Origin of the sequence: Anaerosporobacter mobilis DSM 15930 (genome assembly GCF_900142955.1) — a bacterium.
GTDB classification, from domain to species: domain Bacteria; phylum Bacillota; class Clostridia; order Lachnospirales; family Lachnospiraceae; genus Anaerosporobacter; species Anaerosporobacter mobilis.
Genome location: NZ_FRCP01000014.1, coordinates 1 through 57,671, shown reverse-complemented (window position 1 = coordinate 57,671; position 57,671 = coordinate 1). Strand labels below are relative to the sequence as shown.

General features: G+C 34.1%; 57 protein-coding genes and 1 pseudogene (1 of these 58 running past the window's edge). 6 read left to right on the top strand and 52 right to left on the bottom strand.

All coding sequences use genetic code 11. The features are described from left to right. From BUB90_RS13845 to BUB90_RS13800, 10 genes are all read right to left on the bottom strand, one after another. On the bottom strand, positions 1 to 761 hold the 5' portion of the coding sequence (locus tag BUB90_RS13845; protein WP_073288757.1) for an ROK family protein. Its footprint begins 193 nt before the window's first position; 761 of the gene's 954 nt are visible here — the first part of the coding sequence; the start codon lies at positions 759 to 761; its stop codon lies off the left edge, out of view. Between the two features lie 26 nt (positions 762 to 787). Next, the gene (locus tag BUB90_RS13840; RefSeq protein WP_073288754.1) at positions 788 to 1,486 is read right to left on the bottom strand and encodes an N-acetylmannosamine-6-phosphate 2-epimerase; all 699 of its coding nucleotides are present in this window, start codon (positions 1,484 to 1,486) and stop codon (positions 788 to 790) included. Positions 1,487 to 1,889: 403 nt separating this feature from the next. Further along, positions 1,890 to 2,804, bottom strand: coding sequence for a dihydrodipicolinate synthase family protein (locus BUB90_RS13835; RefSeq protein ID WP_073288751.1), 915 nt, complete (start codon positions 2,802 to 2,804; stop codon positions 1,890 to 1,892). A gap of 104 nt (positions 2,805 to 2,908) precedes the next feature. Beyond that, complete coding sequence (locus BUB90_RS13830) at positions 2,909 to 3,361, bottom strand: YhcH/YjgK/YiaL family protein (RefSeq protein WP_073288750.1); 453 nt, start codon at positions 3,359 to 3,361, stop codon at positions 2,909 to 2,911. A gap of 12 nt (positions 3,362 to 3,373) precedes the next feature. After that, complete coding sequence (locus BUB90_RS13825; RefSeq protein ID WP_170865499.1) at positions 3,374 to 5,011, bottom strand: FAD-dependent oxidoreductase; 1,638 nt, start codon at positions 5,009 to 5,011, stop codon at positions 3,374 to 3,376. Between the two features lie 4 nt (positions 5,012 to 5,015). Then, positions 5,016 to 6,023: an ABC transporter ATP-binding protein gene (locus BUB90_RS13820; protein ID WP_073288747.1), complete on the bottom strand. Its 1,008-nt coding sequence runs from the start codon at positions 6,021 to 6,023 to the stop codon at positions 5,016 to 5,018. A gap of 1 nt (position 6,024) precedes the next feature. Beyond that, a complete protein-coding gene (locus tag BUB90_RS13815) occupies positions 6,025 to 7,050 on the bottom strand; it encodes an ABC transporter ATP-binding protein (RefSeq protein WP_073288746.1) in 1,026 nt (341 codons plus the stop codon). Between the two features lie 12 nt (positions 7,051 to 7,062). Next, positions 7,063 to 7,959: an ABC transporter permease gene (locus tag BUB90_RS13810; protein WP_073288745.1), complete on the bottom strand. Its 897-nt coding sequence runs from the start codon at positions 7,957 to 7,959 to the stop codon at positions 7,063 to 7,065. 20 nt (positions 7,960 to 7,979) lie between these two features. Beyond that, positions 7,980 to 8,939 carry an ABC transporter permease gene (locus BUB90_RS13805; RefSeq protein ID WP_073288744.1) on the bottom strand — a complete coding sequence of 320 codons (960 nt, stop codon included), beginning with the start codon at positions 8,937 to 8,939 and terminating at the stop codon, positions 7,980 to 7,982. 111 nt (positions 8,940 to 9,050) lie between these two features. After that, positions 9,051 to 10,703 carry an ABC transporter substrate-binding protein gene (locus tag BUB90_RS13800; protein WP_073288742.1) on the bottom strand — a complete coding sequence of 551 codons (1,653 nt, stop codon included), beginning with the start codon at positions 10,701 to 10,703 and terminating at the stop codon, positions 9,051 to 9,053. Positions 10,704 to 11,200: 497 nt separating this feature from the next. Between BUB90_RS13800 and BUB90_RS13795 the strand changes: the two genes are divergently transcribed. Continuing rightward, positions 11,201 to 12,061: a MurR/RpiR family transcriptional regulator gene (locus BUB90_RS13795; RefSeq protein ID WP_073288740.1), complete on the top strand. Its 861-nt coding sequence runs from the start codon at positions 11,201 to 11,203 to the stop codon at positions 12,059 to 12,061. Between the two features lie 156 nt (positions 12,062 to 12,217). Here the strand turns inward: BUB90_RS13795 and BUB90_RS13790 are convergent, their stop codons facing one another. Then, on the bottom strand, positions 12,218 to 14,011 hold the full coding sequence (locus BUB90_RS13790) for a heme NO-binding domain-containing protein (protein WP_073288735.1): 1,794 nt from the start codon (positions 14,009 to 14,011) through the stop codon (positions 12,218 to 12,220). Between the two features lie 150 nt (positions 14,012 to 14,161). Continuing rightward, entirely contained in the window at positions 14,162 to 15,454 is a 1,293-nt protein-coding gene (locus BUB90_RS13785; protein WP_084139266.1) for an aminotransferase-like domain-containing protein, read from the bottom strand. A 237-nt stretch (positions 15,455 to 15,691) separates the two neighbouring features. Here BUB90_RS13785 and BUB90_RS13780 point away from each other — a divergent pair, with 237 nt between their 5' ends. Beyond that, positions 15,692 to 16,549, top strand: coding sequence for a GNAT family N-acetyltransferase (locus BUB90_RS13780; protein WP_073288731.1), 858 nt, complete (start codon positions 15,692 to 15,694; stop codon positions 16,547 to 16,549). Positions 16,550 to 16,703: 154 nt separating this feature from the next. Here BUB90_RS13780 and BUB90_RS13775 read toward each other — a convergent pair whose 3' ends face one another. The 35 genes from BUB90_RS13775 to BUB90_RS23550 all read right to left on the bottom strand — a co-directional run bounded on the left by BUB90_RS13775 (position 16,704) and on the right by BUB90_RS23550 (position 49,993). Then, a complete protein-coding gene (locus BUB90_RS13775; protein WP_073288730.1) occupies positions 16,704 to 17,021 on the bottom strand; it encodes a hypothetical protein in 318 nt (105 codons plus the stop codon). A gap of 275 nt (positions 17,022 to 17,296) precedes the next feature. After that, positions 17,297 to 18,067, bottom strand: coding sequence for a gluzincin family metallopeptidase (locus BUB90_RS13770; protein WP_242952545.1), 771 nt, complete (start codon positions 18,065 to 18,067; stop codon positions 17,297 to 17,299). 77 nt (positions 18,068 to 18,144) lie between these two features. Then, complete coding sequence (locus BUB90_RS13765) at positions 18,145 to 18,990, bottom strand: helix-turn-helix domain-containing protein (protein ID WP_073288728.1); 846 nt, start codon at positions 18,988 to 18,990, stop codon at positions 18,145 to 18,147. Between the two features lie 41 nt (positions 18,991 to 19,031). After that, a complete protein-coding gene (locus BUB90_RS13760) occupies positions 19,032 to 19,334 on the bottom strand; it encodes a zinc ribbon domain-containing protein (RefSeq protein ID WP_073288727.1) in 303 nt (100 codons plus the stop codon). A 60-nt stretch (positions 19,335 to 19,394) separates the two neighbouring features. Further along, the gene (locus BUB90_RS13755) at positions 19,395 to 20,174 is read right to left on the bottom strand and encodes a hypothetical protein (protein WP_073288726.1); all 780 of its coding nucleotides are present in this window, start codon (positions 20,172 to 20,174) and stop codon (positions 19,395 to 19,397) included. A gap of 16 nt (positions 20,175 to 20,190) precedes the next feature. Beyond that, positions 20,191 to 20,796, bottom strand: a complete 606-nt coding sequence (locus BUB90_RS13750) for a GyrI-like domain-containing protein (protein ID WP_170865498.1) — start codon at positions 20,794 to 20,796, stop codon at positions 20,191 to 20,193. Between the two features lie 176 nt (positions 20,797 to 20,972). Further along, the gene (locus BUB90_RS13745; RefSeq protein ID WP_330393797.1) at positions 20,973 to 21,773 is read right to left on the bottom strand and encodes an ABC transporter permease; all 801 of its coding nucleotides are present in this window, start codon (positions 21,771 to 21,773) and stop codon (positions 20,973 to 20,975) included. Between the two features lie 3 nt (positions 21,774 to 21,776). Continuing rightward, positions 21,777 to 22,580, bottom strand: a complete 804-nt coding sequence (locus BUB90_RS13740; protein WP_073288723.1) for an ABC transporter permease — start codon at positions 22,578 to 22,580, stop codon at positions 21,777 to 21,779. A gap of 24 nt (positions 22,581 to 22,604) precedes the next feature. Then, positions 22,605 to 23,393, bottom strand: a complete 789-nt coding sequence (locus BUB90_RS13735; RefSeq protein WP_073288720.1) for an ABC transporter ATP-binding protein — start codon at positions 23,391 to 23,393, stop codon at positions 22,605 to 22,607. Between the two features lie 341 nt (positions 23,394 to 23,734). Beyond that, the gene (locus BUB90_RS13730) at positions 23,735 to 23,959 is read right to left on the bottom strand and encodes a hypothetical protein (protein ID WP_073288718.1); all 225 of its coding nucleotides are present in this window, start codon (positions 23,957 to 23,959) and stop codon (positions 23,735 to 23,737) included. Positions 23,960 to 24,157: 198 nt separating this feature from the next. Next, a complete protein-coding gene (locus BUB90_RS13725; protein ID WP_073288716.1) occupies positions 24,158 to 25,801 on the bottom strand; it encodes a glycoside hydrolase family 53 protein in 1,644 nt (547 codons plus the stop codon). A gap of 21 nt (positions 25,802 to 25,822) precedes the next feature. Further along, positions 25,823 to 26,680, bottom strand: a complete 858-nt coding sequence (locus BUB90_RS13720) for a sugar ABC transporter permease (protein WP_073288715.1) — start codon at positions 26,678 to 26,680, stop codon at positions 25,823 to 25,825. Beyond that, positions 26,681 to 27,598, bottom strand: coding sequence for a carbohydrate ABC transporter permease (locus tag BUB90_RS13715; protein ID WP_242952544.1), 918 nt, complete (start codon positions 27,596 to 27,598; stop codon positions 26,681 to 26,683). An 8-nt stretch (positions 27,599 to 27,606) separates the two neighbouring features. After that, positions 27,607 to 28,806, bottom strand: coding sequence for a sugar ABC transporter substrate-binding protein (locus BUB90_RS13710; protein WP_073288714.1), 1,200 nt, complete (start codon positions 28,804 to 28,806; stop codon positions 27,607 to 27,609). Positions 28,807 to 28,860: 54 nt separating this feature from the next. Then, positions 28,861 to 29,931 (bottom strand): glycoside hydrolase family 53 protein, encoded by a 1,071-nt coding sequence (locus BUB90_RS13705; RefSeq protein ID WP_073288713.1) that lies wholly within the window; start codon positions 29,929 to 29,931, stop codon positions 28,861 to 28,863. A gap of 11 nt (positions 29,932 to 29,942) precedes the next feature. Then, complete coding sequence (locus BUB90_RS13700) at positions 29,943 to 30,518, bottom strand: hypothetical protein (RefSeq protein ID WP_073288711.1); 576 nt, start codon at positions 30,516 to 30,518, stop codon at positions 29,943 to 29,945. Positions 30,519 to 30,834: 316 nt separating this feature from the next. Then, complete coding sequence (locus BUB90_RS13695) at positions 30,835 to 31,824, bottom strand: LacI family DNA-binding transcriptional regulator (protein ID WP_073288710.1); 990 nt, start codon at positions 31,822 to 31,824, stop codon at positions 30,835 to 30,837. A gap of 319 nt (positions 31,825 to 32,143) precedes the next feature. Beyond that, a complete protein-coding gene (locus tag BUB90_RS13690) occupies positions 32,144 to 33,520 on the bottom strand; it encodes an MFS transporter (protein ID WP_330393796.1) in 1,377 nt (458 codons plus the stop codon). 176 nt (positions 33,521 to 33,696) lie between these two features. Next, entirely contained in the window at positions 33,697 to 34,176 is a 480-nt protein-coding gene (locus tag BUB90_RS13685) for a GNAT family N-acetyltransferase (RefSeq protein ID WP_073288709.1), read from the bottom strand. A gap of 133 nt (positions 34,177 to 34,309) precedes the next feature. Beyond that, the gene (locus tag BUB90_RS13680) at positions 34,310 to 35,764 is read right to left on the bottom strand and encodes a methyl-accepting chemotaxis protein (protein WP_073289046.1); all 1,455 of its coding nucleotides are present in this window, start codon (positions 35,762 to 35,764) and stop codon (positions 34,310 to 34,312) included. 182 nt (positions 35,765 to 35,946) lie between these two features. Next, a complete protein-coding gene (locus BUB90_RS13675; protein WP_073288708.1) occupies positions 35,947 to 37,260 on the bottom strand; it encodes an alpha/beta hydrolase family protein in 1,314 nt (437 codons plus the stop codon). Between the two features lie 152 nt (positions 37,261 to 37,412). Continuing rightward, positions 37,413 to 37,838 carry a DUF3021 family protein gene (locus BUB90_RS13670; RefSeq protein WP_073288707.1) on the bottom strand — a complete coding sequence of 142 codons (426 nt, stop codon included), beginning with the start codon at positions 37,836 to 37,838 and terminating at the stop codon, positions 37,413 to 37,415. Between the two features lie 12 nt (positions 37,839 to 37,850). After that, positions 37,851 to 38,288, bottom strand: a complete 438-nt coding sequence (locus BUB90_RS13665) for a LytTR family DNA-binding domain-containing protein (protein WP_073288706.1) — start codon at positions 38,286 to 38,288, stop codon at positions 37,851 to 37,853. Positions 38,289 to 38,358: 70 nt separating this feature from the next. Then, a complete protein-coding gene (locus BUB90_RS13660; protein WP_073288703.1) occupies positions 38,359 to 38,886 on the bottom strand; it encodes a GNAT family N-acetyltransferase in 528 nt (175 codons plus the stop codon). A gap of 202 nt (positions 38,887 to 39,088) precedes the next feature. Then, positions 39,089 to 39,943, bottom strand: coding sequence for a GNAT family N-acetyltransferase (locus BUB90_RS13655; protein ID WP_073288701.1), 855 nt, complete (start codon positions 39,941 to 39,943; stop codon positions 39,089 to 39,091). Between the two features lie 70 nt (positions 39,944 to 40,013). Beyond that, entirely contained in the window at positions 40,014 to 41,348 is a 1,335-nt protein-coding gene (locus BUB90_RS24125) for an ABC transporter ATP-binding protein (RefSeq protein WP_084139264.1), read from the bottom strand. Between the two features lie 34 nt (positions 41,349 to 41,382). Beyond that, entirely contained in the window at positions 41,383 to 41,664 is a 282-nt protein-coding gene (locus BUB90_RS24120; RefSeq protein ID WP_073288697.1) for an ABC transporter transmembrane domain-containing protein, read from the bottom strand. A 4-nt stretch (positions 41,665 to 41,668) separates the two neighbouring features. After that, entirely contained in the window at positions 41,669 to 42,541 is an 873-nt protein-coding gene (locus BUB90_RS13640; protein WP_073288695.1) for a S8 family serine peptidase, read from the bottom strand. After that, entirely contained in the window at positions 42,528 to 43,544 is a 1,017-nt protein-coding gene (locus BUB90_RS13635; RefSeq protein WP_170865497.1) for a sensor histidine kinase, read from the bottom strand. The genes BUB90_RS13640 and BUB90_RS13635 overlap by 14 nt, the downstream gene beginning before the upstream one ends. Positions 43,545 to 43,560: 16 nt before the next feature. After that, entirely contained in the window at positions 43,561 to 44,235 is a 675-nt protein-coding gene (locus tag BUB90_RS13630; protein WP_073288692.1) for a response regulator transcription factor, read from the bottom strand. Between the two features lie 3 nt (positions 44,236 to 44,238). Continuing rightward, positions 44,239 to 45,477, bottom strand: a complete 1,239-nt coding sequence (locus BUB90_RS13625) for a radical SAM/SPASM domain-containing protein (RefSeq protein WP_073288690.1) — start codon at positions 45,475 to 45,477, stop codon at positions 44,239 to 44,241. Between the two features lies 1 nt (position 45,478). Next, entirely contained in the window at positions 45,479 to 46,492 is a 1,014-nt protein-coding gene (locus BUB90_RS13620; protein ID WP_073288687.1) for a radical SAM/SPASM domain-containing protein, read from the bottom strand. A gap of 11 nt (positions 46,493 to 46,503) precedes the next feature. After that, positions 46,504 to 49,026, bottom strand: coding sequence for an ABC transporter permease (locus tag BUB90_RS13615; RefSeq protein ID WP_073288685.1), 2,523 nt, complete (start codon positions 49,024 to 49,026; stop codon positions 46,504 to 46,506). A 1-nt stretch (position 49,027) separates the two neighbouring features. After that, positions 49,028 to 49,693 (bottom strand): ABC transporter ATP-binding protein, encoded by a 666-nt coding sequence (locus tag BUB90_RS13610; protein WP_073289042.1) that lies wholly within the window; start codon positions 49,691 to 49,693, stop codon positions 49,028 to 49,030. Between the two features lie 135 nt (positions 49,694 to 49,828). Next, entirely contained in the window at positions 49,829 to 49,993 is a 165-nt protein-coding gene (locus BUB90_RS23550) for a hypothetical protein (RefSeq protein ID WP_170865496.1), read from the bottom strand. 560 nt (positions 49,994 to 50,553) lie between these two features. On the opposite strand from BUB90_RS23550, the gene BUB90_RS13605 reads away from it, so the two are divergent. After that, on the top strand, positions 50,554 to 51,237 hold the full coding sequence (locus BUB90_RS13605; RefSeq protein ID WP_073288683.1) for a hypothetical protein: 684 nt from the start codon (positions 50,554 to 50,556) through the stop codon (positions 51,235 to 51,237). A gap of 236 nt (positions 51,238 to 51,473) precedes the next feature. On the opposite strand, the gene BUB90_RS13600 is transcribed toward BUB90_RS13605, so the two are convergent. The 4 genes from BUB90_RS13600 to BUB90_RS13585 all read right to left on the bottom strand — a co-directional run bounded on the left by BUB90_RS13600 (position 51,474) and on the right by BUB90_RS13585 (position 54,639). After that, complete coding sequence (locus tag BUB90_RS13600; protein WP_073288681.1) at positions 51,474 to 51,689, bottom strand: hypothetical protein; 216 nt, start codon at positions 51,687 to 51,689, stop codon at positions 51,474 to 51,476. 158 nt (positions 51,690 to 51,847) lie between these two features. Beyond that, entirely contained in the window at positions 51,848 to 52,219 is a 372-nt protein-coding gene (locus BUB90_RS13595) for a VOC family protein (protein ID WP_073288679.1), read from the bottom strand. Between the two features lie 43 nt (positions 52,220 to 52,262). Beyond that, positions 52,263 to 53,330 carry a GNAT family N-acetyltransferase gene (locus BUB90_RS13590; protein ID WP_073288677.1) on the bottom strand — a complete coding sequence of 356 codons (1,068 nt, stop codon included), beginning with the start codon at positions 53,328 to 53,330 and terminating at the stop codon, positions 52,263 to 52,265. Between the two features lie 376 nt (positions 53,331 to 53,706). Then, a complete protein-coding gene (locus BUB90_RS13585) occupies positions 53,707 to 54,639 on the bottom strand; it encodes a helix-turn-helix transcriptional regulator (RefSeq protein WP_073288675.1) in 933 nt (310 codons plus the stop codon). Positions 54,640 to 54,759: 120 nt separating this feature from the next. Between BUB90_RS13585 and BUB90_RS13580 the strand changes: the two are divergent. Then, positions 54,760 to 55,251 (top strand): annotated as a pseudogene (locus BUB90_RS13580) (cysteine hydrolase family protein). Between the two features lie 485 nt (positions 55,252 to 55,736). Here the strand turns inward: BUB90_RS13580 and BUB90_RS13575 are convergent. Then, positions 55,737 to 56,546, bottom strand: a complete 810-nt coding sequence (locus tag BUB90_RS13575; RefSeq protein ID WP_073288673.1) for a hypothetical protein — start codon at positions 56,544 to 56,546, stop codon at positions 55,737 to 55,739. Positions 56,547 to 56,816: 270 nt separating this feature from the next. On the opposite strand from BUB90_RS13575, the gene BUB90_RS13570 reads away from it, so the two are divergent. Together BUB90_RS13570 and BUB90_RS13565 are read left to right on the top strand one after the other, a co-directional pair. Further along, positions 56,817 to 57,398: a helix-turn-helix domain-containing protein gene (locus BUB90_RS13570; protein WP_073288671.1), complete on the top strand. Its 582-nt coding sequence runs from the start codon at positions 56,817 to 56,819 to the stop codon at positions 57,396 to 57,398. A gap of 41 nt (positions 57,399 to 57,439) precedes the next feature. After that, the coding region (locus tag BUB90_RS13565) for an IS3 family transposase (protein WP_139241771.1) at positions 57,440 to 57,671 on the top strand (232 nt) is incomplete at its 3' end.

The window sequence follows — 57,671 nt, the reverse complement described above, 5'->3', positions numbered from 1 at the left end:
TCTGGATTAAATATATGTACCAAACTTACCAGCCCATCTACCACATATTCAATCCACTCATCAAGTACCTTAAGAATCCTAGGTTCACCTCTTTTACATAGATCAAAAATTAATTTTCCATTAATATCTTCCTTCGTAAACTCCGAATCATTAATAAGAGGTAGTACTTCTTTAACCATGTTTATTAATGCTGTCGTAGATGCATACCGTTCATAGCAGCCACGATTACCACATGCACAATTAACTCCTTTATAGTCAATTGAGAAATGGCCGATTTCACCAGCAAACCCTTGATTTCCAAGTAGAATTTGATCGTTCACGATTATGCCACCACCAACACCTGTACCAATCGTAATAGCGATTACATTCTTGTGTCCTCTTGCATTGCCCAACCACTTTTCACCAAGTGCAGCACAATTTCCATCATTGACCACTTCTACAGGCAAATGATATTGCTTTGATAACTCTTCCTTTATCTTTGCACCTTTCCAGTTTTTTATACTGTTTCCAACACCATCTACAATACCAAGTATAGAATCGATTTGACCAGTTGCTGACACTCCGATTCCTTTTAATTCTACAGCTTCTACACCTATAGAATCAAGAAATTCTTGACTAGTTTTTAAAACAGTATCTAAAATAGGTGTTTCATATTGATCATAATTAACCGAATACTCCGCAGTAGAAAGGATCTCTCCCTGCTCCGTTACAATTCCATACTTCACTGCTGTTCCGCCGATATCGATTCCCAAATAACGCATATTTCACCTCCACTTACTACTTGCGCTTACTTAATGGCACTCATAAATCTTGTCGCAATTTCAAATGGACGTGTAATCGCTCCTCCCACAACAACCGCATAAGCACCGGTTTCAAGCATTGCTTTTGCTAATTCTGGAGTATGAACCCTTCCCTCTGCAATCACTGGGATGTCTACAGCCTCAATTAACTTTTTAACTAATTCAAAGTCAGGGCCTTCCACTTTCAAAGAGTAGGGTGTATATCCGCTCATTGTGGTGCTAACCAAATCCACTCCACATTTCCATGCGTTCACACCTTCCTCATAAGTGGAGATATCAGCCATCAACACAAGATCTGGATACAGTTCTTTAATCTTTGCTATATACTCATTAATGGTTGTTCCATCTCCTCTTCTTCTCATGGTACAATCAAGTGCAATTACATCCGCCTCTGCCTCTACTAACTCAGTTACTTCTTTTAATGTTGGAGTGATATAGGATTCATATCCTTCATATTGTTTCTTGATTAAGCCGATTACTGGAAGTTTTGTTTCCTCTTTAATTGCGATTACATCCCGTACACTATTTGTACGTATACAGGTAGCACCTGCCTGTTTCGCTGCCCTAGCCATAAGATACATAATTGATTTTTCTTCTACATATAATGGCTCTCCTGGTAGTGCCTGACAGGAGACAATGATAGAGTGTTTCATAGCTTTAAGAACCTCTTCTTTTGAAAATCTCATTTATGTTCTCTCCTTTTCTTTTTATGAATTAAGTAACTGATTTGGCTGTCAAAAGTTCTCTTTATATTTAATTCGTCAATTTGCACAATTTATAACTCGTTATGTGATGCAAACCATAGTTTATTCGCAACCCGCTCTCGCTTGGTTGAAGTTCGTAGTGGTACGTAAGGCTCTAAAATACAGAGCCAAAGTACCAACGACTTTATACAGTTGCTCACCAAACTATGTTCTGCATCACATTAGTCAGGTTTGTTAATGTGCAAAATGACGAAGGCAAGTTTAATGAATGACTTTTGACACCTGAACCAGTAATTCAAACTTCGCACATATAAAACTTCATTTAGAGTAGGTGGCTGTTATAACCTACTAAAAGGAACCTTCCTGTGTGAAGTTTCACAATTACTTACAAACTTTTAATTACCTCCCTTATCATCTGGGCACAGTTATTAATTTGATCTTTGTCTCCTTCTTCAATCTGTGCTAGTGGTGCACGAACGCTACCTAATTCTAAGCCTTCATTAATCTTTAGAATTCCTTTCATAACTGCATATAGATTTCCTTTGCATTCACACATAGCATAGATAATACGATCCGCTTCATATTGAACTTTTGCTGCCGCTTCGATCTTACCTTCGTCAACCAATCTTCTGATAGCAAGGTAAACTTCTGGCATTACCGCATAAGTTCCACCAATTCCACCAGTCGCTCCCATAGCAAGACCACTAACGAGCTGTTCATCTGGGCCGTTGAAAACTACACAATCCTCTCCACCAGCATCCTTAAACATTTGGATGTCTTGAACAGGCATAGATGAATTCTTCACACCTTTCACTCGTGGATTTTTTAACATTTCTTTAAATAAAGGCATGGTAAGAGTAACACCTGCAAGCTGCGGGATATTATATATAATGAAATCGGTATTCGGTGCCGCTGCTGATATGTCATTCCAATACTTCGCAATTGCATGCTCTGGCAAATGAAAATAAATTGGAGGAATTGCCGCAATGGCATCTACACCTAAGCTTTCTGCATGTGCCGCTAATTCACAACTATCTTTTGTATTATTACAAGCCACATGAGCGATAACTGTCATCTTCCCTTTTAATACTTCCATTACATGTTCTAATATAAGTTTTCTCTCTTCTACACTTTGATAGATGCATTCCCCAGAAGAACCATTCACATAGACTCCTTGAACACCTTTATCTAACAAATGTTTTGCAAGTTTTTTTACTCCTTCTGCACTAACATTACCTTTTTCATCATAACAAGCATAGAATGCTGGGATAATTCCTTGATATTTATTCATATTAATCACCTTGCCCTTTCAAAAGTATGGCGACTTTGTGCAAGTCAACTTGATGACTTTGGGCACCAAATCGCCTATGTGAAAGATTTATCTTTCACACTAGTCACCTCAAATTATTTTATTTTTACTTTAACTACAACTTTTTCGACTTGTTTTTGCTCTTCATCTTTCACTTTAACCATGTGAGCATCACTAGGATACAGAATTAGCACTTTGTTTTGCTGCATGTTGCAAATCGCTTCACTTTTTCCTTGATACTCGATAAAATCATTCTCTAACTCTCTTTTAACTTCTACCATATTGCGAATATCAGATACAAGTATATTCTCACTGCCCTCTAATGCTAGATGTATGTCAATATAATTCACATGAGCTTCATAGAAGGAGTCTTGTTCCTCCACCGTCTGATAACTCATTCGATTTACAAATATTTCTTCTCCATCTACTTCATTTTTACCTAGGGAAAGTTCCAATAGATCTTTTGTTGTAATGTACTCTAATGCCTTATCAAGATTCTTATGTATCCCTAGATATGTCTTCACGTCACTAAGTTCTGTATAAATCAAGTCGTCACCTTCTTACTTTTCTTCGAATTCTGTAATAACACAATTGTCTTGTAACTTTATCTCTATTCTTCTTGCATATTGGGAATCTATATTCGGATACTCTGCTCTGTAATGAGAACCCCTACTTTCTTTTCTTAACCTTTCTGCCTGCAAAATTCCTGTTGCTAACTGTAACTGTGCCCAAAGTTTTCTTGATTCCACATAGGCTTTAACATCAGTTGTAGACTTAACAATCATATTCTCTTTCCACGTCATTATTGTCTCTAATGCTTGGTGTAAACTTCTCTCACTTCGTATTACCATGGAAGCTTCCATCATAGATCGTTGCATATCAGACTTAATCTGCTCCCTGTTAGGAATCTCCCATAAGGAAAGTTCTTTTTCCCTATCTTTATTCCTTATTCCTGTGTGCTTCAAACACTCTTTCGCATATTCAGCAGCTGCCTTTCCTGCCCTCTTCCCAAACACAAAGCCATTGGCCGTGGACAAGCCTCCAATGCGATCAGCACCATGCATTCCCCCTGTAACTTCGCCACACGCAAATAATCCTAGCAGGTCTGTCGCTCCCACTTCGTTGATTTTTATGCCTCCATTTGCTGCATGTGCAAACATAGAAATTCTTATCTCGCTGTCAGGAGTTAGATTTCTCTTCTTTTTTAACCAGTCAAAGTAGGTACGTATAAACTCAGGCATATCCTCTAGTAATTCCTTATTATAACTTACCTGTAAACCTTCTTTGTCATGACTCGCTATCAAAAAGTCAATCTCCCTAGATGGCATTCTTGAAGTAAATGGTCCATAGGTAGCACGTTGTTCTAACATCTTCTTATCACAATCCATTACTGTTTGATCTGTCTCAGAATCTTGTTGCAATGTTGCGTACCGAAATGTCTTCTCATTAAAGATAATGGGTACTTCACTTGCCTTACCTTCTTTATTCACTAGCGCGGGCATCATCTGCATAAATTCCATATTAACTAATGTACAACCGTGTTCTAAGGCTATGAATTGTCCGGTACCTGTAATATCTGAAGTGGTTAACTTTTTCTCAAATAATCCACCATAGCCACCGGTAGCCAATATTACTGCTTTCGTTTCTATAAACCTTAATTCTTGATTCCTTTCACACACCAGTGCACCTACAATACGGTGATCTTCTTCAATCACATCCACCAGTTCGCAATATGGCAAAAGAGTAATCTCTAATTCCTGTAGCAATTCTTTAAATCGTTCTCTAGCCTTATCTGCCACTACTCCATGCCAGCTTCTCGTTTTATGGTCAAAACAAGGAATAAATTCCTTTTGATTCTTTTCTTTTGCATCTTTTAGCTGCAATCCTATTTCCTGTAGATATGCAATGGTAGGACGCATCTCTTTTACAAAACTTCGTACCATAGCCTCATCTGCCATGCCACAACCGATCGTTCGAATCGTTCGAATTAAGTCTTCTTCGTCTTCTTCATCTTCTGGTGCAATTAATCCCAACCCCCAGGTTCCAGGGTAGAAGCTTGAACCAGAGAATATATGAGAACTACTCATCAAGACTACCTTTTGTTTTTCTCTAGCTGCCTCAATAGCTGCCATAATTCCTGCAATTCCTGCTCCCACCACAAGGACATCACAGGTCATTGCTAATTCTTTATTATCCATCAAATCAATCCTTTTTCTGATCATATTTATGACAAGCTACTATATGTCCATTTTCCCCATGTAGATGCATAGCTGGATCTTCTTCTTTACAACGATCCGTACATAATGGACATCGATTGTGAAACGCACAACCAGATGGTTTATTAATTGGACTTGGAACTTCCCCGTCTAATATCTGACGTTTCTTCTTATTATGAATATCTGGAACTGGAATTGCAGATAACAGTGCTTTCGTATATGGATGCAACGGTTCTTCATAAAGTGTTTTGGAGTCTGCAATTTCAACAATTTTCCCAAGGTACATAACCACAATTCGATCTGCCATATATTGAACTACAGATAAATCATGTGCTATAAACATATAGGTAAGATTCAGTTCCTTTTGAATGTCTTTCATCAGATTTAATACCTGAGCCTGAATAGATACATCAAGGGCAGAAACTGGTTCATCGCATATCAGAACTTCTGGCATTACCTCTAATGCTCTCGCAATACAAAGACGTTGTCTTTGACCACCGGAAAATTCATGAGGATATCTTTGCAAATAATCTGGTTGGATATTAACCATTTTTAATACCCGTTCCATAATCTTTTCCCGTTCTTCTTTCGATTTAATTCCATGTACAATCAATGGCTCTTCGAAAGAGGTGTAGATTTTCTTCTGAGGGTTTAATGCAGAATATGGATCTTGAAACACCATTTGCACTTTTTTGCGAAAATCAAACATTTCTTCTTTACTGAATTTTGTAATATCTTTAAATTCTCCGTTATAGTTAAATTCCACCTGTCCATCAACTGGTTTCTCCAACATCATAACCGTTTTACCAAACGTCGATTTTCCGCAGCCGGATTCTCCAACAATACCAAGAGTCTCGCCTTTATATACTTCTAGACTAACTCCGTCAACTGCCTTAACATTACCTACTACCTTCTTTAAAGCACCTTTCTTAATAGGAAACCAGGTCTTCAAATTATTTACTTTAAATATTACTTCTTTGTTTTTCTCAGTCATCTTAATCCACCTCCGGGAAGTTACTATATTGTAAGCAACGAACACGATGGCCTTTTGATATTTCAAATGCAGGAATTTTACCTTTACGACATTCTTCACTGCAATCAGGACAACGATTTGCGAACTCACATCCTTCTTTTAAATCCGCTGGGTTTGGTGTTATACCAGGAATCGTCTCAAGTTGCTGATCATCTGCAAGCCCTAAAACTGGTACACTTCGAAGTAGTGCTTTGGTATAAGGATGGGCAGTTCGATCAAACAAATCTTCTAAAGATCCAAACTCAACTACACGCCCCATATACATAACGCAGATTTCATCTGCCATCTCCGCTACTAATCCCATATTATGTGTAATTAGAATGATTGACTTTCCTTCATTAACCTGTAACCCCTTAAGTAGTTCCATAATCTGCGCTTGTATCGTTACATCAAGAGCAGTAGTTGGCTCATCACAGATAATTAATTCTGGATTACAGATCATCGCAATCGCAATTACTACACGCTGTTTCATACCACCAGAAAACTGATGTGGATAACAATCAATACGACTTTCTGGATCAGGAATTCCTAACTTACGAAACAATTCAAGTACCTTTTGTCTTGCTTCTTTTTTTGATAATTTTGTATGTTGCAATAATCCTTCGGCTACCTGATCTCCTACCTTATATACTGGATTCAGACTAGACATTGGATCTTGAAATATCATAGAAAGTTCTGGTCCTCTTAATGCTCTCATCTCTGGTCCATTCGCTTTCTTTATAGCACCAATCTGATATTCTACTACCTTTTCTCCTTGCAATGCATTATACTGAATCTTATCTGAAGTGATCTGCGCGTTGTTGCCTAGGAATCTCATAATAGAATTCATAGTAACACTTTTACCACATCCGGATTCACCTACCACTGCAAGGGTTGTTCCCCTTTTCAACTGAAAAGAGACCGATTTTACAATATCAACTTTCTTTTGATCTGAGATGAAACTGGTATTTAGATTTTTAACATCTAATATAATATCTTTATTCTCCATCCCTTTGCCTCCTTATTGTTGTTTTGCATCAAGTACGTCACGTAAACCATCACCTAGGAAATTGATTGCTAATACGAATAATGTAATAGCAAGACCTGGAAACACCCAAATCCACCATTGATTTGTCACTACTGAAACTGATTTTGCTGCATTTAAGATATTTCCCCAAGTCGGCGTACTATCTGCAACTCCTAATCCAATAAAGGAAAGCGCTGCTTCTTGTAGAATAAAGAAGGCAACATTTGTTGTAGTAGACACAATGATCGGACTCATTACATTCGGTAGAATTTGTCCAAACATAATTCTAGATTTACTCATGCCAAAGGCTTCACTCACCTTAACATACGTTTCGCCTTTCACACTTAAAAACTCATTACGAACCATTCGATATGTAGTCATCCAGCCTGTAATCACAAAGATAACTAAGAGGTTCTTAAGTCCCCTTTCACCTACGATAGCTACAATCATCATAACAAGAACTAGTTGTGGAAATGCTTGAAAAATCTCAGATATACGAATTATAAACTTATCAATCTTACCACCAAAATATCCTGAGATTGCTCCCAAAACAGTACCAATAATCGAACTCATTACAGAACAGAACACACCGATGAAGATGGAAAAACAACCGCCGTAAATCACTCTACTAAATAAATCTCTACCAATCGTATCTGTTCCAAAAATATGCAAGGATGATGGCGCGCTTTTTAAATTCTTAATATCAGGGGTTTTAAAATCAACTCCTGCAATTGCCCCTATAACACAACCAAGCGTCATAATAATAACTACTACTAAACCAAATAACGCTAGTTTATTATTTAAAAATTTACGTAGCTTCTTTTTTAATAATGAAGTGGAACCGTTTTTATTTCCTGCTTGTAATCCACTCTTTAAAGCGTTACTACTCATAAGCGATATTCCTCCTTTTCTTATTCTGACAAACGCACTCGTGGATCCAATAAAGCATTGAACACATCAATCATAAAGGAACATACTAGCATTACTGCCGCCACAATTAATGTTGTAACCAATACCACTGGATAATCACCTGACACGATTGCATTTGTCATGGTTAATCCTATACCCGGATAAGAGAACACACTCTCAATTACTACGGATCCTCCAATCAGCATTGGAATACGGAATACTACTATTACAAGCACTGGTTTCATCGCATTTCTAAAACCATGTTTTAAGTAAACTTTCCACTCTGGAATTCCTTTACTTCGCGCGGTTTTAATATAATCACTATTTAATATATCTAGCATTGTATTTCTTGTATAACGCATCAAAACTGCAACCATACCAATTGTTAGTGTCAATACTGGTAAGAATAGATGTTGCACTGCATCTATGAATGGACTAGCCGCATCTGGGCTTACTCTATTACCTGAGGGGAACCAACCGAGTTTTATTGCAAAAATCTGTATAAGTACGATACCTAATAAAAATTGTGGCACTGCTTGACCAAGTACTGCAAGTACACGGCCAACATAATCTATAACTCCATTCTGTCTAATTGCTGATAAGATACCAATTCCAATTCCCAAAATTGCTGATAATACTAATGAATACCCTGCTAATTCTAGTGTATACGGCATACGAACCGCTAATATTGATGATATGGAGGCACCGTCAAAAGAATAACCAAAGTCACCCTTTAGACAATTTCCAAGCCATCTAAAATATTGTACAATTACTGGATCATTCAATCCTAATGATTCACGAAGAGCATCTACATTATCTTTATTGGCTGACAAAACTTCCGGACTTACCATAAAATTAATTGGGTCTATTCCTGTAAGCTGCAATCCAAAAAAAACTATCATACTAATAAGTACCAGCATTGGAATCATCATAAGTATTTTTTTAACTATGTACTTAAACATTCCAGTCCTCCAATCTAAATTCAATCGGATTGATCGTCATCAATCAAAAGTTATTAATCGTTTCAATCAATCCGATTTCAATTAATCTAATATTATTTGAAACTCCACAAACTACTTAACTTCCCAGTTAGTAAAGTTGATATCACAACTATATAGTGGGTTACAGAAAGTAACTCCATCTGGAATGGTTACTCTAGAGTTTGTAAACACATACGTACCAACTGTAAATAGTGGTACTTTATAAGCTTTTTCTTGTTCTAACTCTTGTAATTTCTTTAATGCTTCATTTGTTGCATTTTGATCTGTTGCAGAAGTTAATTCATCAATTAATGAATCGAATGCAGTATCTCCACCAAAGATATTCGCGAATAATGCATCACTACTAATATATTCTGTATACCATTCGTTTAAAGAGAACGCTGCTTTTCCTTTAAAACCGATATCATAATCACGAGTTGTGAATAAATCTGTTGTACCATCGTTAGATAATGTAGCTTCTACTGTAAGACCAGCTTGTTCTAGATAATAAACGATCATGTTAATTAAATCGATTGATGTTTGATCGTTGTTGTAGTAACAAATCTTTATTTTTCTGCTCACATCATAACCTGATTCTATAATTTCTTTCTTTGCTTCTTCCGCATCAAATGTATATTCAAAACCATTATAAGCTTCATAATTATTTGGTACACCTGAGTTTAATACAGTAGCATTGGGATATAATGCAGAAAGGGATACACGGTCAATTGCTTTCATGATTGCCTTTCTTACTGCAACATTTTGCATTGCTTCATTCTCTTTACCATCTACACCTTTCATATTGAAGATGAAGTATTTATAGAATAATACACCAACTTCATGAGATTTGTAATTATCTAAAACTTTCATAAGTTCAACTTGATCTGCTGCATTGGCATACATGTAATCGGTGTTACCAGCTTGTGCTGCTGTTATATAGTCAGACACAAAATAGTTGATTACTTTTGTAATCTTAGGAGCAGTTCCTTCATAGAACTCATTCAATTTAAGAGTAAAGTAATTACCTACTTTTAATTCATCTAAGGCATACATACCAGAAGTAACAGGATTTTGCCAAAATACATCGGAATCAAGTTTTAGAGGATCCACGTTTTCAAGCGAATGTTTTGGTAAAATTGCAAACTGTGTAAGAACCTTCATTATATCGGAATATGGAGTGGTTAATTTTACAGTAATAACATTACCATCTGCAGTTAATTCACTTATTTTACTAAATGCAGCTGTGTATATAGAATTAATTGTTGCTGTTTTAAGTGCTGTATTTATTGAAAAGATAACATCATCAGCAGTTAGTGCTTCCCCATCACTCCATTTCAAACCTTCTTTTAATGTAATTGTATATGTAAGTGCGTCACTAGATACTTCGTAACCTTCAGCTAAATCTGGATTTACTTCTGTTAGGGTACTATCTGTTGTAAACAAACTACGAAACATTAAATTTGTTGAAAATATTCTGTTGTACCAAGGAGTTGGAATCTTATCATCTGTGGTTGAACCATCTCCTGTTGTAACTGCAAGCTTTAATGTACCACTATCTGCGGAACTTTGTTGTGTATCATCTGATGAAGCAGTGTCTGATGAACCACTTTCTGTACTAGCCTTTTCATTGCTTCCTTCTTTTTCAGTGGTATTACCACCGTTTCCCCCAGAACAGCCTGCAAGTAAACCTACTGACATTACCAAACACAATCCTAATGCCAAGAGTTTCTTAATTGTTTTTTTCATAATCTTACCTCCGTTTAAGCATTCCTAATTTAAATTGTTTATGTGTTATCTTCTATCACATCATAACACTTTTCGAAATTATTTTCAATATGTAATTTGTGTATTTTTTATAATATTTTCATTTTTAAATTAAGTATTTTGGATTATTTTATTATTTTTGTAAGCTAACACCACCATTTTATAGTTATTTAGCAATATATTTTTAAATTTATCAATAAAATTTTTATCGTATAATTAAGTAGATGTTATTTTTAACTTCATTTTATGAAGTAGATATTGAAAATTTTTTTCTTTTCTAACTAAGCATTACATGTTATAGTAAAAATACATGTATTAAACTAAAAAACTAAATCTTTTTTATCAAATTTTAAACTATTAGTTTTAATTATTACTATTAATTAGTTTTGAAAAATTTTGAAATTTTTTTACATTTTCATTTTTGACATTATGTGTTAGAATAAGATTAAAGAAGATTTTATAAGACAGGGAGGATCCTTATGAAAGAGGCGAACGTAATTCAATACATAAAAGATATCTATTCTAATCTAACGAAATCCGAAAAAAAGATTGCTGATTTTATCTTGAGTAACCATATAGATGCTCAATATATGTCCATCACTTCTCTTGCCGATGAATGCTCTGTGGCTGATGCTACTATTTCTAGATTTTGCAAAACTCTAGGATACCAAAGTTACAGTGCCTTCAAACTAGCACTTGCAAAGAATACAGATCCCGCGGCTTCATCATCAAACCAAACAAGTGATAATACCGTTACAATTGAAGACAGTATTATCGAGATGGCAAATAAACTGTATAGTACAGACATAAGTGCTATGAAACAATCCTTGGATTTAATTAATCCAGAAACAATCACTCAAACCGTGAAATACTTTCATAACGCCCACAATGTCTACTGTTTTGGACAAGGTGGTGGCGGGATAATCGCCAAGGAAGCATGGTCAAGATTCATCACTGCTACTTCTCATTTTCGCTACATTGAAGATAGCCATATGCAAGTAATTGCTTCTAGTTTATGTACGCCAAATGATGTCATCTTGTTTTTCTCTTACTCGGGAGCAACAACCGATGTAATCGATATCTTGTCAAAGGCAAAAGAACGAGGTGCTATCATTATCTTAGTTACCCACTATCCAAAATGTCCCGCTGCCTCCTACTCCAATATTGTTCTTCTTTGTGGCAGTCAGGAAAACCCTTTAAATTCTGGTAGCATCGCAGTACGCATGGCACAACTTTTCATAATCGACGTATTGTTTAACGAATTCTGCCGCATGGATCTCATTCACACGAGCCAGAATCGAGAAACAACCTCAGAAGCCTTAGCCAGAAAACAATTATAGATGATCCTCAAAACAAAATAATCCATAAGACAGGAAACACTCCCTATCTTATGGATTATTTTATTTACTCTTTAATAATTTAAGGTATATTTATAGTTGTTTTTGTAGATTCATAGTTTTAATTATTATTTTTATTAAATGCTTTATAATTGCTTTTTATAATTGATATTTAATCAAATCATCTTTAAAGTTTACAATCATATTCTCAAACACTTCAATAAGATTTGTAAGATCTTTGATTTGTTCTACATAGATTGAAACATTACTATTTGCTTCCTGTGTGGAAGCCGAATTCTCTTCTGCAATAGCCGCCAAATTCTCAATATTCGCAAATAAAGAAGAAATATTTTGAGCTTCATTCTTCAAACGTCTTGATGTTTGTACCATCTCTTCGGATACTACTTTAAGATGTTGATTCGACTTATTGGTTGTTACAACTGCTTCGGAAAGTTTTGAATTTTCTCCTTCCAAAACACCATATTGAACATCAATATTCTTAACAATCTCATCAATACTTACTAATAATCCAGTTAAGCTTCCATTGATTTGACTAACTGCTGTATTCGTTTCCTCTGAAAGTTTTCTAACTTCCTCAGCAACAACTGCAAATCCTTTTCCTGCATCTCCAGCTCTTGCTGCTTCGATAGAAGCATTTAATGCTAACAGATTCGTCTGATTTGCAATACTAGATACGATTGTAACGATACTAGTAATATCTTTCGCATTTTCCTGTAAAGTAAATCCACTATTCTTAATACTATTGAATTTGTCTAGTACGTGGTTGATTTCCGTTGCAGTACGTTCTACCTTAGTGAAACTTGTCTCTATATCCACTACTGCATTCTCGATATGCCCTTTGTTATCCTCACTCTTATCGGAGATCTGACTAATACTTGAGATACTATCATTTAATATCGTAACTGCATTTTCTGTGTCACTTGCCTGATTGATAGCCGCTGTAGCAACTTGTTCTAAAACTTCAGCAATATCATTAGACGTATCTTGCATAGTCTTCGATATATCTGATACAGACTGATTGAACGTATACATCTCATCTACAATCGAATTGAATCCTATGAAATCTTTTTGTATGTTTTGCTTTAACTTATTAATTTCTACCATGTAAGACTCATATTCATCACTTGATTTAACTATAGTCGATTCAATAAAATTCCTATCACTTAATTTCTCAAGTTCCTTAAATATTAGTTTTCTAGGTCTATTAAAGATAGAGGCCGATATTAAAGAAGAAACGAATGCGAATGCACCAGTTAATAAGGCTTTGACAGGACTTTGAAATAACGCAAACCCTGCAAGTCCAACCAAAATTAAATTCATAATTGCCGTTTTAATTGTTGTTGACTTAAATATACCAAAGGAAAATAAATTATTTAAGAAATATTTCTTAACGTTCTGAATTTCAGACTCAAACTGAAGTTTAAGTTTTATCTCCTCATTAGATTTAGATACTTCTTCTACTTCAATCTTTTCCTTGAAATAATGCGATACCCCACTAATTAAACCTTTTAAGTAACTTCCCATTCCTCTTTTAGATCGATAAGTAAAATAGATTTCATTTGACGATAACGGTGTAACATCAAGTATTGGTGGTTTGGCACCTCTAAAACGCTTCATAACAATGACATGCACATCATTCATAGATTTTAAAAACTGATAAGCGGAATCATGACGGAAGAATCCTGGGTAAAGTTTACTAAATGTTTTGACATTCTCTTCTCCCATTATAAACCACATTTCATCTTTGTTCTTACCAACGGAATTACCGATATGCTCAACGATTCCTATTGCTAGCTTGTCTTCTACATCTTCCAGTGGTGAAAAGATATATGTACTAGAAAACCCAAAAGTCTTCAACGCATCATTCACTACTTCATTTCCAAATAGTATTCGGCTTGATTCAACCCACGATGAAACTACTGTTCCCTTCATATTAACATCTCCTTTGCAATTCTATAAAATTCTTTTTATCATATAATCATTACTTACATATAGTATTTATTATAACGCATATCTAGTATAATACAAATTTGGAAATCTCACAATCTTTATTTATGTTCTATTTCCACTCCACTACTTTCTTTAGTTTAATACTTTTTCTTCTAATTCAATGATAGTTTCAAATATCAGCTCTAGTGCCATTTTCATCTGTTCTATTGTGCAATTAGAGATACAGATTCGAATTGCTGAAACATCAACCTTCTCCGGATAAAACTTTTCCCCATTCAATACTAATATCCCTTGTTTTTTCAGCTCATCTACTAACCAAGTAACTTGATACTTATTAATAGCTTTCCAAGATGTTATCCATAGATAATATCCCGATTCAGGTACCTTAAGCCTTGCATGCATTCTATCCCTATATCGTTCATAATACAGTCTACATATTTGCATCTTCTCACTGTAGATTTCCCTAATCTTATTACAATGCCTTTCATACATACCATTAATTAGAAACATCTCAAGTGTGCCTTGTAAATATGTTGAAGTTCCTAGATCACTTGGATATTTGTAAGACATAAATTGATCTAGTATTACCCTTGGCAAACACACCGCTCCTATTCGAAGGCCTGGCATAAAACTTTTTGAAAAACCAGCCAGATAGATTACTCGTTCATCGATATCATAATAATGCAGCGGTAGTCGCTCCTGTACGATATCGAGTTCTGCCAGATAATCATCTTCAATTATGTAAACTTCATATTTTACTGCTAACTCTATAATCTGTTTTTTCTGCCTGTCTGCTAGGCAGCAACCCATAGGATTTTGAAATCTAGGCATAAGGTAGAAGTAACTTACATTCCCCTCCTTAAAATACGATTCCAAGCGTTCCATATCAATTCCTTCATCATCTCTTCGAACATACCGAATCTTCCAAGCATTCCTACTTGCAACTTCTGTTGCCAATGGATACCCTGGCATCTCTAATACAATCGTATCTTTCTTACTGTCTAATCTCATCCCAAACAATATGTCAATTGCTTGTTGCACGCCATTGGTTATACAGATTTGTTCTTTCTTAACATATACTTGTCGGTTTCTCAACACAGAAACTAAAGTATTACACAAAGAAGGAAATCCTTGTGGATTCGGATACTGAAACAATTCTTCCTTGTACTTTTCTACTGCGCGATTCATACAGTGTGCAAATTCTCGATAAGGCAAAGCTCTTTTATCAGTATTTGAACTTATCAAATCAATACATTCTTCTACTCTAACTTTACATATTCCTTCCTGCATAATATAATATCCACTTTGGGGAATCGAGTAAATCTTATGTTGTTGCTCCAACTCCATATAGGCACGAATCACACTGTTTCTACTACATTGTAATTCAAGAGCCAACTGACGAATCGAGGGTAATTTTCTTTCCACATACTTACCTTGCGATAGATAGTTTTCATGAATATACGTTATTATTTCCTCATATTTCTTAATTCGAATCCCCTCCTCAATACATAGCGTTCTTATTGTATGGGTACAGTTTACAATTATTCTTATTGTAACCCTATCGTAATAATTTTACAATGGACTATACCAAAACTAATAAACTTCCTAGAGAAGTTATAACATAACCAAAAAGGAGGTGCGGAGTTATAATACTCCCTTACAATGAAAAAAATTAATCTATCAGGACTAAAAGACTGTACTTTATGTGATACATTCAAAAAAAGTCCGCTTTATCAACAATTAGTATATTTGTCTTCAGAAATCACTTGCGAAACTTCCTACCCTGCCTCAATTCTTGATGGTATTCAAACTGGTCGTATCTTCGTAGACGATACGACCGCTCCACAAGCCGCAATCTTTTGGCATTATTGTGGTATTGTTTATGTAACTGGACAAACAAAAGATTCAAAGTTTATTGAGAGTTTATATTCTCTCCTAGACCGTACATTCGAACCAGATCAAAGAAGCTTTTATTTGATTGTTTCTAAGGAGGCTCATAACTGGATTACTGTATTAGATTCCTTCCATGAAAGAAATCCTGATATTCAAAAACGTGAACGTTTTTCCTTTATTTTCAACCAGAATTCCTATCAAAAGAGTATTCTCGAGAATAACAGAACCGTTCTACCTGAGGGATTTTCTTACTTCGAAATCCAATCTGATCATCTCGTAAGAGTATCCGGAAGAGTAATCCCTAGTTATTCTTGGGATAATGATAACGATTTTTTTAAATTTGGTAAAGGTTTTGGTATATATGATGTAACAAAAAATCGTATCGTTAGCACTTCTTTTAGCTCAGGTATTGGTGATGGAAAAATAGACATTGGTATTGAAACGCAACCCGATTACCGCCGTATGGGCTTTGCTACATTATGTGCTGCAAGAATGGTTAGATATGTATTGGAAAAAGGTATGCTTCCTGATTGGGGTTGTGATGCAACGAATCAAGGTTCTGCCTCTACTGCTATAAAAATCGGGTTTGAGAAGAGTACTAGCTACTCTGTATATACGAAACTTTAATCTAAACGTTAGTTACTCTTCATAATACTACTAATACATTAAAAAGCGGTTCATAGGAATATATCATTATTACTAATTAATCCATCAGTAATTGATACTCCTATAAACCGCATCTTTTGCTATGCACTCTATTAAATATAGTTGTTTATTTCAATTAGACCTTCTCATACCTTTCGAAATCACAACTTTTACAGCATACCTCCGTGTTCTTATCTCCACATAATGGACAGAACCACGTTCCATCTTCATGAGGTATTATAGTGATTTGAGGCATTATTCTTCCAGACGTATTTACATGTTTTTTAGCTAAAGGTGTAACTACCACCCCATGTGCTCTAACTCCTTCTATCGTTCTGGTTTCGTTAACGTGCTCCCTACCTATCTTACCTCTACTCACAAATAATCTAGTACCACAATGTTGACAGTACCTTGACCCTTCTGAATTTACAAAACTGCATTTTCCACATTTCATGTCTGATCCCCCCAAGTCATTATTATGTACTTCTACATTTTATTCTATATTAGCATTAACGTCAATGGGTTTTTGTTAAATTGTATTATAATTTTATTAATTTTTTATTTTTTATTAAGCAATTTGAATATATCAGATACATTTTTATACTTTATCCTATACCAACTCTACTAAATTATTTATTTTTTTCTTATTTTCTTAACCAATTCGATTAGATACCACTAATATATGTTACTTATTGGCACCTTTCCTAGTTGTTTTATATGGGCAATTGACTATTTATTGATATACTCTACCCATTCTTGATATATTTCTTTTTCTGATTTTCCTAATACCTTATGATAATCCTCAGTTCTTATTATTTCTATTACTTTTTCCCATCCATATGTCACCTCTAGATAATCAATATAGGTATGTGCAAATGTATATCCACTCATTTTAGAGAATCTAACTGGATTTTTTGTTTGTATATCCGAATAGGAAGGAATTTTCATGGAGGCAAGATACGATCTCTGAAAAGGTTCTCCGTTGCCTAGATATAACGCCATTCCTTCTGTTAACCATAATTGTACTTTCTCATTCAGTATGCTTACATACCCATGAACCATCTCATGTAATACTGCATATTTATTATTATCATAAGTATGTACTTTCCCTGGATTGGCAGGCGAGGTTAATATGACATTGGTACCAATATTATCTCCGATGTACCAGTCAAGACTTAGCATCGGCGCAATAAACCCATACTTCTTTCTTTGCATAGTCTTTTGGTTATCATATATGTATATATTGACATCTTGTTTAGCTGTGAAACCTAATTTTTTTGTAAGTTCTTCTGCTTTGTTTTCTGCTAATACAAAAACGTCTTTTGCAGCTGCTTCTTCTGTTTCATAATATACAGTAATCCATTCTCCCTCTAATTTATGCATACCCTTTGTTTTGAGATTCCAAGTTGGTATGAAATTAATTACTATTGCTATCAGTATAATAAAGACAATGCAAATTAAAACCCTTAATACTCTTTTCCCTCTTTTTTCAATTTTCACTTTGTTCACTCCTATCAGATTTTTTGTTATCATTATCTTCAAAGAGCTTAGTTTTTACCAGTTACCAAGGTAATAAGTTATGTATGACTCTGGTCATTACCACGATAGAACAGGCTATATTTAAGCACTAACGCGGTACGATCCCTTGTTCCAACCTTATCATAGATAACGGATACATAATTCTTAATAGTACCATTTGATAGGTAAAGTTTGTTTGCAATTTGTGTATTCGTAAACCCCTGTACCAGTAACTCAAAGACTTCTCGTTCACGTTCCGTTAATTTTTCTAATATATAGTCAAGTTCCGTAGGATTTTTGGTATTACAAACATCAGGTACTTTCTTCTCCTCTTGAATCACTTGATAAAAACCTTTAAAGAATTCTAAAATCCTTTTGCATAGCAGATACAATAGAGTAATACAAACTAAATATTGCAGTATTCTTGGTAGTGCACCATATAACATAATTGGTTTCATGCCACCAAATGGCTCAATCCAAGGCTGGAACAAGTGAAAGCACGTAAACATATGTGCCAAGGCAATATTGATTATACTGATTATTCCTGAATAGCGCATTACCTTTAAATCTAAATAGAACGTAGCTATAATCGACGGTATAACGAATATAATAACAGTTTGAAACGTAAATACTACATAAGCAACACCAGTAACTAGCACTACACAGGTAATAAGTAGATATTTTACAAAAGGTTTATCCACATGTAGTAGTCTAACTACTATTGTTGGCAAAAGTAAAGGCATTGTCGCTGCTATAATAAACCCATTAATCATATAATCATAAACATCAAACACGCCTATCCAACAAAAAACTCCAATAAGCAATACAAATCCAAATAAAACTAATATGGACTTTGAAACAACTTCATTTGTTTCAGACTCATTCTTCTTATATATCTCAATCATAATTAAACCCCATCATTACCTCTCTCATATCAAACCACACTCTATCTTGTAAAGTCACACCCTCTACAACCGTTGCCAGTATTCTTCTCACCACACAATGGACAAAACCAAGTTCCATCTTCTAATGGAGTAATTGTAATTCGTGGGGCTACTTTACGATCTTCTTTGCCATTCTTATAAGCTAACGGTGCTACAGATACCCCTTTTGCCCCAGCTCCAGCTATCGTTCCTGTAGAACTAATATTGTCTCTGCTGAACATACTTTCCTTTTTTCTTAATTTAGTTCCACAATGTTGACAATATTTTGAACCTTCTTGATTTATAAACCCACAATTACATTTCATAGTTGTCTTCCTTTCCCACCGCATCTTGCAGTTAAGCCATATATTATTTAGCTTTCTTTGCTACTTATATGCAAACAATGTCACGTTCACATTCTCCTTACACCATTCATAAAACTTAAGGTTACAAGCATTACGTTCACTTTCTTCCATGCTATCAAGTATTATTTCAAGCATTTTTAATATATATGTATTAGCCTTTTGAAAACCATCTTGATTAAGATTCGCATAAGCAGCTTCGATTAACGCATATTCATCCTCTGGCAAAATTTCATTAATCTTCTTAAGGCCAAGGAATGCATACTCTTTGTCATATCGGTTTCTCAGAAGGATCGTACAACCAGCGATGGCACTTGCAAGTATGTGTGCAGTCCATGGATAATTCTTTCTCGCATAGGCCGAACTCGCCTCTACGAAATAGTATAACGAATCATCAAAGATGCTTATAAGATCTTCCTTGGTATACATATTATGAACAACTTGATAATTATCAAACAAATTCTTCGGATCATAAAACACCTTAACTGGGTTACCATGATCAAGTTGTTCCATTGTTGTAGTGTAGAGATCAACATGCAAAGCATCGTCATAGATTGCTAACATCTGTTTTACACCAAAATCGTTTTCCTCTAAAAAAACAATATCTCTATATGACTTAAGATATGTTTCTCTTCGTTCCATAAAAGCTTGATAGTTTTCCTCTGTCACAATTGCATACATATCAACATCGGAATACTCATCATCGTCTCCCCTTCCGATTGACCCTTTTAAGACAATGGCTTCACATAAACCATCGACAATGATAGCTTGTCCTATTTTATCGATTGCAGCATATGTTTTCATATATTCACTCTCCTATTTATGACTTGTCCTTATATGTTTTAATTCTCATAATTGTTTTATAGTTTTCAATTTTTGTTTTTCTCATATCGTTTAAATATATATCATGTGTATATTGGTCATAGCATAAATTGTTTTCTTTAGCAATAGCAATCATTTTTTCCAGTGTATCATTCATTTTATTATAATCCCCCAAATGAAAACATTGAATACAATTACCAAATTCTATTTCTTTAAAATCAACTCTGTCATAAGCGATGTTCTTACCTTTATCTTTTGCTATCTTAATAGCATTTCGAATCATTTCTTTCATTATGAATTTCGGTTGCATAATCATCATTGTCCATATAAATGTGATTCCGTCGTTACTCTTATCCAAATACCAAGTAATCTCCATTGGATTTACTTTATAATCTATATTCAGTTTCTTGCGAGCAATCTCAAACTTCACTATGTAAGACAGAGTAAACAAGGCTTCACTGGCTGACTGGAAGTCTTCCTCGCAAGGATGACCTTTCCCATCAAATGTAAGATAACTCATTGTTGGTACCTCTACAAAAAATGGTTCTTTTTTACTACTCCTATATATTGTTTTTAAATTGTTATCAAGTTCATATTGATTCACAACTCCTACCTCCATAAACTTCTCTAAGTATATCCATAATTTTCATAATAATCAACCTTATACTGTATCAAATCACTATTTATAATATCTCTTTTTCTTCACTAAATGTAATCATTAACTTCTATAGCCAAATAATAAACCCTCGCATAATACGAGGGTCAAGTACTTTTTTGTTTTTAAGATCCAGAGGATTTATAGTGTCTTACACCGAATCTCCACAGCGCATAACATGGAATCAAGAACAAAAACGCTAGTAACGGAATGAACACATAGATCATGCTCGTTCTTCTATCAAGTAAATAAAGTAACGGATAATACTGTACCAAGGCATACGGAACAATGAAGGTACAAAATTGTAGCATTCTCTTACCGTAAATCCCAACTGGGTACTTGCCATATTCTCTTGCTCCATCCGTAAAAACATTCATAAATTCCAACCCATCTAAGGTAAAGAAACATAAGGCAGCGTATATGAGAAATATCCCTGTAAATAACGCAGTACCACCTAGTAACATAAATACAATCGTAATGATTTTACTACCTGTCCAATGAATGTCACTGTTCATAATTCCATATACAAACATAACGACTGCTTGCAACATTCTACCAATTCTCGTCAATTCGAATTTACTACCAAGAACTTGAAGAATCTCATTCCTTGGCCGAACCATAACACGGTCAAACTCTCCCCTTCTCACCATTCCTGCAAATGCATCGAATCCACGAGCATAACATTCCGCCAAAGAAAATTCCATTAACATAATTGAGAAACACAATAAAACTTCACTATAAGAGTATCCCTTTACACTGGGAAACCGCTGAAACATAAAATATATTCCCAAGAATACATTGAAGGATACTAAGAATTGTCCAATCATAGTTAGTACAAAGGATGATTTGTACTGCATCATACCTCTTACATTGATTGAAACATAATGACTATATAATTTAAAAGATTTTCGCATCATATTCTTCATCTGTCAACCTCCCTGCAATCTTACGCGCTTTTCTGCATATCGGCATAGGTTGTAACCAACCCCAGTAAGAACGATTAGCCAAGTTATCTGCAAAGCAACAGGTTTTACAATCGCAATTCCTGATAAATCATCACTATAGATTCTAAGTGGTACATTCTGCATCGCGGCAAACGGTAACAATTCTAGAACCTCTCGTATCTTATCTGGGAAAAATGGCAATGGAATTACTGCCCCTGCAAAGAATTCCACCATGGATACAAAGACAATCCGGAGCCCTTGTGGTGATACCGTAAAGAACGTTAATACATAAACTAACATACAAAAAGAAACCGTAACTAACAACCCCAATATCATAGTAACTAGAAAAAGTATAAAATTAACCGCACTTGATGGTGCAGACATTCCATATGGTTTCGACAAAAAAGCTGCAATTAGTAATATTGGAAAGCAACGTAATATCGCCCTTGATAGGCGATTTGCTACACTTCTAGCAAACCACATATTATAGATACGAATTGGTCTACACAGTTCATATGCGATATTCCCACTAATTATAGAATCAAAGATCTCTTCCTCCATAAACCAAGCCATAAAGAAGGCAAGGAATGCTTGTTGCAACCATATGTACGTTGCGGTTGCCTGGAATGTCATAGGAAACGCTGCTGCATTCGCATCATAGAATGCAGTATAGATTAAAATCTCCATAGCCCCCCATACAAATTGCGTAATTACCCCTGCAAATGCTGCCATACGATATTGCATCCCCATTGCAAACCGTAGTCGAAAAAACGATAGATATTTATTCATATTAACATTCTCACTCCTTTCCCACTATATATCATAGGAACGATATACTTGAGCAACCGTTTCGTCGATGTTGGCGTTGCCTTCTTTGATATCTGCTAGAGATCCATCAAGAAGAATTCTTCCTTTTCCAACAAGGATGATACGTTTTGTTAACGCTTCAATATCTTGCATGTCATGCGTTGTCAGAATAACAGTTGTCTTATGCGTCTCATTCAAACGCAAGATGAATTCTCTAACAGCGAGTTTTGATACTGCATCAAGTCCGATTGTCGGTTCATCAAGGAATAAGATATCTGGACTGTGAAGAAGTGAGGCTGCGATTTCGCAACGCATACGTTGTCCTAAGGATAACTGTCTTGTGGGTGTTCGTAAGAGTTGTTTTAGATCTAATAGCTTCTGTAGCTCTTCTAGATTATTTTGATAGATGTCATCTGGTATAGAATAGATGTCCTTTAATAATAAAAAGGAATCAATGACGGGAACATCCCACCATAGTTGTGACTTTTGACCAAATACAACGCCTATATTCTTAACATGTTGTATTCGGTTCTCCCACGGTACCCGTCCATTTACGGTACAGGTTCCACTGTCTGGTGTTAGTATCCCACTTAGAATCTTAATAGTAGAACTTTTTCCTGCTCCATTCGGACCAATATATCCGACCATTTCCCCTTCGTTAATGGTAAAACTGACATCATTCAATGCCTGAATGGTCTCATATTCCCTATGGAACAGTGATTTGCAAGCTTCTTTAAAGCCTGCGTTTCTTCTTGCTACTTTGTACGATTTACATACATTTTTCATCGTAATCATTGTGCTTCCTCCTGGTAGTTATATTTTCATATCTTGCCAAGTCGGTTGGTTTGTCTTGGATTTTGCCAAAACAAAACCGACAAAGAACTGTTCATGAATGAGCAATTCTATTTATTCAGTTTTAGGCTCTTATAAAAGAGTCAGAATTATGTTATACATCTTTTACCAGTACAAGTCAACCACTTCTTTGTAATTAGTTAAAATCAAAGGGACAATTTAGCAATCATTTGTTACTATGAAGCCACTGACTGAATAGTAGTAGAGTAAAGCACTCTATAGAATCACGACATAAAAACTACCACGGGAGAGAACTACTTCTCGTTCTCTCCTGTGGCAGTTCATTACTTCTTGCCTTCTTTAGATTTTAAGCGTCTTAGGAAATCATCACGTAAGGCTATTTGTTCCTTTAACTCATCATTCTTATGATTAAGATATTCGATATATTCTAGTGTAAGCTTCGCACCGTGTTTATCCACTACATCTTCTCCCTCAAGTAATTGCTCAAGCCATTGCATCGTAGAATTTTTTCTCATATCATTAAACGTATTATCTTCTTTTATAAACATTATTATTATCTCCAATCATGTTGCCTCTTTTGTCTATGTAATATTATAATGCTTATATTGATATACGTCTATTCTTGTTTCATTACTATATATAAAATTTAGCTAGTGTATAGCTTAATCCTGTTTCTCACTATGTAATAAACACTGCCGTACTCCAAGATAACTCCTGTAGTACGGCAGTAAAATAACCATTATATATTATTTCTTTCTAAAAATAATCTGGTCAATGTTAACCCAGTTGTTTGCATTGGCAATGGTATATAATCCGATCTCACATTTCCCATTGGTAACTTGTATATTATCGATGGTAACTCTCATCCAACCGATATCACTGGTTGGTACAGCACCGATTTTCTCGGTTCCGCCATAATTCTTCGCATAGATTTGACATTTACTCTGACCTCCACTACTCATAATCCAAGCTGATAGCGAATAGGTTCCATTTTCAAGACCACTAATGGTTTGGTAGATAGAGCAAGTGTAGTTTGAATCATCCCAGAAGGAAAGTTTGTAATCTTCTGAATATCCTCCCCATTCTGTTTTAACTGTTGAAGTATCCGCACCGGTACCTAACCAAACATTCCAGCCAGTCGGTGTATTGGTAACTCCATTTAGTTCAAAACTTGGGTTTGTAACGGTATTCTTTGTTGGAGCATTTAATATCTTAATAGAATCAAGTGCATTACCATTAAAATCAAACAACGTCAAGTTATCCCATGGATTTGATAAAATCCCATCATCATTAATATATGCTTTCCCTGCTTCTGTTCCCCAATATGCGCCGTCAACCGGGGTCCATTCTGGCTCCCAATAGAAGAATCCAAGACCGCGATTATCTGGAACATTAAGTATTACACTTTCTAAATCATCCATAAAATCGATTTGTCCTTGCACGGTAGCAGGATATCCCGCGTTCGTTGCATCCGTCTCATTAAACGAACTACCAAGACCATCCCCGTCAGCTGTAGTCCAGCCGTACGCGGTTTCTACCACACATACATCTTTGTTATAGGTATTAACAATATTATTCATATTATACTGTAGTTCATCTAAGGTACCGTGCCACATTGGATAATAGGTTAACCCAACAATATCAAAATCAAGATTTGGCTGACTTTCTAATAAACTACCAAACCACCATGTATATAGAGAATAACTACCTCCATTATCCAGATGAAGAATAATCTTAGTACTAGAACCAACTACGTCTCTTACACCTGTTATAGCTGAATTTAATAATTCACCAAGTTTAGTGAAATCGTCATTTCCACTACCAACAAGTCCATCATCCCATAGAATTCCTGATGAGGTTTCATTACCAATCTGAACCATATCTGGAGTACAACCGGCATTCTTAAAATTCGTCATTGTTGTCTTCATATAGTTGTATAGTGTTGTCTTCAATGATGAATAGGATAAATCTTTCCATGCTTTTGGTTTTGACTGTGTACCTGGATCTGCCCAATAATCACTTAAGTGAAAATCAATCAGAACTTTCATTCCTGCAGCTTTTGCTCTCTTGGCTAGTGCTAAGGTGGTTGCATAATCATTATGTCCTCCACCGTAACTATTCCCGTTACTATCATAAGGATTAACCCAAAGACGCAGTCTTACATAATTCGCCCCATTGTCCGCTAAGATTTTAATTGCATCTTTTTGGACTCCATTCTGATAATATTTTCCCCCAAGTTCTTCAATCTGAGCAAGCATAGAGATATCAACTCCACGAATAAAATCAGAGTAATCACTACTAGTTCTAGATGCCTTTGAATACAAGCTACTACTTCCAAGTCCCATAATTGCAAGTACAATAATCAAGCCAAATGTTACTACCTTCTTCATAATATACCTCCATTTGATAATTTATTGCTTTACACCTCCAGCTACCAGTCCATTCTGAATAAATCTATGCAGTGCCATGAAGATAAACATAATTGGCAAAGAAGATATAACTGCAGCTGCAGAAAATAAAGTCCAATGTGCCGCGAACTGATTGGTAATAAAAGACTGTAATCCAAGCGCCAGTGTTTGCTTACCCGGCGATTGTAAGAATACCGACGATATTACGTATTCGCTATATGTACCAATGAATGAGAATAAAAAGATTACAACTAATTGTGGTACTGCCAGTGGTAGTATAATTCTACTATATACGATCCAATGTCCAGCACCATCAACAAATGCTGCCTCATCAAGCTCAACAGGAAGACCATCAATATAGGACTTTAATAACCATATATTAAATGCACTACCACCTGCCAAAACCAATATTAATGCCAAACTACTATCCACTAACCCCAATTTATATATCATAATGTAGTATCCAGATAACGCCATACTACTTGGAAATACTTGCAATATAAGTAATGTCTTTAATCCAATTTTTCTTCCTTTAAAACGTAATCTCGCGAATGCATAGGCAGCCATAGAAGTTATAACAAGCTGTATAACGGCCGTTGCCAAACATATTTTCAAAGAATTAATAACCCAAATTGTAAAATTAGTTTCTGTGAAAAGTGTTTTATAATTCTTCAAACTAAATGTTTCTGGAAATAGTGAAGTCAAAAAGAAACTATCTCCAAGCGAAAAGGAAGACATTAAAATCCAAAACACAGGAAACAACACCATGACTATAATAACCCATATAATAATTCGACTTATCCAAAGAGTTCTTCTCTGACTATTGGTTAGTTTTCCTGCAATATTATTCTGTCTTTTCATCTAATCTGCCTCCTTAAATGAACCAGAAAGATTCATGTTAACCAAAGTTAGTACACCCACGATAATAAATACAAAAACACTAAAGGTTGCCGCCAAATCATAGCGATTTGACCAAGTTGTCATCTTGTAAGTCGTGCTAGCTAATATATCCGTATAACCAGCAAATTGCGATTCCAGTCTTGCTGGACCACCTTCCGTAATCATATAGATATTGCCAAAGTTATTAAAATTCGATGCGAACGTCGCGACAACTAACGGAACAGATACTTTAAACACTAGAGGAAACGTTATGTTGCGAAAGCTTTGCCATTTCGTTGCACCGTCAATCTTAGCAGCTTCATAATAGGTAGTTGATATAGACTGTAAGCTTCCAAGACAAACGTTTAGCATATAAGGGAAACCTAGCCATAGATTTACCATGATAATTCCAAATCTAGCCCAAAATACATCTGTCATCCAAGGTATTGCTGTCTGTAACCCAAGAGTATGTAATAAATTATTAATTCCTCCATATTGTTCATTAAGCAAACCTTGCCAAGCCAATATAGCAATTGTTGCAGGTAATGCCCAAGGAATAATCAATATGGAACGATACACCTTGGATTCTTTCATATGAGGATTATTGAGTAGTACTGCCAGAAACATTCCTATAGCATAAGAACCAAGTGTACTTAGAGCTGCAAAAACAATGGTCCACCCTAAAACAGGAAAGAAAACAGCACGAATACTTCCGCTAATAACTTCTAAGTAATTCTTAATTCCAATAAAACTGAACTCTTCAATATGATATAGATTGTAATTTGTAAATGAAATAACTATGGTATATATAATTGGTATACAAGTTACTATTGCTATTGATATCAATGCTGGAAGCAAAAATGGATACGCCGCCAAGCTTTTTTTCTTCTTATGCATCATCCTTACGCCTACCTTCCAGAATTCATTAATTCGATACCCTCTTTAATCTGCTTTTCGATATTCGAAGCTGCTGTAGCTGCATCAATTTCTCCATTTAACATCGCTTTCATATTATTGGTGTATGGAGTCCATACCTGCCCTAACTCTGATACAGTTGGTAAAGGTTCTCCTTGATTTATTTGCTCTACAAACGCCTTTGATATCTCGTCTGACTGAATCTCTTCCATCTGTTGAAGGGATATATTAGCAGGTATTCTAGCTCCTACATTATATAAATCAATTGCTCCCTTCTCCATTAGATACATAATAAAATCCCACGCACGATCTTGTTTTTTTGATTTCTTACTAACAAAACTTACTTGCGTTCCAACTGGTGTTACAAAATTATTATTGTTTAGTGATGGCATTGGTGCTACAGCAAACGGAGTACCTGCCGACGTAAACCCATCTACATCCCAAGGTCCTCCTATGTAAAATGCAGTTTCTCCATTTTGGAAATTACTTTTAGCAATATCACTTGTTACGTTCGCTGATAAGAATCCATATTCACCTGCTAGACTTTGAATAAATTCATACGCGTTCACAGCTCCCTTATTACCTAGTCCCAAATCATTCACATCATATTCTCCATCTTTATAAGGAAATATATAACTATCAAAAGCACGAACAAATCCCAAATCATAGTAGATGCTTGTTGCTTCAAATTGAATGCCACCTTGTTCACTGGCTACTTGAAGCAACTCTTCCCAGGTTACTGGAGCACTGGGAACTTTGTCTGTATTATAGAACAAAGTAACTGTCTCAACCGCTAATGGTGCCGCATATCTCTTGCCATCAACATAACAAGCCTCCACTGCTGCCTCTACATAATCACTATCTTGAAACAATTCTTGCGGAACCTCTGAGACAAGGCCTGCCGTTACATAATTCGCAAGCTGATCATTCGCGATACCTATTACTGCATCTGGTCCAGATGCACTATTCGTTGCTTGCACAAACTGTTGCACATCTGGTGTTTCATGAACAATCTCTATCTCATACCCAGTTTCTTTGCTCCACTTTTCCCCATATTCTTTAATTGTATCTGCCTCAACTTCCATATTCGACCAGATAACTAACTTATCTGACTTCTTCTGTTGACCACAACCTACAAGTAGTACACTCAAGGATAAACATGCTAGAACCCCAATAACTCTATTTTTTTTCATACCTTCTACTATCCTTTCTACTTTAATCCAAATTAGTCAATTGCAAACGCTTCTCTACTCATTGAATAATTCAAATACCGGATTGGCTTTTCCCTTCTCATCAAACAATGCTTGATTTGCCCATGAATTACCAATCTCACCTTCGTCTTTCGTATACACACATCCTTCCTTTGTTGCCCACGTACACTCTTTAATCGGTAACCAAGAAGGCTCCCAATAGATAAATCCCAAGCCATGATTCTCTTCCACATTATGTAACGTATTCATTAAATCTTTCATAAAGTGCTTTTGCCCTTCCTTACTTATCTCATAAGGAACTGTCTCAGCTAATTCATCAGAAAAAATCATTCCTTTGCAGCCAAATGAATCACTGGTATAACCAAACGCAGTTTCTGCAACAATGATATCTTTACCAAACGTCTTGCTGATATCATTCATATTAAATAAAAGACTTTGCAAATCTCCATTCCAATATGGATAGTAAGACATTCCTATTATATCAAATTCTAAGTGATATGGTTCAATCATATGGAACCATTCTAGGTACAACGCATTATCTGTACCATAATCTAGATGCAATATAATCTTAATATCTGGATCAAATTCTTTTACTGCTTGTATTCCAGCGCGCAGAAGTTTTACCATTCCCTCATGATTTTCAATATGTCCATCTGGCCATAGGAAACCTTTTGTGATTTCATTTCCGACTTGAACGTACTTTGTCTTAATATCAAATGCTTTCAGTTCATTTAGAACTTTCTTCGTATAATTGTAAACTGCATTTTCCAGTTCTACACCGTGAAGGTTCTCCCAAGCCTTGGGTTTGATTTGTTTTTTGGGATCAGTCCAAAAATCACTATAGTGAATATCCAATATAAAGTCCAATCCATATCTCATAATCCTTTGTGCTAATAGTATTGTAGTAAGAAGATCATTCGTTCCACCACCGTATGGTAATTCTTCCTTGCTAAATGGTGTATGCCATAAACGCAATCTTACTGCATTCACTCCAGTCTTACTAAATATTTGAAAGATATCCATCTCTTCCTCGTTAAAATAATATTTTGCTCCACACTCTTCAAGTTCACGTAACATGGAGACATCCATACCTTTCATTAAACTCATCCTGTTTCCTCCTATTGTTGTATAAGACTAAAGTCATCAATTGTACCCCAACCACCAGGTCCATTGTTTACTGCAATACCTAGCGTGATATCACCATCAGTAATGTTTAACTCATCTAATACTGGTGTACTCCACGTGGTATAACCAACTAATGAAGTCTCAGCTTTAAAAGTTTGACCATTTACTATTGCATATAGATAAATATCCGGATCCACAGCACCATCCCCTTGTATGTTACAAGATAATGTGTACTTTCCTTCCGGTAATCCTGTAAGCTTTTGTTCCACTGTAAATGCTACGTTACCACTAGAATAAAAATGTAGACTTCCTTTACCAGAAGTAGCATCTGTTTCCCGGTCATACCAACCCAAATCTTCTGTAACATCTTCCACGTTGGTAATTGTCCAAGCCGACAAATCTTCTGTCTCAAAATCTCCATTTACGACATAGTTTCCAGACTCATCAGCTACCGCAGCTGCTCCTCCACTTCCCGTTTGCTTACTCTCCTTACTGGAATTTTCTTTCTTACAACCTACCATTGCAACACACATCATGAATACAAATCCCATAACTACAACTTTCTTCATATCAATCTCCATTCCTTTCTAAAATCTACAAACTTTGGTTGGCAGGCACAAATATGCGTGTGAAAAATTTTATTCACACTATGTCCCATGTGTATCACAAGACAACTTGTGATATGCGAATAGCTAAGCACTCATTCGCTTCACTTTTTCTAGTAAATATTTTAATTATTTATTGGTAAATTATTTACTTATAAGTTAACACCGTTTCTTATTAACGTCAATATAAAAAACAACCAAAAAAGGAGGTGTACTTTTGTACACCTCCTCCAAAGATTACGAAACTAAAAAACCAGCTCCAAAATATTCTGTTTCTTCATTAACAACTCTTACGAAAAATTGGGGTTCCATTAACAAATACTGTTTTTGTGATTTTTCTACCTTTTATCATTCTTTCTTGCACTAAGTCTAGAGCCGCTTCACACAATAGTGGTATATCAATATGAAACGTTGTTAATGGTGGAGATACGTATTGTGCAACACTAACATCGTTAATGCTAAAGAAAGCAACCCTCTCAGGTATAGCAAATCCATGTTCATTAAACGCCTGTAACGCGCCAATAGCAAGCGTGTCACTTGCTACACAAAAAGCAGTCGGCACAGCATCACCTAACGCCTCAATTGCTTTTGTCGCTAAGCGATATCCCTCCTCCACCGAAAAATATTCCGTTACGAAGATATTCTTTTCCTCTAATACACCATAGTATTTGGCACTCTCACGGAATGACCACTCTCTCACATCCATTGATGTTTCACAGGTATCGATATTCCGATCTGTTCCACCTATAAACCCTAGTGACTTATGGCCTTTCTCTATGAAGTAATCAACGATTTGTGTAACAACGGAATCAAGATTTGGTCTTACCGCATCAAAATAACGTTCATCAGGTGAGGAATCAATAAAGATTCCATTCTCTATAATACGATTCAAATAATTAAGTTCACTTCTGTTAAACCAACCAAGTGCAATAAACACGGAACTATTCTTATCAATCGCTTTCATTCCTTGATTTTTCTTGTATACGGTTAACTTAATATTACGCTGTGCTGCCTCTTTTTCAATCTCTGTTCGTATTGTCTTGTAGTAGACATCTTCAAGCTCATCTTTATCTGATACCCAATACAAAAAAGCCACATTCTCTATCTTAGGATTAATAACTTTTTTCTTATATCCAAGTTCGTCTGCTACCCGAAATATCGAATTACGAGTTTCATCATTTACCGAAATGGTATCATCATAATTCAAAACTCTCGATACCGTTGCGCTTGAAACTCCTACGACCTCTGCTATTTCTTTAATTGTCGCCACTCTATACCCTCCAAACCTATATACTGTTTATTTTACTGTAGTATGTATCATTACCTGTCTTCATAATTTACTAAATAATTTACTAGAATATATAGGATATGTCAAGTGTCAATCTGGAAGAATACGACTTGAGATATAAAATTAATAAAATTGTAAGAATCTTTGTATCATTTAAACATGTTTTCATTGATTCTTTTCAGTATCATATCTTTTATTTCATGTATTTATTCATTCTTTATTTGATTAAACAAATAATTATTATGTCTATAATATTACTTTATATTTAATAATCTTTATTATCAAAGAAAAAGTGCCGAATTCACCTTAGCTTATGGATTTCCTTACTTCGATACCATAACAGACTTATCAGGCACCCTAACACTCCCGTCATCACAAACATTAGTGCCATTCCACTACCTTCCGTATTACCAACTAATACTTGCATACAGTTTGCACCTTGACTACCACTTGCCATAAACGGTTCAAAGACATAATCAGCTAGAAAACCACCTAATAAGATACCAATTGGTATGGTACAAAACTGGATTGCATTCCTAACCGCAAATATTCTTCCCTGAACTTCTCGTGGAATCACTTCATACATAATCACATTCTGGGCAGCTGTTATGTAAGGTATTGGTACACTTGCTGCTAAGGCCGCTATACTCCATAGGATTACATTCCTACCTACACCCATTAATAAATCACCACATAAGAATGAGAACGCTGCTGTTAAGAATATTTCTGTAATCTTATTTCCACTCTTTTTTCTAAGTGACACTAATAGGCCACCAAGAACACCACCAAATCCAATCATCCCCGTTACTATACCAAGTACCTGTGTATTACCACCGCTTCGAGCTAGGATCATTGGAGACAATATATTCTCATAGGTGAGTCTGGAAAGAAAGTTCATACAAGCCATACTTAATACAATGTGCAAAATCCCTTTGTGATTACATAAAAACTGAAGCCCTTCCTTACACCCTGCAAATATACTATGATTTTCCTTCACATGCTTATTAATAAATTCAGGAATTTTTATAAAGAATAATAAAACCACCTCAGCGAACAAAAATGTCACTACGTCAATTAACAAGATCCCTCTCAAACCAACCACCGAAATCAAACTTGCTGCAAGCATTGGCGTTACCACAATAAGTAAATTGTTTGAGAAGGAATTCATACCACTTGCTCTTGTATACTCTTCCTTCGGTACCATAATTCCGATTGCTACAGATTGTGCTGGTGACTGAAACGAATTCGCAAATCCGATTACCATATTCACAATATAGATATGCCAGATCTGAAACTGATTTGTAACTATTAAAAGAAAAATCACAAAAGTACATATAGCTGCCATAAAATCCGTAATCAACATAATCTTCTTCTTGGAATGCCTGTCAATGAACGCACCTGCAAATATGCTAATGCATATATACGGTAAATACATAGAGAACGACATCAAAGAAACCGTCATAGCTGACTTTGTTAGTTGATATGCCCATATGATTAGCGCATAACTGGTCATTGCACTTCCTAATTGAGAAACCGACCCACTAAGCCAAAATAATGTGAAGTTTCTCATATTGCTAAATGCATTGTTTCTTGTTTTATTACTTCTTAATTTATTTCTTGATTGTTTATTATTAGAACTATCTCTTTTTATTCTTTTTTTAGAATGTAACATATTCATTGGTTTCTCCTTCATTATCAAAATTAATCTCGATAATGTGTAGGCCCCGATGAAGGACGATTCATATACTCTGTGTAAGTTTCGTCCGAAGTAGATGCTTACGCCTCCATATTAGAACCTACACAGAGAAAAACATTTAATAGAATTACCATCTTACATATCAATACTCTCACCTCTTATTCTTCTATCATATTCCTTAATGTATCTCCCGTAATTCGGTATACAGTCCATTCATCCATAGACTGTGCTCCTTGCGAACGGTAGAAATCAATACTTGGTTGATTCCAATTAAGACAGCTCCATTCAAAGCGGCCACAACCACGTTCGGCTGCAATCTTACCTACTTGTCTAAAGAGTTCCTTACCATATCCAAATCCACGATATTCTGGTAGTACGTATAAATCTTCTAGATACATACCGGAACGCCCCATAAATGTTGAGAAATTATGAAAGAATAAAGCGAAACCGACTTCCTTTTCATCAACCATTAAAAAGATTACTTCTGCCCTATTATCCACAAACAATTCTTGTCGTAGCAGATCTTCCGTTGCAATTACTTCATCTAACATTTTCTCATATTTAGCAAGTTCTTTTATGAACTTCAAAATTAAACTAATATCCTCTTCACGCGCATAACGAATCACACTTTTATCCATGGTAATCCCCCTATCTGTCAACACTCAAATGTATTCTTTTGTTCTATTTAAAACAAAGGCCGAAAGAAAACTTTCGACCTTGTTTTATATCATTATAATCTATTTACAAGTAATTGGCAAATAATAATAGATGCTAGTTATTACTTATATTATCTTTAAATTTCTTCAATTCATCAGCCAATTCATAAGTAACTTCTATTACCTCTACCAAATTAACCATCTTTTCGGAGGACTCATCTGAGATTCTTACGCCTTCTTCTGAAGAAGCTGCAATTTCTTCACTAGTTGCCGATAGATGTGATACATGATCTGTTATTGTATTCGTTGATGATATAATTCCTTTGATTACGCCTTCTATATCATTAATGATTGCTGTCAATGAATTAATTTCTTGATCAATTGCCTTAAACTTATTCTGTGCAATATCAATTAATTCTGATTGTTGTTTTATTGATACAACTGACTTCTCCATACTATCAACGGTTCGATCTGCTTCGTTATTCAAATCATTAATAATATCAGTAATTTGTGTAGTAGCCTCTTGCGTTTGTACCGATAATTTTCGGATTTCCTCAGCTACTACTGCAAAACCTCTTCCTGCTTCTCCAGCACGTGCTGCTTCAATAGAAGCATTCAAAGCCAATAGGTTTGTTTGTCCTGAGATATTTAGAATCGTATTAATAATACCTTTCACTTCATCGACACGCTTGCTTAACTCTTTGGTATAACCCGCAGCATCATTACTTGCTGCTTCCACGTTGTAGGCTTGCTCCTTTAACCCTACAATTACTTTGGCACCTTCTGCTACGTTCTCCAATGTCCTTTCAGAACCACGAATCATATCTTGAGCCTTCTCATTAGCAACACTTGTATTCTGAGTGATTTCATTACACATTAGCGCTTGCTCTTGTATCGCCTCTGCAGTACTACTTGTACTTTCTGCAATTTCATTCATGGATAATTTACTTGTCTCAATACTCTTTTTGGCATTCGCAAGCATATCCTTTGCAGTATCAAAGTGTTCAATTAACTGATCTGCTACAAGAAACATCGTATCATATGATTTAACTTGTGCTTCAATATTCTCATCATGAAACTTTGCTAACAGATTACATACTATGTATGCACCAGAAATTATTAATATAGCAATTATTAGTGCAATAACGAATGCCTCCACCACAAATTCACCAATCATGCCTAATTTAATTCCATGTACAAGTATTCCAACGATCGTAACACAACCACCATACTTAATATAATTAATATTCAAGTATATTATACTAACACATAAAATTGGGAATGCATAACTATATACATAATTACTCCCATTCACAACTATTATGAGTAGATATAGCAATGCACCGATCGACATAAGAAGAGTGGCACCTTCTTTGGTCGATCCTTTTCTTTTGTACACATTCATACTACTTATGATACCCAATAAACTTCCTATTAGCTGCACAACCCCTGAGATTTTAACCCCCGACTCCAATATAATGGCCACTGAAAGTAATAGAAAAACTCCATACAATATTATTAATACTGGTAATAAACACTTATTTGCTCTTTCGTATTGCTTTTCTGTCATAAATCCCACATCCTTAGTACTATTTGATTCTATTTTGCTATAAATTTCTCTTTGCATGATAACATACTCTTCTTAGTATTTCAATATTTCTATACAAATTAGTATCAATTTATCAAAAAAATAAGTATATCATCAATATTTTCTATGATTATAGCTTCATTAGCTTTAAATATTTATTAGCTTTATTCATTGCTAAATATCCCTGTTTTTGTATATGCAGGACCCTCCTTTAGGTAACAGTTGAAGAATTCAAGGATTGCTTCTCTCTCCATCTTCATACAATATTCAATATCAATGGTTGTTTTTTCACCATTAAGCGTATCAGTCAGAAACGGTGAGATCAAGGCCAAGTCAGTTAACGTAAGGTGTTTTGATCCTTCTAGATACATATCAAAGCTTTCTTGGCAGATATCTTTGGAAACTTTATTAGCTGCATATACGCCACTCTCATACCCATCCTTTAGTTGTCGCCACACCTGATCAGAATATATATTAAGAATTGGTTTGTCATACTCTCTTCCTAGTGCGCGTATCTCATCAGTCGAAGCATCATAATAAACTTCCGAGAAATATGGCCCATCAATATTGATTACAGCATCAATATCACTTCGTTCTCCTCCAACCCAGACACTTGTTGCAGCCCCCATAGAATGTCCAAACAAGCCAATCTTTTCTGTATTAATAAGACTGTATGGAAGTCCTACATTTTCTTTATTCACATTATTTAAAATTGAATCAAGGGTAAGATTCATATCTGCCGTACGAACCTTCATCCACTTTTGTATAAGATCATATGCTTCTACTGCTGTACAAGATTCGCTATTGCCATAGTTAACCTCTTTCAAGAAATTCATATTAACATATGTAACTTTTCCTGACTTTGATTTTGTGTAAAAAGATTGTCCGGGATGGTCAATTGAACATACCACGTAACCATTACTAGCAAGCTCTAGATATACCGAATGGTTGCTTTCTCTCACTCCAAACGCCCCATGATCAAACACTACCAAGGGAAATGTATCATTAACATTCTCTGGATACCAAAAAGATACATTTACATATGGATTGGCCCCCTTCTCATCTACTCTGCTTTTATCTATATACGTGTAATCCGCAGTTGCAACTGCGTAATCACCTGTGGTTTTTGGAGTCGTATACTGTGGAAACAGTAGCGCAGGAACAAGTACCAAGAAGAAAATGAGACTACTCAAAACAGCACCTAATATAATCCTTCTCTTTTTGTAAGGCTTTTCAATTTTTTTCCCATTACAAATCTGAAATAATCCTTTCATCGCTAGTATTAGCAGTAAAGCACCTAAGGCGTACCATCTAAAACTTAGTTCAATAATGGGTGTTGCACACAATATAGCAAACAATACAAATGCCACAATCCTTGCTATATTCTTCACCCTATCATGGCTCGACCTTTTCATTATACCGGCCACTGCAAAAATAACTTCAAACAATATCATAACGAACAATAGTAATTTTCCCATATTTATTCCTCCACAATCAATTTCGTTTGGTTCATTGTAACACCTTGAAAATTACCGGTAAATACACAAAAGATAAGCTGTATGTAAATTCAAATAAGTTGTAAAAAAAAGAAGGTAAGCTGCTAACAGCCACCTTCAATCACCTTTATTCTTTAATCATTTTTCTCATTTGATTTCATCTTTTTTAACTTATCATTAATATCATCCGCTGTTTTCTTGTCAATAAGCCAATCAAACCAACATACAATTGCATAAATACCCAATATTTCAATTCCAAATATAGTATTCTGCGTTACTCCAGAAGCAAATCCAAGTATATTACCGAAGAAAAGAACGATAATTTCAACCAATACAAAATGTAAAACTCTTCGTGTAATCCTACTTTTATCAGATAACTCTTTCTTTGACCAAAACACAAGAGCGGTTAAATCACTTAAGAGTGCAAATAAGGCCATTATCATAATAATCTTAGATGATAATTCATATGCTGGATTTAGTATTGCTGTTATAAGAACTATTACACCAAAAATAACAAAGAAATTTCTTATCATATTTGCTAATATATTGTTCATTCTCATTATACTTTCCTCCTATAAACCAAGCTTGCTTTTTAGAAGCGGTACGTACTGTCTCGAAACCACTATCGTTTCTCCATTGTCGAGCGTTGCATTGAATCTTCCACTTAAAGATGGTTTTATGTAATCTATCTTAGAGATATTTATTATAAATGATTTTGATGCACGAAAGAACTTCTTAACACCGCACAGTTCTTCTAGTTCATAGAGTTTTTGTTTCGATTCATAAAATTTATCCTTACAATATATAAATACCTTATTGTCTATTGCCTCGAAATAATATACCTCCACAAGCTTAAGACGGTGAATCGTATCCCCCTCATATCCAATAAGATCCGCTTCTTGTTGTTCAATATTCTTGACATAGGAAAGTATTTTCTCATCTATTTCATGACATCTAATGAGGATTTCTTCATCTTGGTCACGATTGATCTTTTCAATTGATATCTTCATTATTCTCTCCGTTTATGTATTAATATCATCTTACCTTTGTTCTATTAGATTAGAAGTTTTGCCTCATTCTCTATAATACTTTCTCGTATAACACAAACCAGTCAAGCCCATATTCTCCATATCCCAAATCTACAGTACCTACATAACTATACCCCTGCTTTTCATATAGTTTAATTGCTGGAACATTCTTTTCATAAACATCTAATCGAATTGCTTTTGCCTTAATCTCTTTACTATGACTTGTAGCAAACTCCATTAACTTTTGACCGATTCCACACTTCATATACTTCGGATGTACTACAAACGTATGTATAACTATTACATCTGAATAATCAGCTTCAATTTCCCAACTTACCTGACTATAGGCACTTTCCGGTTCATGATTTAGAATAATCGAACCAATAATTTCATTGTTATATCTTGCTACGTATAGAAATCCTCCATCGATTCCCTTAACCGCATCCTCTCGTATAGGATAAACTCCTTTTAGCCAGCCAGGGTAATTTACTCCTGCTGCCAAATAGTCATTTAAATCATTGTATAATTTCTCTAGTTCATCAATGTCTTTTTCATTTCCTAATTCAATGATAATATTCATTTTCATTCTCCCCTTTTAATACTCCACGTAATATCTACTGATAATACAAAAACTCGCCAGCAATCTACTTATTATAGATTTCTGACGACTTAATGCCTATCTAATTATACACTGCTAAATAAAGGAAGTCAATTTGTGTAGTCTATACTCCCCTACACTCCTATAGTTACACCTTGATTTCTTATTTTCAAATCCTTCTACATCATAATTCATATTTATAGCACTTGTATGTATCCTGTATTTCAAACTCTGCTTCCAAAGCAGCTTCTAATTCATTTCTTTCCTTTTCACGTATAAAGTATACGATCTCTTTTATATCTGAATACTCTTCATATAGACTTTTTAACATGTAACGTATAAGCTCTTTTTCTATTCCTTGGTTTTTTGACTCTTTATCAAGAAATAATCCAAAGACTTCTGCACCTTCATTATATTTCTTGACTAATATACTACCGTTTATTTTTCCATTGTTACGATAGATATATATTCTTAATTTATTAGCATTCTCTTTTAACCGCTCACTAGTCCAATACATCTCAAACTTATTTTCAAATCTATTATGGAACACTGCATACTCAGCAATCTCAGGAAGATTCAGTGGTTCGATTTGCTGATGTACTTCATAATCACAACAACTTCTTTGTCTTAGCCGCGTGTCATAACACGACTCAATGCTTTTGACACGCAACGTTCTAAAATATGTATTAGCTGAAACATTATCAGACGGGACTCCTATTAATAATTTATAGCCTGGTAACTCTTTTTTTATGTAATCAATTATCTCATTCGCAATAAACACATACTCATCCTCTATCATAAAGACTATCGTCTGGGCATCTATATCATTTTTTTCCCAAGAATAAATTGAAACCCCTTTAAGTTTATTATGTTGAAAGCAACCAATAACTTTTTGTGTATCTGATTTATTAGCACGTTCAATTGTTTGTTTTAAATCATCCTTGGATTGAAATTTAGGATAACTGTTTTTCGTTTTATCTTGGCTAATACGCCAAATAAATTCTAGTATTACACTAGTTTCCTTAATCTCCACTATCATATTTATCCTCCACTTGCAGTATTACGAACATGGGATTATAGATGCTATATGTATTGATTAATTTATAATCCTATATGTAACCTTTAATATTCTGGTCACCAGCAAAATCAATTACTCTATCACAAATCTCCAGTATTTTAGGTCTATGTGTAATAATAATAGCGGTTTTCCCCTTCAACTTTTCTTTAATTATTTTACATATCTCATTTTCACTTTTTTCATCAATAGCCGCTGTAGGTTCATCCAATAGATAGATATCTCTATCTTCTATGAAACTTCTAATTAAGGCAATTTTTTGATATTCACCTCCAGAGAGATTTCTGTGATTTTCATCGATATATGTGTCTAGACCTTGATCGAACCTTGTAATATCTAATTGTAGTTCCCTCATTAGTTCAAGTATTTTAGTTTCTGTACTATTTTTTTGAGGATCTAATATGTCTATAAGTCTTCCACTGATTACAAAACCTCCCTGACCTACATATCCAATCTTCTCACGAATAAATTCATTCTCATATTCTACTATTTCCATATCATCAAGAAGAATTTCTCCATCATTTGGTGTACATAAATTAAGAATTAGTTTAAATAATGTTGATTTTCCTATTCCATTTTTTCCTACAACCCCTAATATTTCTCCTGGTTGCACACATAAATTAAAATTTTTCAATATATCTTTCTCGTTGTATGAAAAGCAAACATTATTAAATTCTATTATTCCTTGAATATCTGTTTCCGGTATGTAGTTTCCTGTTTTTATTATATCGGGCGTTTCTAATATATCTATGACTTTATTAATTTTGGGAAGCGAATTCTTAATCTCAATGTAAGAGTTACCTAATGAAACAATTGGTCCATACAGTCTCTGAACATATACAGTCAAAACAAACAATGTTCCTACTGTCATATTATTAGTTATCGTTTGATATGTCCCAAAAACAATAACAACTAGCAGCCCTAATACATTGAATAATGTACCGACTGATTGTGCTCCTGTTACAGCTTTAATCTGTTTCATAGTAGAGTCCATAACCTCTTTGTTCAAACATCTATATTTGTGACTCATTAATTTTTCATATCCAGAAGCTTGTAATTCATTAGCATTTTGTAATGTTTCACTTGTGAAATTAGCCATTTCTCCTATGCTTTTTCTCATCTTAACTACAATGTTTTCAATTTTGCCACCAATCCTTTTCTGAATTATTGCAAATACAATTGCCATTGTTAAAATTAACACCCCACATTTCCAATCCATTACTATTATGAAAATGGAGATACCAGTAATTACAATTATATTGACAATACTATTACTGACTGTAGTTGTAAGCAAATTTTCCAATATAGATACATCTTCGCTCAAAATAATTAATGTATCCCCTATACTGTTTTTTTCCCAATATTTCATATTGGTTCTTAACACATTATCATAAATTCTCTGTTTAATTACACATGGTAAGTTCTTGTCCGAGTTTATAGAATGAAGTTTGCTGTAAATATTGGAATATCACAACAATCACTCCAGTAGCCAACATTCCTATGGAATATAGTGTAGCTAGTCTAAGATTTTTTTGTGTAATTCCTTTATCGATAATCTTGCTAACAAAGGTAGGTAGCAGCAATGTTGCTACTGTATATATTATTAAGAATACAAAGCATTTAAACTCTTTGACAATATATTTTTTAATTGGAATATTAAAAATTCTCTTTAATTTATCAAGCATTTATTTATGCCTCCTTTGCTAGCTGTGACAATTTTAAACTTAATTGCTCAGCACTGCTAAAATCTAGAAGAGAAATTCTCTCATACTCTAATATAACGTTAAACTCTTTCTCAAATGAATTCAAAAACTGGCACACTATCTTTTCATTAATGTTTGATCTATATGGTATAAATTCTTCTTGTACATAACGAAATACTTCATTATTCGTATCCTTCCATTTCTCTTTGAGTCTTTGATTCGCCATTGAATTCAAGAATTCATCTCGATCCGTATGATTTAATGACTTAATACGCTCCCACTGACCTGCAATGATTCCCGTCATACATGCTGCAGCTTTACTTGTGCCACCGAAAAAATTATATAAGCCATTTTCTCCTTTAACTAATGAAGGTACCTTGTTAGCTATAGCTTGTATGCTATTATCTTTTCTATATCTAAACTCAATATTAGTATCGAATATCGCCCCGCCTACTCCTACTACTGTATCAAATTCACAAGGAAAGGAAGTCTTTTTTGTATCATTATCATGTGACGCGATCAATATTTTACCATCTGAATATATTTTTCTGCAGATGTCCTCCATATCTTTTTTGTATGTATAATCACTTGTAGATAAACTTAAATGCACCAAATCTATATCTTGACGTGCTACCTCTCTTAGGTTACATATTAATTTTTCAGAGCTTGACATCAATTCTTTATCTAAAACCTTATGAATGTAAAACGCAGTGTTAGGTGCTATATTCTTAATAACAGAGTAACACATGGTACCGTGACCATTCTCGTCTATAGCATCCTCCTTATATAAAATATCTTTGCTTTCTATAAATGTTTTATCTATCCCACTATCCAGAATGGCAATTCTACAATTTTTCATTAATTATACCTACTACGAACTCATTTTTAGGCAAATATATCGAAAATTTTGACCATTTATGTTTTACTGATTTAACAGTGATATATCCACCCTGTTTCATAACTATTTCTCTAGTTAAACTCAAGCCAATACCTACACCTTCAATATATCCATCATTCTTCTCTCTATAAAAACGATTAAATATCTTTGTTATATTTTTATTATCAATTCCTATTCCATTATCCTGAATACAAATACCATTATAAATACCAATAGTTTCTGTGTAAATCTCGACTAATCCATTTGGCTTTGTATATTTGATTGCATTATCTAATATGTTAAACAATGCTTCCGCAGTCCATTTGGTATCACAGTAAACTTCTAAATTCATTTCTCCATATATCTTTATTTCTACATTTTTTCTCTTAGCACTCAATAATACATTCTCAAGCGCTATCATAAGACAAGATTTTATCGTTGTCTTTTCTTGATTCAAATTAATTATTCCTATCTCTAATTCTGAGATCTTTAATATGGATTGTATTAAAAAATCCAGCTTGTTAACTTGTGATTGTATGATACCAAACGTATCTATGTATTTATCCTGATCCTGCAATTGTCCAAAGAGTATTTCATGGTACATTTTTATATTAGTCATAGGTGTCTTTACCTGATGTGCAATGTCAGATACCATACCTTCTATATTATTTTTCTCATTTTCTAATATTTCTTGAGTATGTTGGTGTATAGAGTTCATTTTCCATAACTTATGCATTATTTTCGAAAATAAATCATCTCTATAATCTAAATTCTGTTCATTAATTTCTTTTCCCTCTATCATGTTATCCAAAATATCTTCTAACAGACGAATAAATTCCAATAAACTTCTTCGTATAAAATAGATAAATAGAAAAGATAGTATTAAAAAAGAAAAGCCTATAATAACGCGTGAAACATTCGAAAGCAAAGTTAGCAAAAAAAGTACACTATATATTAAGCCAAAACAAATATAAATTTTTTTCATAGAAAAATGCCTATTACTATTCCTCAATCCACATATACCCCATCCCATATATAGTTTTTATGAACTGGTTATCCTGTTCTTCAATCTTCCCTCGCATACGGCTTATGTACACAGACAAGGCATGTTCATCTATGAAAGCTCCATCTTGATTATATAGAAAATCTATAAAAACTTCTTTTGTAATAACTTTGTTTTTTTCTTGTATAAACAATTCTAGAATTCTATATTCTGTCAGGGTTAAATTCACGGTACTATTGTTTTTATATACTTCTCTTTTATTTAAATCAACTTTCAAATATTTTGCTTCATAAAAATCATCTTGAATTTTTTTATAGCGTTTCAGTATTGCAATAATCTTTTTCTTCAAGATCTTAATATTAAAAGGCTTTGATATGTAATCATCGGCTCCTAAGTCAAAGCCTTTAATAACATCTTTCTCTAAATCTCTGGCTGTCAAAAACACAATAGGAATATCAGGTACTATTTTTCTAATTGTTTCACATAACAAGAATCCATTTCCATCTGGAAGATTTACATCTAAAATAACTAAGTCATAGTTACTTTTATTGATAGACGCTTCCGCTTGTTGAAAACTATATACACCATGTGTATGCAGTTTTTCATCGTTTAAACAGTATTGAATTCCATTGTTTAAAACTTCGTCATCTTCAACAATTAAAATATTATGCATAATCTACTCCATATCCCACACTAATTTTTCTAAGCCTTCTTTTTTTGCCTTACAACGTTTTTCAAAATTCTCGCTATCTAAATATATATCTACGAAATGTAAACAACTCCAACAAAAGATGTTTAAATCACATTTTTGACAATGTTTTATCTTATCTGGATACAGTTTCTCAAACTCTTGATAAGCTGGAATCTTAGTTAGCTTATTTTCATCAAATATGTTATTGACTTCTTCTATATTGAAAATATTTCCTAATTTATATTTATCTTTAACTAGTAAAGCACATGGATAAATATCCCCATTGAAATCTATACATATTTCATTTCTACATGCTTTACAATTGCAAGCCTTTAATGTTTCCTGCATATCTTTTTGGTTAAATTCCTTCAGTTGTTGTGGAGATAGTTTATTAAAATAGTTAACGGATTCTTCCCCTCTGCCAATCGGAGAAAAAGCTCTTGGTATGGGTTTGGTTCCTAAATTACGATTCATCTCATAAAATTCAGGTAACATATAGTAATTACTATTACCAAATACCATTGACAAAGATATTTTATGAAATCCACGCTCCTGTAGCAATACAATATTATCGATCACTTTTTGGAATATACCTTTACCTCTAACTTTTGAACAGGTCTCTTCATTAATACCATCTATACTAATGTCTATACTCGAAACCTTGCTAATAAGAGTATCCACATTTTCCTCATTAATTAGTACTCCATTAGTCATTAGCGTAATCTCTCCTTTATATTTGGAGGAAAGATAATCTAATATTTGAAAAAAATCTTTTCTAACCAAAGGCTCACCACCTGATAAAACAATCTGCTTTGGTTCTAATTTGATTACTGTCTCTAATGCCTCTATTACCTTATCTGTATCGAGATATTCTTCAGAATTACTATGAGAAGCATTCATTGAACAATGTATACAATGCAGATTACACCTGTGCGTCAACAAAAAATAGACTTGCTGCAATGTTTTCTTCTTCTTGTCTTCTATTTTCCAAGCCTCTAGCTCAGTCAATTTACTAATTAGAGTTTTTATGTATAATTTATCTTCTTCATCCTCAAACGACTGTATGATTTCATTTCCACTAAGTCCCATTTTAACAGAATCATCCAAAATTTCAATGCAATTTTTAGAAATTTTTAGCCAATTGCCCGTTTCGGCATTTGCCAAAACCACACGATTATTTCGTTCTAGTTTCTTAATATCATCGGACCATCTCAATTGGTTCATTTTATTTTCCTCCTATTCTACTGTATACACGATACAATGCATGCGTTTCTGCACATAAAAAACTTGGTGCAAGTCCAAAATCTCCTGTAATCATTTTATTTACTAATTTACATCTAGCCCCAATACACCAATGTTCAAGTCCACAACCTTTACATTCCGTTTCGCTCTTTTCTGATTCTTTTAATAACTCTATTACATCTTGCTCTTTCGGCTTTTGAACACTACCTAACTGGTATTTTTCTTCTGACACCATACAAGTACATGGGTATATTCTGCCATAACAGTCTATATTTATCTCTCCTATTCCTGCATTGCATCTGCCTTTCGCGACATGAAAATCCGGGGTTAACAAACTGATATAAATATCAGTTTGCTTTCCGTATCTGTAATATAATTTTAATATTTCTTCCTCCAATATTTTTCCATGATTATCTGTCCAATTCATATCTGAGTAATTTGGAACCGGAACAATATTATGAAATCCAAGATTCACTAGATTTACTATACTTTTGAACAGATATCCTAATGTTTCTGGAGTATACGTGACCCTAGCTCTAGTGTCTTTTCTCTTCTTTAAAATCGTCTGAATATTTTCTATAACCTTTTCATATGTACCTTTTCCTTGAACAGTTTTCCGGTTCATATCATGTATTTCTTTTGTTCCATCAATGCTGATTGATAAATTATATTGAAAATTGTTAATCAAATACTCAGATTTTTCTTGATCTAATAAAAATCCATTCGTAGTTAACCCAAATAATATCTTCCGATTAGGCAGTCTTTCTTTTAGTTGTTCCGTCATGTAAAATATAACTTTATAATTTAATAAAGGTTCACCACCATGGTAATTTACAACAGAATATTCTTCTTTTGATTCATTTATTTTCGAACATATATAATCAAGCGTCTGTTCAGCGGTATGTATATCCATATTGACTCCCTGCATATGTATACCTTCATAACAATAGTCGCAACATAAATTACATGCTGTTGTCACCCAAACATTAAAAAGCATTTGAAGCCCTCCTATTCATTCGTCTTTAATCGTTCAACAATTGTTGAAGAAAAGTTCTTACCAATTGCTATTTTGGGAACAAAATAACATATTAAAAATAATAAGAAACCGATACCTAATAATAGTAAAATAGGATAAGAAAACTCTGCATATGTCACAATACTTGAGAAGGTATTATATACGAATAGAAGAATACCATTTCCTACTGTCAATACAAATAACATGGTTAAGGCAAAATAAATTAGACTCTCATACGTTACCAAGCGCATTATTTGCTCTTTTGTCAATCCAATACTTTCCATAATAACAAAATCTCTGCTGCGTTCAATAATACTAGTATTTATGACGTTAATAAAATTTATGATACCAATCAATGCAAGTACTACGGCAAGACTTCCGCCCATTCCAAACAAAGTAATCTTTGTTTGCTTAAGCCCCTCTATTTTCTCAAAAGCAGAAACTACAACAATACCATCTGAAAACCTACTATTTACAACTAATTTATTAACTGATTCATTAACTGCTTTTTCTGCCTGTTTATTAACCTTAATCATGATATTTGATATAATTGCATCCTTTGCAATTGAGTTAATATATTTTTGCGATACTACTACATACGGTGCAGCAGTCCTTGCTGATCCGTAATTATTATAACTTTCAGGTAAATATCCCCCTATAGTTATAGAATACTTATTACCGGTCATAATAGCTTTACCAGTGCTGTTTTCATAACTTCCTAGTTGAAAAGTTATAGTATCACCTTTGTTTATCAATTCTGGTTTACTGCATGGTATCAAACATATTTGTCCATCTTCAAACGCATTCCAATCTACATCCTTATATTCATTTTTTAAAGATTCTGTGACCTCAATGCCTATCATTTGACTATAAAATAAGTTCGGATAACTCTTAAAATAAGTAGGATCGATATCCTCTTCTCCTGATAACATAGTATCAACATATCTTCCAAATACTTCCTCCTCATACATAGGAACAACAAGTTGCTGCTTTATCATGCTTATTTCACGAATATCCTCCATGTTTTTCAACGAATTTATAAACTCTACATCAAATACTTGCGCAACTTCATTATCATATCCTAGAGCTGTAGTTTTGTTTTTCAGCTCAATATCTGAATCCATATTACTCTTTACGTAATTATCTGTATTCATGCTTGTTACTAAGGCACCTATCGTGATACATGCTGTTATACCAAGCGTCATAGATAGAAGTACAAGGAAACATCTTTTTTTATCACCAAGTACATTGTCTATCGCCATTTGAAAAATTGTCGGTCTTTTTCTTCTTTTCACTTTTCTAGTACGATTAGCTGCGTTCTTCTCATAGCGTATTGCTTCGATCGGTGATATCTTCCCTGCTATTACTGCTGGCTTTAAAATTGCAATAAACACAGTAATTCCGGTAAATACAACGGTCCCTATAACAACCCACATATTACATGCTACAATTCCTGTTTTTTTCTCTAACATGCTATTCAAAAAAATTGGAACCATAAAACTTGAAAATAAATATCCCAGTAAACTCCCAATTAAAACTCCGTATATCGCTAATTTAATTCCTTGCCATAATAAAATGCCTTTTATTTGATTCTTGGTAATTCCAATTACTTTTAATTGACCATAATAATGAATATTATTTGTAATACTAATATTGAATATATTGTAAATCAGTAAATATCCACATGCTACTATACACAATATAATAAAACAAACCATAATGACTACTTCTACTGTCATTTGTGACTGTAATTCAGGATTCACGCTAAAAACTTGTTTTTCTTGAAGGTTCAGAGAGTCTTCAAGATTTTCGATTTCTATATTTTTTATATTTTCCACTAAACTAATATCTGCAATTCTTATGGTTTGCGTTAATAATTCCTTATTATCTTCTACGAATTTTTTTGATACTAATACATAAGCAACACTTCCATCTTTAATAGAATTGTCATATTCGTCAAAATAGCCCGACAATACAAATTCCTTTACTTTTTGCTCTGTTCCAAGATTATATGAGAATTCGTATTTTTCTCCTATCTGTGGATTCGTAACTCCCATTTTTTTTAGCACCCATGATGACATCATAATTTCATTTTCATCCCTAGGATATTTCCCTACTATATTATCTAGAGCTGGCTTGCGATGTTTATTCCACTCGATGTCGTCGTAATATCGTAAAGCATAATACAACCGTGTATTATCCCCAGAATATTCTACCTTACCTGCCTGGATTACATCTTCACGTATTCCTACATTCTTAACTTTATTATTATTTTCTAAGATGGCAATCTGTTTATCACTGGGATTATCTAGAGTAGCATTGCCTGTTGTTCCTAATAGTTGAAGTTGTTGTAAATCATATGATTTAATATAGCTAAATCCAACTGTAAATATTGTCATAAGCATAAAAGATGTCAAAATGATAGCTAATATACTTACAATATTTCTTTCTTTATTACTACTATAATTTCTTTTAGATAGTTGCCATACAAACTTCAGATTCGAATTCTGGTACATTTTAACACCTCACAATCCCATCTTCTATCCTAACAATTCTATCCGCTAATTGAGCAAGATTATCATTATGTGTTATCATAATAACCGTCTGATTATATTTCTTACACGTTCCCCTAAGTAAATTAATAACTTCTAACGATGCTTTACTATCCAAATTGCCAGTCGGTTCATCAGCAAGAATAATTGCTGGCTTAGTGATCAAAGCTCTTGCGATAGCCACTCGTTGTTGTTGACCCCCAGACATATTCCTTGGAAGGCTGTCTAATTTATTCTTGATACCAAGTATTTCAACAATATCATTAAGATATTTCTCATTAACGTTTTCACCATCTGCTTGAAGTGGTAAAATAATATTTTCATAGGCAGTTAAATTTGAAATTAAATTATAACTCTGAAAGACAAACCCAATATTACGCCTTCTAAAAAGGGTTCGTTCATCCTCATTAAATTGATTAATTTTCTTACCTGCTATTATTACTTCACCATCAGAAGGTTTATCAAGTCCACCTATCATATTAAGTAATGTTGTCTTCCCACTTCCCGAAAACCCAATTATAGCAACAAATTCCCCTTCTTGTATTGAAAGAGTTATATTGTTAAGTGCAATCACTTGATTCTCTTTGCTACCATACTTTTTATATAAATTTCTTACAGTCACTATATCCATTTTTTTCACCTTTCTCAAAAAATTCAAAAATGGAGGAGGTATACTCCTCCTCCACTCTATCTGACAAAGCTATTTGTTAATATCATAGTCAATTTATATGTAAAGTCAAATTACTTCTTCCCAATTAAAGAAATTTTACCACCAAGTAGTACCAGATGATGTAGGTGTACCTGTTACATAAGCACATCCCTTTGCATAACTTAAATTACCTACCCACATATGAGATGGACAATCATTCATACAACCTTGTCCTTTAACATCTAACTTTTCAACTTTATCTGTAATTTTATTAGCCTTCATACTTTCTACCTCCAATATTTTTAACAACAGCTTTGTTAATGAATAGTTTATCAATAGAATGTTTCAATCTCACCACAAAACCTAAATTAATTGTTACAATATAGTGATATTTCCCTCTAATTACCATCTCCAACGTTCTAGTCCTTCTAAATGTTTGTGTCTTACATATCTCTAAACTGAGATTCTGTTTTAAAATATCTCCGTATTATCTCCTGTACGCTGTTTTATACATTTAAAAAAAATCATCTCTATGTCTATATTCATTATGTACCAAGTAATAAAATGCTTTAACAAAGTAATAAAAAATCGCAAACCCTAAAAGGAATTTACGATATTGTGTATAGTTAGTACTACAATTTCATATGTATTAATAATTACCACTTAACTCCTTTTCACATTGTATAAATTAACCAACTAGGTCTCTGTACATACCAATTGCGCTTTCTTACTTGTATTATCCCCCCATGCATCTATATTAATATGTGAGGTTCTTTTCTAAAGATATTGACCATTTCAATGATTACACCTTAATACATAAAGTATTGTAGCGGGAGGTTACGATGAAAAAGCTAAAGTTAATCACATTATTATCACTTCTCTTATCAATCATTCTTCTTACATCATGTACAAGCAAAACAAAAGAGAAATCAACGACCTATGGTATCTCTTCTCCAATTAAATCACTATCCTTTGGAATGAGTGTTGACGAGTGTAAAGAAAAACTTACTGATTATACCTTAGAATCTATAAGTACTGATAGTAGTATCATGTATAATCTATCTCCTATAGTAAGCATTTTCGATTACACAGATGAAATAGCTCAAATCATATTAAAGTTTGATCCTGCAAGTACTGAATCCTATTATCCTTATCATTCTGAGGCCCTTAGTTCAATACAAGTTATATTTACCGGAATTAATATTGACAAAATAAAAGAGAAAATAACTGACTTAGTGGGTTCTGAAGGTAAATATTGGGTTGATGTAAAAAAGATTAATTTCGTAACTTGGAGGAGTACTGATACAATAAAGGATCTTGATAAATCATCTTATAATTTGTTAGACAATTATTGGGAATTATTAATAAAAAATTTAAACGTTGATGTTCCTTTTGAAATAAAAAAGGACAAATCTGAAGCTATTAATAAAGTAGTAATGCAATACATAGATGAAAATAATTTCTCAGTAGAATTTTATGGTGGTTTTAACGTATTATTATTTAATTTAAAAAAAGCTGAGTATTAATATTCGTACTCTCCTAGATAGGATCCCTAAGTTTATTTAAACCTTAATTTGATGAACCAAAGTCAAGTAACCTCCCATAAGTTAGATTTTGGGGATTTAGCTTATGAGGGTCGGTTCAATAATCTAACTTATTAGAGGTTATTTTTTTACAGAAATAACTCAATCCCGTTAAGAGTTAACACGATTAGTCTTCCAGAGGACAACATATTTCTATCTGATTTCCTTCTGGGTCTGCCTCATAAGCAATTCTCATCCCATAAGGTGCATCTATAGGGGGGTATTACTGCCTTGGCACCTGCCTGAATCATCCGGTTATATTCCTTATCAACATCATCAGGGGTAAAATCTTCTCCATTCACAGTGGTACATGAAACCTGAAAGGTTTTATTAATATCACCTGACTTTGTTACATGCTCTCCTTGATATAAATTAAAGAAAGCAACATTTGACATTCGAACTCCAGCAAATGGCCCTCCGTCTCATTCAATATTAAGACCAATAACATTCCTATAGAATTCAACCATTGTCTTAATATCATTAACACATATTTCTATAGCTCCAAATTCTAATTTCATATTATACCTCCACTTAAACTCTTAATGATATACGTTTAATCAACCATTAAGAACCACTTAAATCCAAATTTATCTTTTAGTTCACTCATGTAAGTTGCAAAATCTGGCTTATGAGGTGCTTGTATAACAGTTCCCCCTTCCTTTAAAATATTAAATACTCTATCGACATCAGAAACTGTATCCAATATCACGGCAAGGAATAAAGAATCTACTTGAATTTGCTCTTGTTTTGTGCCACCATCAGACAACCTAATCCTTTGTTTACCTATTCGTGCTTCGGTATGGTATATAAGGTTTGTTTCTTCATCTTTTCCCTGCCAATCTACTTCTAAATTAAAGGCTTTTTTATACAACTCAATCGCTTCCTCACAACAACCTCCACAGTGCAATGTAGGTATAAAAATCAAAATCTTCACCTCCAAAATACAAATTATATTCAATTCATAATTGTTAATTTACCTCATTTATTTTATGTAGAAAATCGAACCAAACTTGATTTCTAAAATTTGAACACAGGCCATAGTCTTGAAGATAAGTAATATAATCTTTAAAGCTTGAATAATTCAGATCCATTCCCTTATGTTTCATAAAAGTCATTGTACGAATCGTTTTTTCAATATTATTAGATTTTATATAACTATACAGAGAATCCCACACCAGGCACTCCTGCGTCTTAGAAGCATTTTCTAAATATTCACCCCATTCATACCAATCGGATTCAGATAAATCTTCTATATTCTCAATTGGTGGATATGATGAAAAAGCATAGTAATAATTGTTATATTGAAAGCCTAATTTTTCAGCTATAGCAATTGATCCTTTATTCGTATCGACACATAGCCAATTTATTAATTCATAGCCTTGGTTAAAACAATCCTTAATGACTGCAGAAACAACTGCCTTTCCGAATCCTCTTTTTCTATATCTTTCATCAGTATGAATTCCAATTGTTATCTTTTTGTTAAAACTACAATCACTTAATGACCAACTTACGATAATCTTCCCGTTATGTATAAAGTACCCTACTCCATATTTATCGAATCTCGTATCTTCTCCCCAATCAGCTATCCATTCAAGTAGTTTCTCGGAGTTTTCATAGCATTTTTTTCTTAATATATCTACGTCTATTTTTTCAATCACAAAACCATCATCTAAAGTTATATTACATTCCTTAAACTCCTCAGCAGATAATATATAGTGCCTTCTTATATATTTTCTAACGAATGGATTTTTATGAATAGTTGGTATTACATCTATCCACTCACTGGAATCTGGAGTTAACGGATCCCAAAAATCTATTACGTTTGATACTTCTGAATTAAAATCAGCATCATTATAACTCCCTGCAATTAAGTTACATTCACAGGTCTTTATCAATACAGCAGTTGGATAATCTGTGTTGTTTACATATATTTCACCAGGCATAGCACCTTTTATAACAGAAAGCACAGATAATTCATTTCGAGATTTGATTAAATGTATTACCTTATCAAATTCACAATTGTCTAATTTGTTCATAATTTACTTTTTTCCTCCAATTTTGAGTACAAAAAAACTTGCCTATTGGCAAGTCAGATTATACAGTAGCTACAATAGGGTTCCTTGTACGCAAGAAGTAAAATTTCTGCATACTACAATATTAAATTATTGATTAATCACCATTTCAATATTATTCATAATTTAGTCAGCCCCTTTCGTAAGCAAATTGAAGTTTTTATACTATCTCAATTATTATAAATTATATGGCATCTTATTTCAAGCATATATTTCCAATTTTATTTCGAATAGAAACGTTGCGTAATATTGCATAGCACAATAAACTTTGCTTATTTCAATTTCATCTATTCCAAAAAGCAATACTTACTCGTTTGTCTTTTTCGTCTTACTCCATGTATTAATTTTCGTATATGGCAGCTATATCATGTATTCTACGTTTCATTTCTGTGCGGATATGTAACGGTTCTAAACACTCGCACTTATCCCCAAAACTGAAAAGAATATTGTAGTAGTAATCGTTCTCTATAAAAGGAAAACTAACAGTGTAATGCTCATTGCCGTCAGGCGAAAAGTGTTCATAAGTGCAAAAATCAAGTACCCTGTCTACGATAGATTGATGAATACGGATTTTGATTTTTATTTGCATAGTTGTCAAAATATCCGTAAAGTCTAGAGTCGGTTTTTGATAATCTCGTGGTGTAAAAGCTTTCTCTTGTATTTGTAGGTTTGATGTGCGGGATAGTTTGAATAATCGAAAATCATTTCTTTTATGGCAATACCCTTGCAGGTACCAATGACTACTTTTCAATACAAGCTGATACGGCTCGGCTGTTCGTGCGGTTTTATTTCCGTAGCGGTCTGCATATTCAAACGAAAGTAGCTTGCTTTCCTGTAAAGCTGTTTTGATAATTTCTAAATATGGTTGTATGTTCCTGTTGCCCATCCACGGACTTAAATCTATAAATATTTGATTTGCTTTTAATTCAATGTCTTTCGCTCTGTCGGCAGGGATAAAACTCTTGACTTTCGCAAGGGCATTTACCAGTTCATCACCTCGTATCATGCTTGAAAGACTGGAAATCCCCATCAAGATAGCGGAAAGGTCGGCAGTCGAAAAAACATTTCTATCAATCTTGTATTTCTCCATGATTTCAAAGCCACCGCCCACTCCCGATGCCCCGCGAACAGGAATCCCCGCCATGTTGATAGTGTCTATGTCGCGGTAGATTGTGCGGGGTGAAACTTCAAACATATCTGCTAACTCCTGTGCGCCTATACGCTTTTTATCAAGGAGTATCATAATAATGCTAACAAGCCTGTCAACTTTCATCTGATAACCGCCTTCCAAAATTTCTTTTTATCAGTATAGATTGTTGCCATACTGTTGTCAACAATTACACGGTATAATAAAAAAGCAAACAAATCAATCTACCTATCAGGAGGAAACACTATGCAGAAAAAAGCCTTAGTAATAATAGATATTCAAAATGACATAACAAAGAATTACAAGGATGTTATTGGCTACATCAATAAAGCTATTGATTGGGCAGTCCATAATAATATTCATGTTATTTATATAAGGCATGAAAATTTATCAGCCGGTACGAGGACCTTTAAACCCAATACAAATGGGTCTGAATTAGCTTCAGACTTGAAAATAGTATCAAAAAATGTTTTTACAAAATACAAAACAAATGCATTAAGCTGTGAAGATTTTACAGACTTTATTCGCAAAAATGAATTATGTGATTTCTAAATAGCAGGAGCAGATGCTGTTGCTTGTGTTAAATCAACCTGTTACAACTTACGCAAAGCAAATTATGGCGTTTATGTCCTATCAGATTGCGTTACCAGTTATGATAAAAGGAAAATTGACGAAATGCTACGTTATTATGAAAGTAAAGGTAGTAAAATTATTTGTTTGAAAGACCTATTAATTTAGGCACTTTCCATTTTAACCGCATAGAGCTGATTCTTTAAAGACCTTATGAAGCTGGCGAAGAAGAAAGGATTGATCCTATCCAATCCATTTGATGATATTGAAATCACTCTCAATGGACGCAAGCCACCTAATAATCCAAAGGATTACTGGGATTGAGAATTGGGGAAGCGTTAGTATTAAAGTATCGGATATTGAGAATACCCGTGAAATACATATCCATTGAACGGAAGGCCTTTGTGAGGATGAGAACGGAAAATTGCATCCGGGCAATGATATCGCTACTACTCAGACCTACATACTGAAGTACCAAGCTAAAGAAGAAACATCAAAAACTATTGTTAATGCTCTTTCGGATATAAACGGACTTGACGTACTCATCAAAACTTCTAAAACGAAAACACCCTTGAAGCCTTGAATTTTCAAAGTTTCTAGGGTAATTTGATGAGTGAGAGACGGGATTCGAACCCAAAAGTGGAGGTCAAAATTCAATTAGTATGAACCAGTGAATATACTTTTTCAGACCACTCCCAAATATCAGAACAGTCATTTCCCACATATAACACTTTCTCTTTCAACTTATCAGGTACAAATATTTCTATTGCTTCTTTTTCTTCTAATGGAACTACAATTTTATATATCCAATCCTTTAGAATCACTTCATCTTTTACCTTGATTGGCAAAACACCATCATATGTACGTGCAGGATGATTTGTAAGGACCTCATACTTAAAATAGAATCTAATACCAGGTGTGAATTTTATGCTTAAATCTTCATCTGTTGGAAACCGCTTTAATTTTCGTTCCATGACTAGTCTGTCTCCTGCTTGACAATTTCCCCATGCAAACATTATATATTCAAAGTAATCAGCAGGGTCTCCGGCAGCATTCCTATTCTCTGCCATCAACTGCTCTACTGGTACTTTCCTGACATTGCGTGCAGATAAGAGACTACCACACTTTAATATGCTAATAGCATTCTCTATGGATGTCGTATGACAAACCAAATCAGTCATACATCCCTTTCGTTTTGGACAAGCGGTACATTCTGTAATCTTGTCTGGTTTTCTAATTCCTATATACTTCTGTTTTTGTTTGATTGCTTCTTGAATAAAATGAAATGTTTTGGTTTCCTCACATTTAATTTCGCAGTTTCTGCCGTGATTTTTTTCATATTCAACAAACTCTATGATATTGCGCAGTTCCCATTCGCTTATATTCGGATAGTCAGAAAGTTTCTTATATAGCACGCCATCCCATACCTCAGTAAATTCATGATTTCCTATATTTATTATCAAATTTCATTCTCCTTAATAGTTTGTTAAATTCGTATTTTATATAAATTATTAAATCATAATACCATATTAAATAAAATAAATAAACAAAGTTTTCCAATACTCTGTGTACACCTTTTATCAATGTGCTACATTTACAATCCCAATACGGAACAAGAGAACCTAAATATCATGAATGATGCTCTGAAAAAGCGCAACAAAAAATCCCTTGAAAATGAGCCGACCCCCAAAAGTTAGACCTAAAAAGTCGAACGATTGGGAGGTCGGTTTTTTATGGCTAAATATGACTATACATTTAAAAGAATGGTTGTAGATGCATACAACAACGGGGAAGGTAGTTATAAATTTCTATGTGAAAAATATTCTATTCCGGATACCAAAAACTTACGTAAATGGGTTGCTGCATTTAATTCACTAGGTAATGAAGGATTAATGCGTTCCAGAAAAAATCAAACATATTCTTTTGATTTTAAACTTCATGTGGTAGAGTTATATTTATCAAGTGAGGTCTCTTATCAGGAGTTAGCCTTATTACAAGGCATTAACAATCCAGCACTTCTTACTAAATGGGTAAATGATTTTAGAATAACTGGACCTGAGGCTTTGAGACCTAAGAAGAAAGGTAGTAAAAAAACTTTGGAGTCGAATAATAAGAAAAAACAAGTACAGTCAATGCCAAATATTATTCCTGTAGATACAAGCACTGAACATGTAAAACAACTCGAAGATGAACTTTTAAAACTTAGGATCGAGAATGCTTATTTAAAAGAACTGAGGAGGCTGCGTTTAGAGGAGGAAACTCTTCTGAAAAAACAGCGAGAATCATCCACAGCCTCCGAGGAGATTTCAAACTAAAAGATATTCTCGCAGTTGTCGGCTTTCCAAAAGCAACCTACATGTATTGGAAAAAAAGGTTTAGTAGAGAAAATCCAAACATGGAACTTGAAGAAAAGATCGCCGAGCTTCATGTAATCCATAAAGACTTTGGATACAGACGCATGTTAGGTGAGCTTCGCAAAGAAGGATATTTAGTAAATAAGAAACGTGTACAAAGAATTATGCAAAAATTATCCTTGCAAGTTACTTCTTTTACAAGAAAAAGTCGTAAGTATAGTTCATACAAAGGAA

Bases quoted from the DNA above. Each gene is read 5' to 3' on its own strand.
- BUB90_RS13840 (WP_073288754.1), bottom strand. From the start codon at position 1,486: ATGAGATTTTCAAAAGAAGAGGTTCTTAAAGCTATGAAACACTCTATC.
- BUB90_RS13825 (WP_170865499.1), bottom strand. From the start codon at position 5,011: ATGGATAATAAAGAATTAGCAATGACCTGTGATGTCCTTGTGGTGGGA.
- BUB90_RS13820 (WP_073288747.1), bottom strand. From the start codon at position 6,023: ATGACTGAGAAAAACAAAGAAGTAATATTTAAAGTAAATAATTTGAAG.
- BUB90_RS13815 (WP_073288746.1), bottom strand. From the start codon at position 7,050: ATGGAGAATAAAGATATTATATTAGATGTTAAAAATCTAAATACCAGT.
- BUB90_RS13810 (WP_073288745.1), bottom strand. From the start codon at position 7,959: ATGAGTAGTAACGCTTTAAAGAGTGGATTACAAGCAGGAAATAAAAAC.
- BUB90_RS13805 (WP_073288744.1), bottom strand. From the start codon at position 8,939: ATGTTTAAGTACATAGTTAAAAAAATACTTATGATGATTCCAATGCTG.
- BUB90_RS13800 (WP_073288742.1), bottom strand. From the start codon at position 10,703: ATGAAAAAAACAATTAAGAAACTCTTGGCATTAGGATTGTGTTTGGTA.
- BUB90_RS13795 (WP_073288740.1), top strand. From the start codon at position 11,201: ATGAAAGAGGCGAACGTAATTCAATACATAAAAGATATCTATTCTAAT.
- BUB90_RS13790 (WP_073288735.1), bottom strand. From the start codon at position 14,011: ATGAAGGGAACAGTAGTTTCATCGTGGGTTGAATCAAGCCGAATACTA.
- BUB90_RS13780 (WP_073288731.1), top strand. From the start codon at position 15,692: ATGAAAAAAATTAATCTATCAGGACTAAAAGACTGTACTTTATGTGAT.
- BUB90_RS13775 (WP_073288730.1), bottom strand. From the start codon at position 17,021: ATGAAATGTGGAAAATGCAGTTTTGTAAATTCAGAAGGGTCAAGGTAC.
- BUB90_RS13765 (WP_073288728.1), bottom strand. From the start codon at position 18,990: ATGATTGAGATATATAAGAAGAATGAGTCTGAAACAAATGAAGTTGTT.
- BUB90_RS13760 (WP_073288727.1), bottom strand. From the start codon at position 19,334: ATGAAATGTAATTGTGGGTTTATAAATCAAGAAGGTTCAAAATATTGT.
- BUB90_RS13755 (WP_073288726.1), bottom strand. From the start codon at position 20,174: ATGAAAACATATGCTGCAATCGATAAAATAGGACAAGCTATCATTGTC.
- BUB90_RS13745 (WP_330393797.1), bottom strand. From the start codon at position 21,773: ATGAAGAATATGATGCGAAAATCTTTTAAATTATATAGTCATTATGTT.
- BUB90_RS13740 (WP_073288723.1), bottom strand. From the start codon at position 22,580: ATGAATAAATATCTATCGTTTTTTCGACTACGGTTTGCAATGGGGATG.
- BUB90_RS13735 (WP_073288720.1), bottom strand. From the start codon at position 23,393: ATGATTACGATGAAAAATGTATGTAAATCGTACAAAGTAGCAAGAAGA.
- BUB90_RS13730 (WP_073288718.1), bottom strand. From the start codon at position 23,959: ATGTTTATAAAAGAAGATAATACGTTTAATGATATGAGAAAAAATTCT.
- BUB90_RS13725 (WP_073288716.1), bottom strand. From the start codon at position 25,801: ATGAAGAAGGTAGTAACATTTGGCTTGATTATTGTACTTGCAATTATG.
- BUB90_RS13720 (WP_073288715.1), bottom strand. From the start codon at position 26,680: ATGAAAAGACAGAATAATATTGCAGGAAAACTAACCAATAGTCAGAGA.
- BUB90_RS13715 (WP_242952544.1), bottom strand. From the start codon at position 27,598: ATGATGCATAAGAAGAAAAAAAGCTTGGCGGCGTATCCATTTTTGCTT.
- BUB90_RS13710 (WP_073288714.1), bottom strand. From the start codon at position 28,806: ATGAAAAAAAATAGAGTTATTGGGGTTCTAGCATGTTTATCCTTGAGT.
- BUB90_RS13705 (WP_073288713.1), bottom strand. From the start codon at position 29,931: ATGAGTTTAATGAAAGGTATGGATGTCTCCATGTTACGTGAACTTGAA.
- BUB90_RS13700 (WP_073288711.1), bottom strand. From the start codon at position 30,518: ATGAAGAAAGTTGTAGTTATGGGATTTGTATTCATGATGTGTGTTGCA.
- BUB90_RS13690 (WP_330393796.1), bottom strand. From the start codon at position 33,520: ATGAATATGTTACATTCTAAAAAAAGAATAAAAAGAGATAGTTCTAAT.
- BUB90_RS13685 (WP_073288709.1), bottom strand. From the start codon at position 34,176: ATGGATAAAAGTGTGATTCGTTATGCGCGTGAAGAGGATATTAGTTTA.
- BUB90_RS13680 (WP_073289046.1), bottom strand. From the start codon at position 35,764: ATGACAGAAAAGCAATACGAAAGAGCAAATAAGTGTTTATTACCAGTA.
- BUB90_RS13675 (WP_073288708.1), bottom strand. From the start codon at position 37,260: ATGGGAAAATTACTATTGTTCGTTATGATATTGTTTGAAGTTATTTTT.
- BUB90_RS13670 (WP_073288707.1), bottom strand. From the start codon at position 37,838: ATGAGAATGAACAATATATTAGCAAATATGATAAGAAATTTCTTTGTT.
- BUB90_RS13665 (WP_073288706.1), bottom strand. From the start codon at position 38,288: ATGAAGATATCAATTGAAAAGATCAATCGTGACCAAGATGAAGAAATC.
- BUB90_RS13660 (WP_073288703.1), bottom strand. From the start codon at position 38,886: ATGAATATTATCATTGAATTAGGAAATGAAAAAGACATTGATGAACTA.
- BUB90_RS13655 (WP_073288701.1), bottom strand. From the start codon at position 39,943: ATGATAGTGGAGATTAAGGAAACTAGTGTAATACTAGAATTTATTTGG.
- BUB90_RS24125 (WP_084139264.1), bottom strand. From the start codon at position 41,348: ATGAAATATTGGGAAAAAAACAGTATAGGGGATACATTAATTATTTTG.
- BUB90_RS24120 (WP_073288697.1), bottom strand. From the start codon at position 41,664: ATGCTTGATAAATTAAAGAGAATTTTTAATATTCCAATTAAAAAATAT.
- BUB90_RS13640 (WP_073288695.1), bottom strand. From the start codon at position 42,541: ATGAAAAATTGTAGAATTGCCATTCTGGATAGTGGGATAGATAAAACA.
- BUB90_RS13635 (WP_170865497.1), bottom strand. From the start codon at position 43,544: ATGAAAAAAATTTATATTTGTTTTGGCTTAATATATAGTGTACTTTTT.
- BUB90_RS13630 (WP_073288692.1), bottom strand. From the start codon at position 44,235: ATGCATAATATTTTAATTGTTGAAGATGACGAAGTTTTAAACAATGGA.
- BUB90_RS13625 (WP_073288690.1), bottom strand. From the start codon at position 45,477: ATGAACCAATTGAGATGGTCCGATGATATTAAGAAACTAGAACGAAAT.
- BUB90_RS13620 (WP_073288687.1), bottom strand. From the start codon at position 46,492: ATGCTTTTTAATGTTTGGGTGACAACAGCATGTAATTTATGTTGCGAC.
- BUB90_RS13615 (WP_073288685.1), bottom strand. From the start codon at position 49,026: ATGTACCAGAATTCGAATCTGAAGTTTGTATGGCAACTATCTAAAAGA.
- BUB90_RS13610 (WP_073289042.1), bottom strand. From the start codon at position 49,693: ATGGATATAGTGACTGTAAGAAATTTATATAAAAAGTATGGTAGCAAA.
- BUB90_RS23550 (WP_170865496.1), bottom strand. From the start codon at position 49,993: ATGAAGGCTAATAAAATTACAGATAAAGTTGAAAAGTTAGATGTTAAA.
- BUB90_RS13605 (WP_073288683.1), top strand. From the start codon at position 50,554: ATGAAAAAGCTAAAGTTAATCACATTATTATCACTTCTCTTATCAATC.
- BUB90_RS13600 (WP_073288681.1), bottom strand. From the start codon at position 51,689: ATGTCAAATGTTGCTTTCTTTAATTTATATCAAGGAGAGCATGTAACA.
- BUB90_RS13590 (WP_073288677.1), bottom strand. From the start codon at position 53,330: ATGAACAAATTAGACAATTGTGAATTTGATAAGGTAATACATTTAATC.
- BUB90_RS13585 (WP_073288675.1), bottom strand. From the start codon at position 54,639: ATGAAAGTTGACAGGCTTGTTAGCATTATTATGATACTCCTTGATAAA.
- BUB90_RS13570 (WP_073288671.1), top strand. From the start codon at position 56,817: ATGGCTAAATATGACTATACATTTAAAAGAATGGTTGTAGATGCATAC.